Origin of the sequence: Achromobacter sp. ACM05, from assembly GCF_019218915.1 — a bacterium.
GTDB classification, from domain to species: Bacteria; Pseudomonadota; Gammaproteobacteria; order Burkholderiales; family Burkholderiaceae_B; genus Achromobacter; species Achromobacter animicus.
In genome coordinates this window covers 1,136,003-1,192,212 of record NZ_JAHUWQ010000002.1, presented here as the reverse complement: position 1 = coordinate 1,192,212, position 56,210 = coordinate 1,136,003, and the positions used below count along the sequence as shown (strand labels likewise).

Genomic DNA, 56,210 nt, shown 5'->3' with positions numbered 1-56,210 from the left:
GCAAGCCATTCCTGCTGGCCGGCAGCCTGGGCCTGCTGGTCACGGCGATCCCCTCGTTCTTTCTCATCGGCAGCGATAACACCGCGCTGATCTTTTTAGGACTGTTGCTGATCGCCGTGTTCCTGAACTGCCTGATCGGCATCATGGCGTCCACGCTGCCCGCGCTGTTTCCCACGCGCATCCGCTACAGCGCGCTGGCCAGTTCGTTTAACGTTGCCATCATCTTTGCCGGCCTGACCCCCACGGTTGCTGCATGGCTGGTGGAAGAGACCGAGAACCTGATGATGCCCGCGTACTACCTGATGGCGGCGTCGGTCATCGGGCTTATCACGTCGTTCTTCCTGCCCGAAACGGCCAACCGGCCGCTGCGCGGGGAAACGCCGACGGCGTCCAGCCGCAAGGAGGCCAAGGTGCTCCTGCAGCAGGCGTACGAACACATCGAGCAAAGCGTGCAGGACGTCGATGCCGAGATCGCGGCGCTCGAGGAAAAGCTCGACGCGCTGCGCGTGCGGCGCCAACGGTTGGCCGACAGGCATCCGGATATTGAATAGAGGAGCGGGACATGAGCGTGCCATTCAAGCAGGTGGATGTGTTCACCAACGAACCCTATCGCGGCAATCCCGTCGCCGTGGTGCTGCAAGGGCAGGGGCTGTCGGACGAGCAGATGCGGCGCATCGCCAACTGGACGAACCTGTCGGAGACCACCTTCGTGCTGCCGCCCACGCAGCCTGGCGCGGATTACCTGGTGCGCATCTTCACGCCCCAGGCCGAGCTGCCCTTTGCGGGGCATCCCACGCTGGGCACCGCCCATGCGCTGCTCGAGGCGGGCATCGTCGCGGCGCGTGACGGCCGGCTCGTGCAGGAATGTGCTGCCGGCCTGATCGAACTGTCGGTCACGGACGCGGCGGGTGGCAGCCCGCTTATCGCCTTCACGCTGCCGGAACCCAGCCTGGCCGAACTTGGGGCCGATCTCGTCGACGAAATGGAAGCCATCCTGGGCTCGGCGGTGCTGCACGATCCTGCGCCCAAGTTCGTCAACGTGGGCCCGGTATGGACGATTGCTCAACTGCCCAGCGCACAGGCGGTGCTGACGTTGGGACCGGACTTCGCACGCATGGCCGATTTCGACCGCCGCAACAATGCCGCGGGCATCGTCGTGTACGGCGCCTACGGCGAAGGCGCGGAAGCGGCCATCGAGGTCCGGGCCTTTGCGCCCAGCCTGGGCGCCAACGAAGACCCGGTCTGCGGCAGCGGCAACGGCTCGGTGGCGGCGTTCATCCGCGACGCCGGACAGGTGCCGCAGTTCGGCACGGAATACCTCAGCACGCAGGGCGCCGTGGTCGGTCGGTCGGGCAGGTTGCGCATCTCGTTCGATGCGGGCGGCGCCATTCGCGTGGGCGGGCAGTCCGTAACCTGCATCGACGGGCGCATCGCCGTTTGAGACGGGGTCCGCATGACCGCGATGCGTGCCCGGTTTTCGGCAGGCGCGGCCTGGACTATGCTTGAACGTCGCGCATTGCAGCAAGGTTGAAGCGCATCACTTTCCTGCCAAGGAGGAGCACGATGGCCAGCAAAAACACCGTTTGCCTGTGGTACGACGGCGACGCCCTGGAAGCGGCGACCTTTTATGCAAAGACGTTCCCCGACAGCAAGGTGGGCACGGTCCACCGCGCACCCGGCGACTATCCCTCCGGCCAACAGGGCGACATCCTGATGGTCGACTTCACCGTGATGGGGATCCCCTGCGTCGGCCTGAATGGCGGCGACGCCTTCCAGCACAACGAATCGTTTTCCTTTCAGGTCGCGACCGACGATCAGGCAGAAACCGACCGTCTGTGGGACGCCATCGTCTCGAACGGCGGCCAGGAGAGCGACTGCGGCTGGTGCAAGGATAAATGGGGACTGTCCTGGCAGATCACGCCACGGGCGCTGCTGGCGGCGGTCACGGACCTGGATCAAGCGGCGGCCAAGCGCGCGTTCGAGGCCATGATGACGATGAAGAAGATCGACATCGCGACGATTGAAGCGGCACGGCGGGGGTGATTTCGCGGCCGGCCAACGTAGGCTGAGGCCCCTGCAAGTTCCAACGGTTGGAAGTCAGCCGGTGTGGGGGCCAGATCAAGAAATGATCTGGCCAGGGGACAAATTTTTGGGGTCGGATTACACGCGCTCGGTCGCTGCCGAGCGTGATGCAAAAGCGCACCCGGAAAAGGTGAAATGACACGTTTTCACCGTAAAATCCCGCAGCCGCCGCGCGTTTTCGGCGAAATCTCCTGACTTTCGAGATGTACGTCGATCTTCTCACTCTGTACCTGCTGGCAGTTGGAACACTGCTTGTCAGCGCCGGCCTCATGTTCTGGGAACAGCGGGCCAACCCCACACGCAGCAAGGAATTACGCATCCTGGCTTCAGGCTTCGCCACGCTGGCGCTTGGCTGCGCAGCGGCGTTATATCGTCGCGACCTTCCCGGCGTCAGCGGTGCGGCGCTCAGCAACCTCGTTATCCTCGGCGGCTATCTGCTTGTGCTCAATGGCGTTGCCGCGCTGAGCGGACGGCGCTATGTGCGCACGTCGCTGTGCGTGCTGATCGGCATGGGGCTGACCTGGGTAATCGGGGGCGTGCGCTGGCTCGACGTGATGTGGACGTATGTAAGCTCGGTCCCGATTGCGCTCGTCAGCGGATTGACGGCCTGGGAGGTGTACCGCTGCCAGGCGCTCAAGCCGCGCCGGTCCCGGTACATTGTGATGGCCGTTGCGGGCGTGCATACGGCGCTTTACGCCGGCCGGGCGTTCATCCTGCCCTGGTTCGACTCGCAACCCGTCCTGGCGCTGGCCGGCAAACTCACCATCTACGAGGGCGTGCTGTATTCCGTGGTGCTGCCGATGACGCTGCTCAAGCTCATCCGCGACGAAACGCACCGCCAACTGCTGCTGGAGTCGCAGACCGACTACCTGACCCGGCTAGGCAACCGGCGCTGGTTCGTCGAGCAGGGAGCGCGCATGCTGAACGGCAAGGAAGGGCGCGGCGCGGTGTCGGTGCTGGCGTTCGACCTGGATCACTTCAAGTCCGTCAATGACCGCTATGGGCACGCGGCGGGCGACCAGGTGCTCAAGTCCTTTGCCGAAACCGCGCGGGAAGTGCTGGGGCACGACACCATTCTTGCGCGCATCGGCGGCGAGGAATTCGCCGCGCTGCTCTGGGGCGACGACGCAAAGGGCGCCCACACGCTGGGCAAGGCGATGGCCGAGCGCTTTGCCGTGACCGTCTCCAACCGGATCGACAACATCGGCATTGCTGCGACGGTCAGCATCGGGCTTGCGCGTTTCAACGGCGACGTGCCCACCATCATGGATGCGCTGGCCATCGCAGACCAGGCGCTTTACCGCGCCAAATCGCTGGGCGGCAACCGGCTGGAAGTGGCCGGGACCAGGGAGCAAGCCGCGGCCTGAACGGCCGCGTTGCTTCGGGACGGTGATGGTATCGGCTACTGCGCGACGTACTGCTTGCGCGTGGCGTCGTAGGCGTAGATGACGGCGTCGCCGGGGCCCAGCTTGCGGGTCTTGCCGGGACCCGAGATCGTGTTGCCCGAGAACTGCACCGTCACGCGCGGCAGGTCGGCGGTCGCGGTGGCGCTGAAGACCAGTTCACCTTCGCTGCGCGTACACGGCATGACGTCGCCGTCCGCACAGGCCGGCCCGTTGTCCTCGCCTGCGATCACGTTGCCCACGTAGGCCCACACATTGCCCGTTTCGTCCTGACGCTTTTCCGGGGGCGTGAAGACAAGCAGGGCGTAGCCGCTGATCGTGATGCCGTTCTCGAAGGTTTCGGTGGGCACCGCCAGCAATAGCTTGCCCGATGCTGTGCGGTACTCCAGCGGCTTGCGCTGGGTGTCGACTTCCGGCGGCCTTTCGTAGGCGCCGAATTCGCCAATGGTCGGCTCCATGCCGCGGAATTTCCAGGGACTTTCCGGGGATGCGGGGTCGCGGATGAAGGTGGCTTCGGCCAGATTCACGGTCGTCATCGGACCGACGTCGTCCTCGCCCGGCTTGCCGTAGCGCTCGGCGGTTTCCCAGATGAAGCCGGTGTAGTAAGGCGTGCCTTCCAGTTCGAACGCATGGCCGAACCAGTAGGTGGCGATGCTGCCGTTGGCGACGTCGGCGGAAGGGGCGCCCTTGCTGTCCACCTGATGGATGGCGTACAGGACCGCGGCGGCGTCGGGCGGCGCAATCGGCGCAGCGGCGTTGGCGGCGGGGGCGGGCGCGTTGGCTGCAGCCGTGGCGGGGACAGGGGTCGCAGCAGCCGTTGCTGCGGCAGCCGCAGGAACGGCTGTTGATGCTGCGGCCGGTGCCGCCGCCTTTTCCTGCGCGGCATTGCCCGGCGTGGGGCTCATCGCCGCAAACGCGGCCGTGATAGCCGCCACCAGCAGCGCGGCGGCCGCCGCGTTGCCCGTCCGCAAACCTTTTCCTTCTGACTTGCGCGTAGACGCCATGTCCTTCTTCTCTCTCTGTCGCGATGTGCAGCCATCGGCGGAAGCGGCCGGCGCGCGCCAGTGCCTGGGGCGCTTGCCTGCGCCGCAATGCGGGCTGCACGGGAATTTCGGGTGCCAGATCGCTGGCGGCCTCGACCATAGAAGGGGGACATAAAGGGTGTCAAGGCAAGTGTGCGCGGGGGCGGCGGCCGTGTAACGAAGCCATCGCCGGCCGATTCACGGCGGCGTTTACGGCGGGGCGCAAAAACACCCGTATTTGCCTGCCATCCACGCCGCAGGACTGGGCAAAACGGCGCTTAACGCCCTGTTACCTTGGCAATATTTCGGGGTTGCGACCGAGATGGAGTTGCGGCGGCCGGCGTAGTGCCGGCCAGGCGCTTGTGCGCCAATAGCGAAAAGGACGCGATCCGGGCTCCATCGGACCGCGTCCCTGCGCGCGCAAAGGGCAATGGCCTAGCCGCGCCCGTTTGCATGCGTGGCGAACATCACTCCGCCTCGATCTTCGCCTCCTTCACCACCTTGCCCCACTTGTCCAGGTCCGACTGGATCACCGCCGCGTATTCCTGCGGCGTGCCGCCCTGGACCTCGATGCCCGCGGCTTCCAGCTTGGCGCGCACGGCGGGTTGCTTGAGGACCGCGTTGATCTCGGTGTTGAGCTTGGCGATGATCTCCTTCGGCGTGCCCGCCGGCGCCAGGAAGCCGCCGTTGGTGTTGGCGTCGTAGCCCTTCAGGCCTTGCTCCTGTGCGGTCGGCACGTCGGGCAGCGCCTTGGTGCGATTGGCGGTCGACACGGCAACGGCGCGCACGTTGCCTGCCTTGACCTGTTCCTGCATCGCGCTCAGCGTATCGATGTACAACACCGTGCGGCCGGCCAGCAGGTCAGGGTGCGCGGCGGACGAACCCTTGTACGGGATCAACAGCATGGGCGCGCCGCTGACCATGCGGAACATCTCGGCGGCCATTTCCTGCGCGCTGCCGCGGCCCGACGTGGCGACTTTGGCGTCGTCAGGATGCGCCTTCATCCAGTCCACCAATTCCGGCAGCGTCTTGGGCGGGATCTTCGGATAGACCGAGAACACCAGCGGAATTTCATGCGTGTAGATGATGGGCTCGAAACTCTTCTGCGGGTCCCAGCCCAGGTTCTTGAACAGGTATTTGTTGATGTTGTGGCTGCCGCCCACGATGCCGATGGTGTAGCCGTCGGGCTTGGCGTTGGCGAGCAGTGCGGTGCCCAGGTTGTTGGAGGCGCCCGGCCGATTGTCGACGATGACGGGCTGGCCCAGCGATTGCGAAAGCTTTTCGCCGACGACGCGCGCAATCATGTCGATGCCGCCGCCCGGCGGGGCCGGCACGATGATGCTGATGGGGCGGGTGGGGTAGTTCTGCGCCGCGGCCAGGCCGGGCACGGCGGCAAGGACTGCCGAAAAGGCCAGGGTCTTGGCCAGCGTGTTGAAGGTCATGCTTGTCTCCTCGGGGTGGTCAACTTCAGTCAACTCTGTGGGGCGCCCCGGGTGTGCTGCACCCCGGGGCGCGGATAAGGCCTTAGCCGCGCCCCGCAAAGGGCATGGCGCTGGCCATGACGGTCATGGTCAGGACGTTGGCGTCCAGGGGCAGCGACGCCATGTGGCGCACCGCTTTCGCGACGTGGACGGCATCCATCATGGGCTCCGGTGCAACCGTGCCATTGGCCTGCAGCACGCCGCGTGTCATGCGTTCGGACAACTCCGTCATCGCGTTGCCGATGTCGATCTGTCCCGCCACGATGTTGTAGGCGCGGCCGTCCAGCGCCAGCGACTTGGTCAGGCCGGTGACCGCGTGCTTGCTGGCGGTGTAGGGCGCGGTAAAGGGGCGCGGCGTGTGCGCGGAGATGGAACCGTTATTGATGATGCGGCCGCCCTGCGGCGTCTGGCGGCGCATCAGCCCGAAGGCGGCGCGCGCGCACAGATAGACGCCCGTCACATTGGTGTTGATGGCGTTGAACCACTTTTCCAGCGGCAGTTCGTCCATCGGCACGGCGGGCGCGTTGACGCCCGCGTTGTTGAACAGCAGGTCCAGCCGGCCGAAGCGGCTTTCGATGGTGTTGAACAGCGCTTCGACGCTTTCCGGGCTGGTGACGTCGGTGGGCACGGCCAGCGCGGTCTGACCGCGCGCGGCAGCCTCGGCTTGCAGCGACTGCAAGGGATCGGCGCGGCGGCCGGCCAGCACGACGGTCCAGCCGTCGTTCAGCAAGGCGATGGCGGTGACGCGGCCGACGCCGCTGCCTGCGCCGGTGACCAGGGCAATTTTCTGGGTGGTGCTGTCGTTCAAGGGATGGCTCCTCGGGCGGATTGGATGGTTATTGATGTTGAAAGAACCGGCGCGGCGTCAGGCGGCGCGGGGCGCGGCAACGGTCATGGTCAGGTCTCCGATGCCGGCCACGCCCGCGCTGACGACATCGCCAGCGGCCAAGGGACCAACGCCGGCGGGCGTGCCGGTAAAGACGATATCGCCGGGCGCCAGGGTCACGGATCGCGACAGCATCGCCACCAGTTCGGGTACGGACCACAGCAGGCCGGATATGTCGGCCCGCTGGCGGTCTTCTCCGTTCACGGACAGCCACAACGCGCCTTCGCGGGGATGGACGCAGGCGTCAGCAGGCACGATGGCGGTGCACGGCGCGGAATGATCGAAGGCCTTGGCGGGCTCCCACGGACCGCCCGCGCGCTTGGCCTGCTGCTGCAGATCGCGTCGCGTCATGTCCAGCCCCGCGGCGTAACCCCAGATATGGCGGGCTTCGACGTCAGCTGCAGCGATGTCCTTGCCGCCGAGGCCAATCGCCACGACCAGCTCGATCTCATGGCAGTAGTCCGCCGTGTCCGCGGGATAGGGCAGCGCGCCGGTCGCCGGGAACACGGCGCTGGCGGGCTTCATGAACCACGCCGGCATCTCGGCCGGACGCGCTTCGTCGGGCAGCCAGCGATAGTTGCGGCCGATGCAGAACACGCGCGCGACGGGAAAACGGGCCGCGCTGCCGGCGATCGGCAACGTGGTTGGTGCAAGGGCGGGAAAGACGAGGTCGGTCATGGCAGTCGTCGAAGATGTGCCTTGCGGCTCAGGTCGTCAGGCTCAACGCCGGACGCTCGCCGGCCAGCGCCTGCGCGATGCTGTCCAGCACCATCTGGCCCATTGCCGCCCGCGTCTCCCACGTGGCGCTGGCGCGGTGCGCCTGCAGCGTGGTGCGATCCGACTGGCGCAGCGCCTGCGGCACGCGGGGCTCATCCACAAAGACGTCCAGTCCCGCGCCCGCGATGCGGCCGGCGACCAGCGCCTCGGTCAGATCGGCCTCATTGACCAGCCGGCCGCGCGCCACGTTGACCAGGAAGCCCTGCGGGCCCAGCGCGTCCAGTACGGCGGCATTGACGATGCCCTCGGCCTTGTCGGCGGCGGCGCAGAGCACCAGCGCGTCGGACGCCCGGGCCAGCGCGATCAGGTCCGGCACGAATTCATGCGGCACGTCGTCCATGGCGCGCAGGTCGGTGTAGCGGATCTGGCAGCCAAAGGCCGCCGCCCGGGTAGCGACGGCGCGGCCCACGCGGCCCATGCCCACGATGCCCACGCGCATGCCGCTGAAGCGGCGCGCCAGCGGAATGGCGCTGGGCGACGGAAACTGCTCCCACAGGCCTTCCCGCACAAAGCGGTCGCCCGCGCAGAGGTTGCGGCAGGCTGCGATCAGCAGGCCGATCGCCAGGTCGGCGACATCTTCGGTCAACGCGCCCAGCGTGGCGGTGACCGGCAGGCCGCGGCCGCGGCAGTACGCCAGGTCCACCGCGTCGGTGCCCACGCCATTGACCGCCACCACCTTCACGGCGGGCAGCTGTTCCAGCATCTCACGCGAGATGCCGGTGTGGCCGCCGGTGATGACGGCTTCGATGCGAGCGCCGTGCTCGCGCAGCCAGGCCGCCTGATCGGAGATCTCGAAGAACTTGTGCACCTGGTACAGCGAGGCAAGCTCGTCGTTGACCGCCGGGATCAGGATGGGATTGAGTTGCAGGACCTGAGGCTTCATGTCGGTTCGGCTCTGGTGGGGGGACCGGCTGCGGGTCCGCGTTGAACATGGATTCCATGGTATTTAATGATTGATTTGTAAGGCAATATTGATCTATAAAATCAACATATAAACTTTGCTACAGAAGATCATGGGTACCTGGATTTCAATGGCCGAAGCGTGCAGCCAGCTTGGCGTGCGGCCGCAGACCATCTACGCCTACGTCAGCCGCGGCAAGCTGGAGGTCATGCCCGACCCGGCCGACACGCGCCGCAGTCTTTACCGCGCCGAAGACGTCGCGGGGCTGGCCAAGCGCAAGCAGGCGGGTCGCAAGCACGAAACCCTGGCCACCAACACGCTGTTCGGCGCCGAGCCCAGCATCCCCACGGCTATCTCCACCTTTCATCGCCAACGCCTGTACTACCGCGGACAGGACGCGGTCACGCTGGCCGGTTCGGCCAGCCTGGAAGAGGCCGCGCAATTGCTGTGGAATTCGGACCAGCAGGCGGACTTCTCTTGCACCGCGCGCGTGGCATCGCCGGGCCGGGTCGCCGCGTTCACGTCATTGGCGGCGCTGGCCGCCACCGGGCACTCCACGCATGGCCGCATGACGCGCGTCCTCCACACCGAATGCCAGAGCCTGGTCGGCCAACTGGCCAACGCGTTTGGCGCGCAGCCCGGCAAGCGGCCGCTGCATCTGCGGTTTGCGCAAGCCTGGAAGCTGTCGCCGCAAGCCGCCGAGTTGCTGCGCACCGCCATGGTCCTGCTCGTCGACCACGAACTGACCAGTTCGGCATTTGCCGCGCGCATTGCGGCCTCGACCGGCGCGTCGCTGCCGGCGTGCCTGCTGTCGGGACTGACCACCTTGTCCGGGCCGTTGCACGGCGACGCCTCCGGCCGCGTCCGCGCGTTGTTCGACGACGTGGCGCGTCAGGGCGAAGATCAGGTCATCGCGCACTACCTGTCCACGGGCCTGCCGCTGGCGGGCTTCGGCCATCATCTGTATCCCGATGGCGATCCGCGCGCGGCGGCGCTGCTGGCGCAGTTTGAGCCGGCCGAGGTCATCACGCGATTCATCGACAAGGCGACGCAACTGACCGGCCTGCATCCCAACATCGACGTGGCGCTGGCCGCGCTGTCGGCGCACTGCAAGCTGCCGGACGATGCGGCCTTCGGACTGTTTGCCACGGCGCGCAGCATCGGCCTGCTGGCGCATTGCCTGGAGCAGCTCAGCGTCGCGCAAGTCATCCGGCCGCGCGGACGCTATGTGGGCGTCGTGCCGCAAGCGGCCTAGTCGGGCAATCTTCGGTATGCTGGCTGATCCGGACAGGAGATCAGCCATGACACGTACGCAGAAGCAGAGGATGCTCGCAGGAGAGCTCTACACGGCCGCCGACGACGAGATCCAGGCGGACCAGCTTGCCGCCAGCGCCTGGATGAAGCGGTACAACGCCTTGCTGGGCGAGCCGCCCGAACAATGGCACGCGCTCCTGCGCGAGCGCCTTGCCAGCGTGGGCGAGGGCGCACTGATCCGCCCGCCGTTTCATTGCGACTACGGCTACAACATCTCGCTGGGCGCGAACGTGTTCATGAATTTCAACTGCGTGATCCTCGACGTCGTGCAGGTCACGATCGGCGACGGCACGCAGATCGGCCCGGCCGTGCAGATCTACACGGCTGACCATCCGCACGATCCCGAGCAACGCCGCGCGATGCTGGAATTCGGGCGCCCCGTGCACATCGGCAAACAGGTGTGGATCGGCGGTGGCGCGATCATCCTGCCGGGGGTCACGGTGGGGGATGACGCCATCATCGGCGCGGGGAGCGTGGTGACGCGCGACGTGCCGGCAGGGGCGAAGGTGGTGGGGAATCCGGCGCGGGTAAGGGGATAGAAGGACGCCTTAGCGGTCGTCAGAGGTGGGCTTGCGCGGTCTGCGGGGAGGGTAGCCGGCGCCATCGGTGTGCTCCGTTGCGCCCCGTGTCTTGGCGGCCGCGGCAACCGGTGCAACTGTCAGCGGCGGCGCGCCCGTTACGGCTGGCAGCGCGGGCGCCAGCACGGCGGGAATCCCGGCGGCATTCCGATATGACTGGAGCAGCAGCAGCGCGTCGATCGAGCCCAGATCGTGCTCCGCGTCAGCGCGCGCTTCAAGGCGGGTCTGTTCATCTTTCACGGCTTGATTCGCCGCTGCCGTGCGCGCGTCCAGCCTTGCCAGCTGCGCATGAAACGCCTGGACGGCAAGCTTCAGGCAGTGCGCCGTGTAATCGTCGTGCAGCAGGTCCGCGGGCGGAGTCAGGTTGTGATCCGCGGGCACCCGGGGGCGCTGCGCGGCGCTGGTAGCCAGGGCCGGCGCACGTGCGGCGTAAATGCGCTGGAACGGCGTCGGCGGCGTGCGCGCGACGCGATCTGCGCGCAACTGAGCGGCCACGCGTTCAGTGCGGTACGCATCCCTGGCATCGTCGGTTCTGACCGCGCCGGGCGAGGCGATTGGGGAAGGGAGCATGGGCGTCTGGGTGGGCTGAGCGATGGACCAATCTACTAGTTGGTCGGTAGTGTGTCAAGGGTGGATCTGACCGGGGCGGACGGGAAATGCTGAACGGGTTGCGCAGCGCCTGCGGCCGCACGGCGACCGGACAGGCAGGCATTCGCGCAGTGTTAAAACCTTCGGGACGGGCGCCGCGCGCCAGCCACGTCAAAGGAGAAGACCATGCCCATGTTCATCACGATCGGTTATGGCGATCAGCAGGGCTATGACCGCACAGACAAAGCCATACGTGATTCTGCGCATGCGCACGATGCCGCGTTGCAGCACGCGGGCGTGCTGATGGGCGTCGCGGGAACACCGGTGCAGGTGCGGAATCCGGACGCGGCAGGTGTCGAAACGGTGCAGGGGCCGTACCTGAACGCGCCGCTGCCGCTCGCGGGCTTTGCCGTTATCGAAGCGATTGATTTGGCCGACGCGATCGAAAAGGTGTCCCGCACGCCGTGTGCCGTGGCGCACGGCGTCGTGGAAGTGTGGCCGCTGGAACAGCCGTAGCGCGCGCTATTGGTCGACCGACCGCATGTCGCAAGTCGTCTCGGACGACGCGCACGCGCCGCGAAACCAGGCGCGTCCGCGCGTGCGGTCCTTCTCGGCCAGCGGTTCAAATGTTGCGCTGTGGCGCATCTCGTAATCCAAAAGCAGCCATTCGCCGTCGCACGCGACGATGCCGCGCAAGGCGGCGCGCTCGGTCAACCAGTCGCTACCCAGGTCCAGCAACCGTTCGCTACCGGCGTCCGGGCGGGCATATCCCCGCGCGGACTGGATGCCGACTTGCGCATCCCCGGCGGCGATCCAGCCTTCACCCTGATAGACGGGCCGCGGCGGGCTGCGGTCGCTGCCGCTCATGGCGTCGCTGGCGTTCCTGATCTTCAGCCAGCCGTCACGCGCCTCCGTCACCTCGAAGGTCACGCTGTAGAGGTCGACTTCGGGATCCGGGCTGTCGCCGCGCGTGGTCGGCAGCGCGCCGAGCTGTTTGGCGCTGGCTGATGCCGACGCGCGCACGGGGATGGCGGGCTTGGCATTGGTCGTCCAGCCCGAAAAGCGGCAGGCCGTGGGGCCGGCGGGCGTCCAGGCAACTGTGTGAGACGCGGTTTGCGCCTGCAGACCAGGCGACAGGGCAAGCGCGGCAAACAGCAATGCAAGCGGTCGGAGCGTCATGGAGGATTCGTCAGCGGAGTGATTGAGGCCGGAAGATCGGCCGGCGAAAAGCCTAACATGACCGCCACCGGGGTCCCGATGCGCGCAGAGACACCGGGCAGCGCAAAGGCTGCCCGGCGGTCTTCCTGTGATGGTTTGCGGGCCGGCTACTGCGCGCCGGTGGCGCCCGACACATACTGCGCCAATGCCTGCACGTCCGCGTCACTTAACGCTTCGAATGCCGGCATGACGCCGATCCCGTTGCGCACGGCCTGCGTGACGCGATTGGCGTCGGGTTTCAGTTCGTCGAGGTTGGGCCCGATGGTCCCGGCCGCGCCGGCGTCGGCCAGCGTATGGCAGACGGCACAGGCGGGGGTTGTCGACTTCAGGAACAAGGCGCGGCCCGCCTCGGCATTGGGCGGTTCCGCCGCCCACGCCGTGGCGCCCGCAATCAACGACAGGCCCGCCGCGCAGAGGTTGCGCGTCCGCCGCCCGATCAGGCGGCGGGATGCGGGGTTCGGCTTGAAGAAACGGCTTTGCATCGATTCCGCCATCCTCAAGACACGTTGATGGCCAGACCGTGGTCGCGCCAACTGCTGTTGATGTAGCCCGGCGCGTTCTCGAACCGGTTCTCCACCTGCACGTTGCCCTGCGTGTCTTCGACGCGGCTGACCAGCATGTGCTGGCCCGCTGTCAGTTCCACCGGCAGCGCGAACTGACGCCATGCATATTTGCCAAGATCCGGTCCGATCAGTGCGGCCTGCTTCCAGGTCTTGCCGCCATCGATGGACACGTCCACGCGCTTGACCGCATGCATGCCCCCAAAGGCAACACCCCGCACCACCACGCGTCCGGCCTTCACGGCCTGACCATTTGCGCCCGGTGCGTTGATCCACGACTTGGGTTCCATCGCCCAGACCGAGGGTTGGTCGGGACTCGGCTTGGCGTCCATCGGCGTCAGGCGATAGCCGGTCTGCTGGATCTTTGCAGGGCTTTGTTCGGCGGTGAACGCCAGCCGCTTGATGTACTTGACGTTGTTCACGCCGGTATAGCCCGGCACGATCAGCCGCAACGGGCCGCCGTGGGCAAGTGACAGCGGCTCGCCGTTCATTTCCCAGGCCAGCATGGCGTCCTGCATGGCTTCGCGCGGCACCGAGCGTTCCACCAGCAGGGATTTCGGATCCAGGCCTTCCGGCAGCACTTCGCCGCCGGTGCCGGTCATGAAGGCGGGCGTGCCATCAAGGCCGCCCAGGTATTCCACGAGCGTGCGCACCGGCACGCCCGTCCACATCACGCAGCCTGCCGCACCCACTTCCCACGGCGTGCCGCTGGGCTTGTGGGGAAAGAAGCCGCGCCCGTTGCCCGAGCACTGCAGCACCGTCGCGATCGATTCCACGCCCAGCGTCTTCAGGTCGCCCACGGTCAGCGTGCGCGGCTGCTTGACGCCCTGGATCTCGACCTTCCAGCCGTCCCGATCGTCCAGGATGGCCGCGTCCGGCGGCGGCAGGTTGTTGCGGACGTAGAGCTGGCGCGACGGCGTGATGATGCCGTCGCCAAACGCGCTGCGGCGCGTTTCGATGGTGTTGGCGCTGTGCACGATGACGCTGTCGGCGTCTTTCCAGGCCGCGTAAGGCGGCAGGGGTTTGGCCGTGGATGCGGCGGCCGGTTTCGCTGCGGGCGCCGCGGCGGCGGGTTTGGCGGGCGCATCGCTGGCGCGCGCGATGCCGCTGGCGCCCAGACCGGCCGCGGCCAGGGCGCTGGCGCTGCCGGCCAACAGGCGGCGCCGTGCGGGGTTGCGTGGGGTTGTCTCCATGGCTTGCCTCTCTGGTTGCCGCGTCCCGCAGCGCGAGCGCGGTGTTGTGCTTATGGCGGCCCAGCGCTTGCGGCCTTCCGCATCATCGGCAATGCCCCTCTTTATGTCAACGGGTTCTAAAGAACTATAGGGTTACGGTCATTTCAGATATAAGACTTTTGGATATTGGTTAGGGCCGCAGAGAACGGAATCTGTCCTGGTGCAAACGAAGCCATTGTTCGGCAGTGCAAACGGCAATGCCGCGCTGGGCATTGAAGGTGTGTGCTTTGTCCCACGCCACGCCACGGCCCTGCGCGAACACCGCGCGATACTTGCGCATCGCGTCGTCAGGTTCGGCCGCCAGTGCGCGCAGCAGCGCCGGCACCGGCCATTCGCGCCGCGTGACCTTGCGCTCCAGCAGGCGGTCCAAGGTATCCGCGACCGCCCGGTACGTGACGGTGTCGCCCGCGACATGCACGACCTGGTTGGCGATGCGGGGCTGTGTGAACAGGATCTCGGCGGTCAGCGCGCCAATGTCTTCGGCCGTGGTCAGCGTGACCGCATTGTCCAGGCTGCCCAGCGCGTTCACCGTGTTGGCGGCCAGATCCACCACACCGAACGCGGGTTCGAACAGAAAGCTCGTGAACATGCCCGTCGAAACGATGATCCATTCAGTGTTGCGCTGGGCGCGCATCATGTCGCGCACATCAAGCTGCTCATCGAACAGGTCCTGCGGGCTGCCCCGGCCGATGACGTCGTAGTCCACGCCAAACTGCCACGGCACAAATCGCTTGACGCGCGCGTCCAGCGCAGCGCGGGCGATCTTGCGTTGAACGCCGGGTCCGCCGACAAAGCCCGTGCATGAGACGACCGTATCGTAGCGGCGGAAGGTGGCTGCGAGCGCCTCCGTGGATTGCTGGGCAAGATCGCCCTCGATGATGCCGACGCTCAGCCCACGCAACTCGGCAAGATCGCGCCGCTTGGCGGGATCATTGGAAGCGACGGTCGACGCGCGCAACAGGACCGACAACTGGCCTTTGACGACGCGCGGCGCCAGGTTGCGCAGCACGGCCATGCCGAGCTGGCCCGCGCCCAAAACGAGGATGGCGTTGTGTTGAATCATGGGATGCCTCAAGCAGAAAAGGTGGCTTGCAGTGTAGGAGCGGGCAGGGCATCCATTGTTCGCCGTGACGGAATTCACAACGCGCCGCAGCGCGCATTCGCGGCGGATATGCGTTGGTAATATCGGGACCTTCCCGCCGCATGCGGCGCACGTTCTATCGTCGGGATCGGCTCATGGACAAACTTCAAGCGATGGCGGCATTCATCAGGGTCGTCGAAACGCGCAGCTTCACCAAGGCCGCGCAATCGCTGGCGCTGCCTCGGTCGTCGGTCACGACGATGATCAAGAACCTGGAAGCCCACCTGGGCACGCCGCTCCTGCATCGCAGCACCCGAAGCCTGAGCCTGACCGATGCCGGTGCGCGCTATCTACAGGCGTGCCAGGCCATCCTGGCCAATATTGCCGACGCCGAGAATGACGTTACCGCCGCGATCCAGGCGCCCCGCGGCCGCGTGCGCGTCGACATGCCCGGCGTGGTTGGCCGCGCGATTGTGGTGCCGAGGCTGGTCGAGTTCGAGGCGCGTTATCCCGACGTCGAGGTCGTGCTGGGCCTGAGCGATCGCCCGGCCGACCTGATCTATGAAGGTATCGACTGCGCCATCCGTAGCGGCGAGCTTGCCGATTCCACGCTAGTGGCGCGCAGCCTTGGTCACCTGGTATGGGTGACCTGCGCGTCGCCCCAATACCTGGGCCGCTTCGGCGAACCGAAATCGGTGGAAGCGGTGCCCGCGCATCGGGTGGTCAACTATCTGTCCAACGCCACCGGCCGGCCGCTGGACTGGCGGTTCCGAGTCGACGGTGAAAACGTGTCGATGGCGTTGCCAAGCCGCTATTCGGTCAACGAGACCGAGGCATATCTGCACTGCGGCCTGGAGGGTCTGGGGCTGATTCAACTATCAGCGCTGGCGGCGTCTCCGTATCTGCGCAGCGGCCGCCTGCGCGAGGTCTTGGCCGATGCGCGCCGCGAGCCGGTGCAGCTTTCCATCGTCTATCCCCAGGCGCGTGCGACCGCGGCGGTGAAGGCGTTCGTGCAGTGGGTGCTGGAGATCAGCCGGCCCGTGTTGGCGGAGTGATGATCGTCACGGGGCGACACTGCTCGCCATCGCGTCCTGCCGGTATTCGTGCGGCGCGACGCCGCTCGCTTTCCTGAACGCCCGGGAAAAATTAGCCGGTGTGGAATAACCAGAGTCCATGGCGATCTGCGTGATGGACACAGTGCTTTCGCGTAGCATGTCTTGAGCACGACGCAGGCGCGCGGTATTGGAGAGCTGAAGGTCACCATGGTGAACGAGATTCTTTTTCCCGAGGGCGGGTGGAGCCTAAGTTCCAACGGCGAGAGGACGCTCGCCAAGATCGCGCCCACGCTTTCCAATCTGCAAGGCAAGCAGATCGTCGTCGAAGGGTTCACCGACAACGAGCCCATCGGGCCGGCATTGAAGCGGCAGTTTCCCTCTAATCTCGAGCTGTCATCGGCGCGGGCGGACAACGTGGCGCGCTATCTGATCGCCAAGGGCGTATCGCCAAATTCGGTGTCCGCGGAGGGGTTCGGCGAGGCGCGGCCGGTAGCCAGCAACTCGACGCCTGAGGGCAGGGCCAAGAACCGGCGAGTGGAGATCGTGATCACAGCCGCGGGTCGTCCTTAAACCGGCTCGTTTGCGGGCGGTGTCGAAGCGGCCAGGAGCGCTCCTCCTGGCCGCTTTGCTTGACACTCGCCGAGTCACGCGCCGCCGACGCCGCGCACCACCTTGCCCGTTCCGCCGCACGTCGCGCAGCGGATTTGCTCGATCCTGCCGCTGCCGTGACAAGCGGGGCAGGGCACCTGGCCCGTTCCAGGTGTACCAGGCGCGGCGTCGTCGCCGGGGTTGATGTCGCCCGGCATGGGGGCGGAAGGCTTTTCGTTCATTGCAATCTCCGGTAGGCCGGCAACTCGCAGCGTCGGCATGCCGGCCTATCCAGCACCTGGCGTTCCCGTGAGCGCAAAATGTTCGCCACTGCATTTCAGCGAGACTGACCGTCGATCGATCCATCCGCTGCAAAGTGTCGCGGTACCCATTCTGCGAACACGGCCCAGCGCTTTGGCGAATCTGGCGTCGTCGGTTTTGGCTCGTTCGAATTCGTGCCAGAACGCGAGAAAGGCTTCGCCCTGCGGCACGGCCCCATTCACAACTTTTCTCCAGGCAAGTTGCTGGCTTGCCGGACCCAGTCCGAAAACTGCGCTTCGTCGAATGCACCTTCGTGGATGTCCAGGTAGCGCACCTGCGGATACTTCGATTTTCCAGCGGGGATGGGCCGCAGCGCAGCCCCCTGAAAAAACGTCACCTTGATGTACTTCGTGAAGCAGTGCAGGCTCAGGAACCAGCCTTCGCCCGGGCGTCCGTAGAAAGGCGAATTCCATTTGACCGCCTTGGCGACGCCCGGGACAGCTTCTTCCACCAGGGCGTCGATGCGTTTGCCGATAGGCGATTTCCAGCCGGGCATCGCGGCGATGTAGGCCTGTACGGGTTCGTCGCCATCTCCCTTTGGGATCTGAGGGTTGCCGCCGGAGAGCAGGACGACTTGGCCGGGCGCCGCCTTCGTTGCGGGGTTGCGCGCTCTACCGGTCTTTCCAGCCGGCGCGGAATTTGCATTTTGCGTCATGGATGGTGCTCTCTGTGGCCCGGGAACGGGTCTTCCCGCCCCAGATAATCGTCCACCGCGCTGCCGACCGTCGGGTGAAAATGGTCGTCGCTGAACAGACGGGACAGCTCAAAGCGTTTGAGCTTGTCCCGCACGGGGTCCTTCATCTCCGCGAAGTGCAACGCGATGCCTTCGCGCGCCAGCGTTTCGCACAGCTCGCGCAGCATGTCCGCGGACGTGACGTCGACGCTCGTGACGGGTTCGGCAGCCACGACCACGCGCCGCACGGGCGAGGGCGATGCCTCCACGGCTTCCAGGAGGCGCTGCTGGAAGAGCTCGGCGTTGGCAAAGAACAGGGGCGCATCCCAACGGAACAGCACCAGTCCGTCGATCAGTGCGGCATTCGGGTAGCGCTTCAGGTCGTGATAGCCGCGAAGGTTCGGCACGCGGCCCAGCACCGCGAAGTGCGGGCGCCAGCCGTCCCACAGGAATTCAATGACGGCGATGACGACCGCAAGGCAGATGCCGGGTATTGCCCCAAAAACGGCGACCGCGGCAAAGCACAGCATCGACAGCCAGAACTCCCATTGCTGAATGCGGTAGATGCGCCGCAGGTCCTTGAACTCGAAAAGGCCGATGGCGGCGGCGATTACGACTGCGGCCAGCGCGCTGTTGGGCAGGTGGCGCAGCAGGTTTGGCGCGGCGATCAGCAGCGCGGCCACGGCCAGCGCGCCGACGACGCCGGTCAGTTGCGTGCGCGAGCCGGCTGCTTCGGCCACCGGCGTGCGCGACGCGCTGCTGCTGATCGGAAAGCCCTGGAAAAACCCCGCCGCGAGGTTCGCCACGCCCAGTCCCACCATTTCCTGGTTCGGATCCACCCGCGTGTGGGTGCGCGCGGCGTAGGTGCGTGACAGCACGCTGGTGTCGGCAAAGGCAATCAGCGCCACCGCGCAGCCGCCCAGCACGATCTTGACGAGATCGGCGTTGCTGAGCCACGGCCAGGCAAGGCTGGGCAGTCCCTGCGGAATCTCGCCAAGCACCTTGACGCCTTGCGCGTCCAGGCTGAAAAGCTTGACCGCCAGCGTGGCAAGGATCACCGCAATCAGAATGCCCGGCACGCGATCAAAGCGTTTGAGCAGCAGAATCACCGCCAGGCTTGCCGCGCCGACTGCGAAGCTTGGCCCATGGGTCTGCCCGTCGGCAACGGCCAGCGCCAGTTGCTGCATTTCCTGCAGAGGGCCGGCGTCGTCGATGGAGATGTCGAACAGCTTGGGCAACTGGCTGACCAGCACGGTCAGCGCGATGCCGTTCATGTATCCGTAGCGGATCGGTTTGGACAGAAGCTCGGTGATGAAGCCCAGCCGCATCAGGCCCAGCACAATGCAGAACAGCCCCGAGACGACGGCCATCATGCTGGCCGCCGCGATAGCTCGCATCGGGTCCCCGTTTGAGACGCTGAGCACCACCGCCAGGATGGGCGCGGCCAATGCGGAGTCGGGCCCCAGCACCAGGATGCGGCTTGGGCCGAACAGCGCGTACGCCAGCATGGGAATGATGGTGGCGTACAGACCGTACACACCCGGAACGCCAGAGGCTTCGGCATAGGCGATGCCGACTGGCACGAGCATGGTTGTCAGGACCAGACCGGCCGCGACGTCCTTGGGCAGCCAACCTGCCTGATAGGACTTGAGCATTGCCAGGCCGGGCAGCCAGCGCAACCAGTTCGGCGCGGGCTTGGCAGGGGAGCGGGGCGTCAAGGTGGACATGGAATCCCGGTGCAAACGCGTGCGCTACGGGTTAGGGAGTTCTGCGCGCATCATGGCGGAGAAGGGTTGCCGGTATCTTCCAACATCTGTCGCAGGCGAGCGCGGCGGCGCTCGAGGTCGGCGATCTGACGCTCCACGGATGCCAACCGCTGGCGCTGCACCTCGGACGTCTCCGGGCACGCCGCAGCGCCTTCGATCAGCCGCATGCAATCGGGAAATCCGCGGATCTCCGCCAACGTGAACCCGGAGGCGATCAGGCGCTGGATTTGCCGGACCTGAGTCACAGCGGCGGCGGGAAATGTGCGATACCCATTGTCCGCCCGTGCCGACGCAAGAAGACCGTGGTCGTCGTAGTGGCGCAGCGAACGCAGGCTTGCGCCGGTTTTGCGGGCGAGCTCGCCGATCGACATGGGTGTTTGAGGCGGGGGCGTTTTCATGCGGGAAAGCGTAGCAGATTGGTGCTTGACCTTGACATAGGTGTGAGGGTTGAAACTGGCGCTCCCTCCAATCTTCGGGATGCATCATCCATGCAACGCAGAACCTTTTTTCGCCATATGGCGGCAGCAGCCTTGTTCATGGCAGTCTCCGTGGCCGCCAACGCCCAATCCCGGCACTACACCGTCACGGCGCCTGATGGCGTGGCCCTCGCCGTCCAGGAGGCCGGCAATGCCGCGGGTCCGCCGGTCGTTTTCGTACACGGCTTGCTGGGTAGCCACCTGAACTGGGAGGCCCAGCTTGCCAGCCCGGCGCTGCAGCGGTATCGGCTGATAACTTACGACCTGCGGGGCCACGGTCTGTCGGGCAAACCCGTGGACGCGGCGGCATATACCGATGGCCGGCGCTGGGCGGACGATCTGGCGGCAGTGATCACGGCGACCGGCGCGCAGAATCCCGTCGTCGTCGGCTGGTCGCTGGGCGCCGCGGTGACGACCAACTACCTTGCCGCTTACGGTGACGCGCAGATTGCGGGCGCCGTCTATGTAGGGGGTGTGATCGAGCTGGATCCCAAGCAGATCGCACCGCATCCTGCCCTATACCGGGACATGGTGTCGCCGGATCTGAAGACGCGCCTGGACGCGGAGCGTGAGTTCATCGGCCTTTGCTTTGCGCAAGCGCCCGATGGCGTCACGTTCCAACGGCTCCTGGCCAATGCCGCCATGGCGTCCTTCGACATGCAGGCCGCCGTGCAATCGATGACGGTCGAGGCGGCGCGTGGCCTCCGCTCGGCGCGCAAGCCTTTGCTGCTGATCTACGGCGCGAAGGACGCCCTGGTACAGCCGGCGCCGTCAATCGACCGGGCGAGGGCGCTGAACCCGCACGTGCGCAGCAAGATCTATGCGGCCTCCGGGCACGCGCCGTTCATGGAGGAGGCGGACAGGTTCAACCGGGAGCTGGCTGCTTTTGTTGACAGCGTCGTGACACGCTGACGGGATGGATGAAGCGTGGGGGGGGGGCGCGGCAGCTCCTTTTGCCAAATGTTGCTTGTTGCGAAGCAGCATCGCCTGCTATCTTCGACCCCGAAATGCGTTTGCCCCGATTTGGACCGCTTCAATGCCCGCCTCCCAGCTTCTGATTCCCGAACCCACGCCCGCGCGGTCCACCGACACGCTGGGCTGCTCGGCCAGCAAGCTGGCTGTGAATCAGGAATTCCACGGAGGCGGACTGACGTTCTACCGCAAGCGCACCGAAACCGCGCAATTCGGCAGCGTCGAAACGCCCGCGTCGGATCGCGGGTTTCTGGTGGGCGTGGCGCTGCGGGGCGGCCACCGTCGCCGCATCCTGCAGGGCAATCACGCGTCGACCCATGATTTCGACGCGGGTTCAATCTACATCCGCGACTTCACCGACGATTACCGGGCCGACCTGCAAGGCGGGTTCGATTTCATGTTGGTCGAAATGCCCCGCGCGTTCATCGAACGCATCAACGACGAGAAGGGCGGCCCGCGTGTCAGCAGCCTGCTGCCGCGCAATGGGCAGCCCGATCCGGTGCTGGGCCATCTGTCGCAGGTGTTGGCGGGCGTGGTGGCGAATCCCGCGCAGACGAGTGGACTCTTCGTGGATCATTTGAGTCTGGCCCTGGGCACCCATCTGCTGTCGCAATACGGGGCCGGGGCGACGAGCGGCTGGGCGGACTCGGGCGGGGGCCGCGTGCTGTCCCGCAAGCTGGAGGCGCGCGCCAAGGACATGCTGCTGGCGTCCCTGCGCGAGGACGCGTCCGTGGCAGATATCGCCGAGGCCTGCAATCTGTCCCGCAGCTATTTCATCAAGGCGTTCCGCCAGACTGTTGGCACTACGCCGCATCGGTGGCTGCTGGAGCAGCGGGTGCAAAAGGCGCAGGAACTGCTGCGCGCACCGGGCCGGTCCATCACTGACATCGCGCTCTTGTGCGGCTTTGCCGACCAGGCGCATATGACGCGCGTGTTCACCAGTGTGGTGGGGGTGGCGCCGGGGGCGTGGCGCAGGGAACACGGAGCTTGAGATAGCGCTAAGCGGCCGGCAGCCCGGCTGGAACAGCTTCGTTGCCGAGGACGCGAGCGTCGCTCTTTCGTGCAAAGCAGGACGCAAGTGGGCAAGACGTGCCCGCGCCATGGCGTTACCGTGATGGAATGCCTTCCCTCTGTCCCCGATGTTCCGAAAGCGTTCCATGAGTGTTCTTGCCGATGGCCCCTCGCCGGCCAACCTGCCGCCCGATTTGGCCGCCTTGCATGCGCAGGCGTTTCCGATGCTGCCGCGCGCGCTGATCGAGCGCGCGGCCGCCTATGGCGAGGAGATGTCGGCCGAGCCGGGCCGCGTGCTGCTCAACAGCGGTGATCGCGAAGCCGCGTTCTACATCCTGCTCCAGGGCTATGCCGAAGTGCTGGAAGCCGACGCCGGCGGCGCCATGCGCAGTCTGCTTGTCCATCGTGACGGCGAATTCACGGGCAGCCTGGACCTCTTCACCGACCGGCCGAATGCGGTCACGGTGCGCGCCAACACCCCCAGCCGCCTGTTGCGGCTGAGCCGCGCAGCGCTTGAAACGATGATTCTGGCGGAGCGGCCGCTGGCAGAAATCATCCTGCGCGCGTTCATGCTGCGCCGCATCGGGTATCTGCGGCGCCGGCCGTATGGGGGCGCCATTCTGCGCTCAGTGGCGGGAAGCGCGCAGGAAGACCCCGTCATGGACCTGGCCGTCATCGGCGGCGGGCCGGCTGGATTGGCCGCCGCCGCCTATGCCGCCTCCGAGGGGCTGCAGACATTGCTGGTGGGCGGCTCGCTCTCCTGTGGCGACGCGTCCGGACTGGACGTGCTGAAGGGGTTCCCCGGCACGATCACCGGACTATGCGAGGGCCCGCTGCTGCGCCGCGCCCAGGACCAGAGCAAGCGCTTCGGCGCGCACGTGCTGCCGCTGCGCACGGTCTGCCGCTTCGACGGCGGCTGCTATCCCTATCGGGTGTGGCTGGACGACGGCCGGCTCGTCGAGGCGCGCAGCCTCATCGTTGCGACCGGCATGCAGGGCGATGCGGAAACGGTGACCGATCAGGCCAACACCGCCTGGCTGGACGGGTGGCTGGACACGGACGACCAGGGCTGCATCCATACGGGTCGTGCCGCCGCGGGGTCGATGCAGGCCAGGGATTATGAAAGCTCGCAGCCGGGTGTGTTTGCGGTGGGGGCAGCGCGTGCCGGGTCGGTGAAGCATGTGCTGGCGAGCATCGCCGAGGGCGCGGCTGCGGTGCGGGTGGTGCATCGGTTTTTGGATGCGTCGGCGCATTGAGGGCCGGGGCGGATGGGCAGAGGCGAGGACAAAGATGAGTCGACGACGAGATCTGCGATTCGCCTGAATGGGGGTGATCGGGCCAACTTTGGCTCGCCCGGGCCAAAGTTGGCCCGATTCTTTTTTGTTTGTTTTCAAACCGTTGAAGAATCTCGGGCCACAAATGGCCCGAACTTCCGTTGAAAAAAACACTTTCGCTGCTTTTGCGCCGTTGGGATTCCCATGTTTGGCGGTGAAGCACGCGTAAGCAGTTGATAAGAAAGAACAACGGAAAGACGCTTCCAACTTGGCACAGGGTTTGCATTGAGGCGATAGGTCATCACCGACTACCGCCGCACTGCGCCAAGCAAAGGAACTCATGAGCATCAGCACGATCTTGGGCCAGACGATCCGCCATGCTGTCCCTAACCCTACGGGCACATGCAAAGCCTGCGAACGTACCGGCCTGCCGATTCTTCCGCTGCGATCGGCCTATGCGCCCATGCCCACTGCCACATCCAAGCGGCCGCTTGCCGGCGGCGGCGATCTGGCTGCAGTACCGATGCGGTTCGATCAGCCGCGGACGCTGCGTGAAGGGTATCTCTATGTGCTGCTCGACAAGCGAGAGTGGCAGGCCTATCAGGTGACGCCCGAAGGGGCGCTGCGTCAGTTCAACCCATTTTCCATGCCGCGGGCAACGCCAGAGCCGCTGAGCGAAAGATGCATTCACCGGGACCACGATGTCCCCGCTTCGTTCATCAACATCGATACCGAACTGTTCACGACCGCGTGGATTGCATTCTCCAGCGATCCGTGGTCCGAAAACGTATTGAACCGATATCTTCAAAGTTTCACGGCCGAACAGTCGCCAGTGAGCGCCAGGTTTCATAGGCTGGACCTAAAGACTGCCCGCGAAGATCCCGCGAGCGTAGGCATCGCGATGACGGAGCAAAGGCTTCACGTCGATCAGCAGGTGCTGGAATACGCCACACCCACCATCGGCGATTTTGTCAGCGTGCACGGCTTTTGCTCGCGCAATCATCGCTTGAACGCGCTGCAGGGCTTCGTCCGAACTCAGACACAGCGCGAACAGTTGCCGAATGGCGTGTTGGCGCTGGTCCTGCCGGACCCAGTCGGGTTGGTCCAGGAAATCAATCATCAGCGCCTGGGTTGGCAAAGGGAGCGGCAGGCTTACGAGGCAGACCCGCTCAATAACTACAAATTTTTCACCTCCGAAAGCCTCAAACGCCTGCGTGAACTCTGCAAGGTGGCCGCGGGCGACGCCATCGCCGACAGCCCGAATGCCGCCTGGGAGATGATGCCTACCGAGTCCGGCGGCCCGCCGGTTTTCGGCGATCCCGCCCGCGAGCGAGCCGAACAGGTCGAGCACAAGGCTGAGAATCTGCTTGCGCGCCTTGACGAGCGATATGACGAAGCCGCGCGCGCCCGTTGGGAGCGGTCGTTCGAAGCGCACAAGGCGCGGTTGCAGACGCAAGTGGATAGGCTGGCCGCGCTCTACACAGACCAGATCCTCAACAACCCGATGTTCCGTGTGGCTGAGCGCCATGACTACGATGCGCAAAACGCGTACTCAGTATTGGGTTACATCCGCACCATGGAGCTGTGCCTGAGCGGCGGCATCACCGAAGCAACGCCTAAACCAGATTCCGAGGGCAACATTCAAGCCGTCAACGGGCCGTCGGCGCGGGCTTGGGAAGCGTGGATCAAGGATGGTCAGAGCATCGTCTTCAAAACCTTGCTCGCGCTCGACAAGAACCTTATGCAAAGCCTCGTTCCCACGTTCAGCAATCAGGGCGAACTGGATTGGAACGACTTCGGCAAGCTCTATGCCCCGATCACCAAGATCATTACCAGTAGCGACCTGGGCGACAAACTTATTTGGCCGAATGTCCAGGACGCAATCGCGAGTGTGCTGGCGGCTTACAACAGTGCGGTGAGCCGACTGGAACTGAAGGTTGATGCCGGCGTGCGCAACGTCGCCACGCGCGTGAACAGCGCATCGCTCCTGCTGTATTCGCGGACGTACATGACCCAGGTCGCCGTTCAGATGAAGCTGGGCGAGTTTTACACATTGATGTGCAAACAGATCGGGGAAGACCGCAACAGGCTTGCTGCTGCCATCGCGCAGGCGACCGGAAAGGCGCACAAGCAGGTGCGGTCGGTGCTGACTGCCGGTGTCCTCAGTCTTGCCTTAAGTGACCCCAAACTCGCGGAACAGATGGTTGAAGTGGTGCTCTGGGTCGAAGGCAACGCGAATGACCTGCGAAAGCGGTTCGGCGACGTCGTCAAGGATGCCACCCAGCAAACAGGGGAGGTTATCGGAGACGCCGCGCGCCGAGCCGGCGAAGGGTTAAGCGAACTCAAGGTGCTCGCCGGCACGCTGGAGCCGGAGGTGCGCAAGGCGTTAGCTGGTCTTCAGCTCAGCGCATTCCAGGCTGCCGAACTTGCGCGCTCCGGATTGAGGGGCGCGCGCAGTGCTGCGGCGATTGCCCGCGGAACGGTAGGAAATGCCGAACTGCTGGTCGCTGTGGGCGGTACGTACCTGTTATCCCAGGGGTTGCGTAAATCTGTTGAAGCCGTAGATGCAGCCTTTGGAGCCAAACACGAGGAAGCTGTGTTGGCGGTGTATTCGGCGTCGATAGGAGTGCTGGGAGGAAGCATTGAAGTGGTGGGACTGACGATGAAGGGCAGCGCTGAGCACGCGCGGAAGGCCCTCCGCGCCTCCGTGTCCGGAACTGGGGCTATCAGCCGAATCGCAGATGCAGGTAAGACTTTGGCACGGTTTGGGGGAGTGATGGCTGCAGTGTCTGGCTTTGTGGATGCACTCGCGTCGATTCGTGCAGCCAGACGCGTCGACGCCTCAGGACGGGGAAAACCGGAAGATGCGTATTTCACGGCCGCGGCCCTATTTACGCTTAGTGCCGCGTTTGCCGGATATGCCGCCTTTGTCGGCACTACGGCGATTATGAGCGCCTCGTTCATTGTTGGGCCAGTCGGTTGGGCCATTATTCTCGGCGTTGCCGCGTACCTCGCTCTAAAGCATGGTGAAGAGGCAGAGTCTTCTCCTTTGGAACGTTGGGCTTACTACAGCGACTTTGGGCTTGCAGGGACGCACAGGTTTCCCGACGCGAGTACTGCGGTTTCGGCATTAAATGCTGCGGCCTTGGGTGTGGAGGTGTACGTGAAATTGGGCTCAGATCTGGACTACCAAATAGTTCTTCCCCAATATGATTCAGCGCGCGCTGGCTATAACTGGCGCCTCTCTGTCAGACGATATTCCGGGGATGAGAATCTGGCGTCGGGTGGCCACCCGTCAAGCGCACCACTAGCGCTCGAGAGGTGCAACTCGGAAAAACGGTTGGACTACCTGCCCGAGACCGTTACACCAGTCATCGGGGAAAGAAAAATCACCGCAATAGATGGGGTGGAAACGCGCTTTCTTATTATTGAGGGGAATATAAAACTCAAAAGAAAGCATGATATCGACCAGGTGCGGCTCTCCTTTGAATATTTTCCAAATATTCACGATTCGGAAGTCGTGGCCAGTGTGGAAGTGGTGGAGGTCAAGTGAAGAAAGGCGCCAAACCACTACTCGATGATCCAACTGACGGCTGGAGGGCAGATCTGCCGTTGCCACAAGTTGCCCCCTCCGGGCCGTTATTTCCCATTGGGCGGCCTCCGAATTTCGCGAACGACAAATACTTGGAATTAAGCGCGACAAGGCGAGGGAATCGTACCGTCTTGCTCGTTTTCTCTCTCGTAGTGTTGGTTACGGCACTGCTGTCCTTGATCTATTTTTTTTTCGTCAGACTCATAGGCGCAGATGTTGGAGTCTTAGCCTTGCCAACTTTCATGACCGCTGTATCCATTGGCGCGGGAATCGGGGGAATAGGCATGTTAAGAGCGAGTATATGCCCGCCTAGAGACGAACCAATCCGCTTCAATCGCAAGCGCGGCAAAGTCTACCTGTATCGGTTTCACCGCGGCGGCCCGATAAGCCGCAGAGGTTGGGGCGTTTGCCCTATCGTCTTCAATTGGGAAGACCTTCGAGCAGAATCCTGGAGTCGTATGGCCCCGAGCCCCAGCGGTGTGCCGTTCTTCGCGTGGGGCGTTGACATCGCCGTAGTCGCGCCGGACACCAATCATGTCGTCGACCGTTTTCAACTGGCAGGCAGCAATGCCAATGGCGAACATATGTGGGCGATGGCGCGCGCTTTCATGAACCAGGGACCCGGGGCGCTGCCGAAGTATTCGAACCCACCGCGCGACTGGAACAATTACGTACCGGCGTTTGACCCGGGCCTGCGACTGGCGCCGAAAGTTCAGTGGCCCGCTGATTTGGATCTCGAGTCGCGCACCTGGCCGTGAGGCCGTTAGCGGTTCACCAACCGGCGGACGTCCCTGAAAGCGTGAGCGAGCAGGAGCGACGTTGTCCTATCCAAGTACCCGGGCCGATTCAGCTTTCGCCTCTGGCAACACCATGCATATCCCGAAGTCTGAGAAAGCCTCAGCCTAAAGCGCGTCGACCTCGGGTAAGCGCCTTTCCCTCATCCAAATGCCCTAAGACTCGCAAGGATTTTGTTGTCAGACCATAAAAGTTTTTCTCTTTGCGCAGGCGAGAGTTTGCGAACATGCGTCTAAAGCTTTCCAGCCATAGGAACGCATCGGGAGACAACCATGATCTGTACGCATGCCGCGCGCAAGCGCGTCAACATCGTCGCTGCAGCCTTCATCGCAGCTGCCGCATTCGCCGTCCCCAGCCTTGCCTCCGCGCAGGCCGCCGACAGCTATCCCAGCAAACCCATCCGCCTGATCATTCCTTACCCGCCGGGAGGCGCCACCGACGTCATCGGACGCATCGTGGGCCAGCGCCTGAGCGATGAGATCGGCGGCCAGGTTGTAATTGAGAACCGGGGCGGCGCTGGCGGAAACATCGGTGCTGCCGAGGTGGCCCGGGCTCAGCCCGACGGCTATACGCTCCTGATGGGCGCGCTGACCTCGCACTCGGTCATGGCGACCCTGGAGAAGGACACGATCCCATACGACCTGCGCAAGGACTTCGCGCCTGCCGGCGTGGTGGGCTTCGTGCCGCTGGTGGCCGTGGTCAATCCCAAGCTGCCGATCAAATCGCTGTCCGAACTGGTGACCTACGCCAAGGCGAATCCGGGAAAGCTCAACTTCGCCTCGTCGGGCGCCGGCGCGCCGCAGCGCATGGCGATGGAGCTGTTCAAGCAGATCGCGGGTGTCAACATCGTGCACGTGGCCTATCGCGGCAGCGGTCCGGCCATGACCGATCTGGTCGGGGGACAGGTCGAGACGATGACCGAGACGGTTCCCGCCGCAATCTCCTTCATCAAATCAGGCCAGTTGCGTCCGTTGGCCGTCCTTACGCCGCAGCGCGTTTCGATGCTGCCGGATATTCCCACTGCCGAGGAGCAAGGGTTCAGCGGCTTCAACGTCAGTTCGCTCTTTGGCGTGATGGCGCCGGCGGGCACGCCGGCTCCTATCGTGGCGAAGATCAACAAGGCGCTGACCACGGCGCTGGCCAAGGACGATGCCAAGGCCCAACTGCTGCAGCAAGGCGTTTACGCTGACGCGCTGGATGTGGAAGCGTCGAAGGCCCGGCTCAACGCCGAGATCGAGCAGTGGGCAAAGGTCATTCGCGAGGGGGGCATCACCGTCAACTGACGGGAAGCCCCGGCCGCGCAATGCATCCTCAGACGGCCCAGCAGGCGCAGCCCAGCGCGCCCCAGAAACCCTTCAGGTCGGAAACGGGCAGCTTGCTGGCCCAGGCCCCGGCGTGCTGGTGGCCGTGGACATTGCAGTCGTTGGCGCACGCGCAGGCAGCGGCCGCCTCGCGCAGGGAGGCCTGCAAAGGCTTGCCCTCGCTGTCGCCCCAGGCGCCGTAGCCGCCGAACAGGCGCGTGGGCGACCAGTCGGGCATGGCGGGCGGCGGGGCGGCCTCGTCGTGTTCGGAAAACTCGTCTGCGCCCCAGACCACCTTGCCGCCCACGACGGTCAGCAGGCTGCTCGTGTCGGCGATGTCGGATTCGGGGCACGAGAAGAAGTCACGATCAGGCACGATCAGATCGGCAAGCTGGCCGACGGCGATACGGCCCTTTTTGCCCTGTTCGTTCGAGAACCAGGTGACGTTCTCGGTCCACATGCGCAGGGCGGCGTCGCGGTCCAGGCAATTGCGCTGCGGGGTCAGCCGCAGGCCGCCCACCGTCTTGCCCGTGATGAGCCACGACAGCGACACCCACGGGTTGTATGAGGCGACGCGGGTGGCATCGGTGCCCGCCGACACGTTGACGCCTTTTTCAAGCATGCGCTTGACGGGCGGCGTGGCCTCGGCGGCACCGGCGCCGTAGCGCTCGACAAAGTATTCGCCCTGGTAGGCCATGCGATGCTGCACGGCCACACCGCCGCCGAGCGCGGCGATGCGGTCGATGGAGCGCTCGGAAATCGTCTCGGCGTGGTCGAAGAACCAGTTCAGCCCGGCCAGCGGAACGTCCTTGTTCACGCGTTCGAACACGTCGAGCGAGCGCGAGATGGTCTCGTCATAGGTGGCGTGCATGCGCCAGGGCCAGCGGTTCTGCGCCAGGATGCGCACGACTTCCTCGAGATCGCCTTCCATTTCGGGACCCATCTCGGGGCGCGGCTGGCGGAAATCTTCGAAGTCGGCCGCCGAAAACACCAGCATCTCGCCCGCGCCGTTGTGGCGGAAGTAATCGGTGCCTTGCTTGTACTGGGAGGTGGCCGTCCAGTTCAGGAAGTCTTCCTTTTCCTGCTTGGGCTTCTGGGTGAAAAGGTTGTAGGCCAGGCGGATCGTCAGTTGACCGGCGTCGGCCAGTTGCTGAATGACCTGATAGTCCTCGGGGTAGTTCTGGTTGCCACCGCCCGCATCGATGGCGCCCGTGACGCCCAGGCGGTTCAGGTCGCGCATGAAGTGGCGCGTGGAATTGACCTGGTATTCGAAGGGCAGCTTGGGCCCCTTGGCCAGCGTGGCGTACAGGATCGATGCGTTGGGCTTGGCAAGCAGCAGCCCGGTTGGGTTGCCGGCCGAATCCCGGACGATTTCGCCGCCGGGAGGCGCGGGCGTGTTCTTGTCGTAGCCGACCGCGCGCAGGGCGGCGGCGTTAAGCAGGGCGCGGTCGTACAGGTGCAGGATGAACACGGGTGTATCGGGCGCCACCGCGTTCAGTTCTTCGATGGTGGGCAGGCGTTTTTCCGCGAACTGATGTTCGGTGAAGCCGCCGACCACGCGCACCCATTGCGGAGCGGGCGTGATCGCGACCTGGCGGCGCAGCATGGCCATGGCGTCGGCCAGGCTGGTCACGCCGTCCCAGCGCAGTTCCATGTTGTAGTTCAGGCCGCCGCGGATGATGTGCAGGTGATTGTCGATCAGGCCGGGCAGCACGCCGCGTCCGTTCAGCGCGATGACGCGGGTGGCCGGGCCGGCCAGGGGCAGAATGTCGCTGGCGGCGCCCACACGCGTGAAACGGCCATCCTTGATGGCGACCGCGTCGGCGACGGGGTTGGCGGGGTCCAGGGTCGTGAAACGGCCCTGATGCAGGATGAGGTCGGGGGCGCCTTGGCGCGCGGGATCCAGGGTGTCAGCCATTGCGCTTGTCTCCACATGCATCGGCGGGTTGTTGGGCGGTGTCGGCGGACGCCTTGGGGCAGCTGGGCAATTCGCCGAACATATGCGGTTTTACCTGTTCATGGATGAAGGACGTGCGGGTGGGTTCGTCCGCCAGCAGGCGCTTGACCAGCGGGGGAATCTGTTCCCCAGCCAGGATGCCCAGCAGGCCAACCAGCGCGATCACCGGTGGCGCCGGCGATCGCACATTGAACAGGGCGTAGATGATACCGACCAACAGGCCGAGACCCAAGGAAACGAGGTAGACCTTCATTGGCGCGCTCCTATCAGCCTTCGTGGGCGTTGAACATGGACTTGGCGTAGATGATGCCCAGGCCATAGGCGCCGCCGAACTTCCGGGCAATGCCGGTCGTCATGTCGTAGGTGTCGATGCGGGCCCAGTCGCGCTGCAATTCCAGCAGGTACTGCAACGCGGTGACCGGCTGGCCGCCTGCCTGAACGATACGCTCAATGGCACGGTTATGGGCTTCGGCGGACACGTCGCCGCAGGCGTCGGTGATCACATAGACTTCAAAGCCCTGATCCAGCGCCGACAGGGCCGGGCCGACAATGCACACGCTGGTCCACAGCCCGGCCAGCACGATGCGCTTCTTGCCGATTTCATTGACCTGCTTGATGACGGCGGCGTCTTCCCAGGTGTTCATGGACGTGCGGTCCAGCAGCGGCCGGCCGGGGAACGGGGCGGTGACTTCCTCGAACATGGGGCCGGAGAAGCTTTTTTCGGCAACCGTCGTCAGGATCGTGGACACGCCGAACCCGGCGGCCGCATGGGCGACCAACGCGGCGTTGCTGCGCAGCGTGACGGCGTCGATGGAATGGGTGGCGAACGCCATCTGCGACTGGAAGTCGATCATGATCAGCGTGTGATCGTGCGGGGACAGCAGCTTGGCGCCGGGGGCGGGGGTCGCAATGACAGGCACGGGTGATTCCTTCGGTTGCCGGGGTGTGAGACCCCGGCAATGTGCCAGCCGCCCGGCGGGACGTATTGAACGATAGTCCGCCGGTTTGAAGATTGTGATCGCGGCGGGCGATCATTTCGGCAAAGACGGTCTGCATAGGCCGGGCGCATCGGCGAAACGCATTGCCGAAACGGTGTATCGCCACGGGCGCGTCGCTCGGTTACGCTGCTTCGGTCCCGGCGCGTCGCAACATTTCCTTTTCGGAGAATCCCATGGGCCTGGCTTTCCAGAACGACCTGCACGACGACTTCGGCATGCGGCCGGCCGCCTACCTACCCTATGGCGGTGCCGATCTGGGGGAAATGCTGGCGGTGGGCCGGGCGGTAGGCGACGGGGACGACACCGCATTCTTCGAGGCCTGGATGGCGGCGGGTGATCGGTTGACCGCCGAGGCGCAAGACGCCGAACGCCGCAACCTTGTCGCCAGCGCGCGTGAACTGCACCTGCGAGCCAGCGCCTTCTATTGCACGGCTTACCGGCCGCTATATGGCGCGCCGACGGATGCACGGTTGCTGGCGGCCTTTCGCAAGCAGATCGCGGCTTTCGACCGAGGCCTCGCGCTGTCTGCGCATCCCGTCATGCCCGCGGGCATCCCGCTGGACGGCGCGAATATGCCGGCATATCTGATTCCTGCCGTCGGCCATCACACTGACGTCAGGCCGCTCGTCATCTTCACCAACGGTTATGACGCCACGGTGACGGATATGTATTTTGCAAGCGCCGTGGCCGCGTCGCGCCGTGGTTATCACGCCCTGGTGTTTGACGGGCCAGGGCAGGGCGGCATGCTGTACGAACAGGGCGTGACAATGCGGCCCGATTGGGAGACGGTGGTGGGCGCCGTGGTGGACTACGCGATCACGATGCCTATCGTGGACCCCAAACGCATCGCACTCAGCGGCTGGAGCCTGGGCGGCCACCTGGCGCCACGCGCGGCGTCCGGCGAACCCCGGCTGGCGGCCTGCATTGCGGACCCGGGCCAACGTAGCCTCGCGGGCTCGTTCCGGCCGTTGGCCGTCAAGCTGGGCGCCAGCCCGGAAAGCGCGCACAACCTGGGTGAGGTGGACCAACCCGTGATGGACCGCCTCTGGCAGTTCGTCACGGCCAGCCCCGTGCTGACGTGGAAGGTGGTGCAGCGCGGCTTCTGGGTGCACGGCGTGGACAATCTGCGTGACTACCTGCGAGCAATCGAGCCGTTCACCCTGGAGGGCCGGGTCGATCAGATTACGTGCCCGACGCTCATGACGCTGGCCGAAAACGACCCGTTGGCGGCTGGCACGTTGCAGTTCTTCGACGAGTTGCGCTGCCCCAAAACGCTGCTGCGCTTCACCGAGCAAGAGGGCGCGGGGGATCACTGCGAATCCGCGAACCGCTCGCTGTTGAACCGCCGCGTGCTGGACTGGTTGGACGGCGTGCTGTAGGCGGACCGGGCCGCGCCCGCCGCGCTGCCTATAATTGCACCGATCCCCGCTTTTTAGACGGCAGTCCTGCCGTGCCTCATGTCGACCTTGCCTTTGCGCGTGCTGTCGGTGATTCCACCGATGACGCAGCTGAATACCCCGTATCCGTCCACCGCCTACCTGACCGGCTTTCTGCGTTCGCGCGAGGTCACCGCGTTTCAGGAGGATCTGGCGCTTGCCCTGGTGCTGCGCCTGTTGTCGGCCGACGGCCTGCGCGCCGTGGCGCAGCGTATCGACGCGCTGCCTCTTGAAAAACATACGCAACCGATCCAGGCCTTCGTCGCCATGCAGGCGCGCTATCTGGCGACCATTGGGCCGGTGATCGGCTTTCTGCAAGGCCGCGATCCCACGCTGGCGCACCGCATTGCCGGGCGCAACTATCTGCCGGAAGGCCCGCGCTTCAGCTCGCTGGACGTCTATCTGGACGAGGATGGCGGCGATCCGCTGGCGTGGGCGTTTGGCGCGCTGGGCCTGCAGGACCGGGCCAAGCATTTGGCCACGCTGTATCTGAACGACCTGGCCGATGTGCTGCGTGACGCCATCGACCCGCGCTTTGAATTCGTGCGCTATGCCGAATCGCTTGCGGGCAGCCAGCCGACGTTCGACCCGCTGGCAGAGGCGCTGGCTGCACCGATGAACCTGGTGGACGAGACGCTGCGCGAACTGACGGATGCGGCGCTGGCGCGTCACAAGCCGACGATGGTTCTGCTGTCGGTGCCGTTCCCGGGGGCGGTGTATGCAGCCTTTCGCATCGCGCAGGCCATCAAGGCGCAGGACCCCACCATCGTCACCGTGCTGGGTGGTGGCTTCGTCAACACCGAGCTGCGCGAACTGAAAGACCCGCGCGTGTTCGATTACTTCGACTTCGTCACGCTGGATGCCGGTGAGCGCCCCTTGCTGGCGCTGCTGGAGCACGTGCAGGGCAAGCGGTCGCGCCAGCGGCTGGTGCGCACGTTTGTGCGCGATGCGGACAGCGGCGCGGTGCGGTACGTCAACCTGGTTGAACCGGACGTCGCGTTCGCTGAGGTGGGCACGCCCACGTGGGACGGCCTGCCGCTGGATCGCTACCTGTCGCTGCTGGACATGCTGAACCCGATGAACCGCCTCTGGAGCGACGGCCGCTGGAACAAGCTGACCGTCGCCCACGGCTGTTACTGGAAGAAGTGCAGCTTCTGCGACGTGGGGCTGGACTATATCGGCCGTTACGAGGGCGCATCCGCATCCGTGCTGGCCGATCGCATTCAGACCATCGTGGCCGAGACCGGGCAGACCGGCTTTCATTTCGTGGACGAAGCGGCGCCGCCCAAGGCGTTGAAGGCGCTGGCGGCCGAGCTGATCGAGCGCAACGCCGGCATTTCGTGGTGGGGCAACATCCGCTTCGAAAAGACCTTCAGCCCGGAACTGTGCGAACTGCTGGCCGACAGCGGCTGCATTGCGGTGTCCGGTGGCCTGGAGGTTGCGTCGGACCGGCTCTTGAACCTGATGAAGAAGGGCGTGTCGATCGACCAGGTGGCGCGCGTGACGCGCGCGTTCAGCGATGCTGGCGTGCTGGTGCACGCCTATCTGATGTACGGCTTTCCGACGCAGACCGTGCAGGACACGGTGGACGCATTGGAGTACGTGCGGCAGCTATTTGAGAATGACTGCATCCAGAGCGGGTTCTTTCATCGCTTCGCCTGTACGGTGCATTCCCCGGTGGGCCTGAATCCGGACGAATACGGCATCACGCTCAAGCCCTTGCCCGACGTCACGTTCGCCAAGAACGACGTGGGCTTTCACGACCCCACGGGCGTGGACCACGACGCGCTGGGCAAGGGTTTGAAGAAGGCCATCTACAACTTCATGCACGGCATCGGCCTGGAAGAGGACGTGCGCAGCTGGTTCCCGTTCAAGGTGCCGCGCACGACGGTGGCGCGGCATCGGATTGCGCGCGCGCTGAGCCAGCGGGGGTAGTGGTCCAGGCCTGGCTTGCGTCGTTACAGCACGAAGCCGCCATCCGCAGTCAGGCTGGCGCCCGTGATGTAGCCGGCGTCGGCCCCCGCCAGAAATGCCGCAAGACCCGCGATTTCAGTCGATTTGCCCATGCGCCCCAGCGGAATGCGGGGAATGAGCTGCGCCGTCCATTCCGCCGTCAGGTCCGTCTGGATGGGACCCGGCTGGATGTTGTTGACCGTGATGCGGCGTGGTGCAAGGTCCAGCGCCGCGCCGCTGACCATCGCGGCGACGGCGGCCTTGGTCATGGCGTAGACGCTGCTGCCGGGCAAGCCGGTCCGGATGGCGGTGTTGCTGCCGATGGTGATGATCCGTCCGCCGTCGCGCATGTTGGCGGCCGACGCCTGGATGGCCAAAAACACGCCGCGCACGTTCACTGCCAGCATCTGGTCCAGCTCGTCGAGCGGGACTGCGCTGATCGGGTTGGCGCGGTAGATGCCGGCGTTGACGACAGCGACACTCAGCGGCCCGAACTGTTGCACGGCGGTGTCCACTGCGCATGCGATGGCTTGCGGGTCGGCGCTGTCGGCTTCAATGGCCAGCGCGAGACCACCGCTGGCCTCGATGGACGCGACGACCGCGTTGGCGCTGTCCGCGCGGCTGGCGTATGTTAGGGCCACCGCATAGCCGGCTTCCGCCAGCCTTGCGGCAATGGCGGCGCCGATGCCGCGGGAGCCGCCGAACACGAGCGCGGCGGGGGATTCAAGGGGTGGGATTTGTTCCATGATGTGCACCGTTTTCAGTAGGTGCTTGCATCATCCCGCTGAACCCGCGCCCGTGCATCACCGGATTCAAGTCGCAGTGTGTGCGGCAGGAATCACGGATACACGCCGGTACGAATCCCCGCTGTATGCGCGCATTTTGGCCCGCCGTCCTGGCGCAAAGGCTACCGGAATCTGCCGCTTGATGCCGCCCCTCAGGCCGTCGGCGGCGCGTCCGGCACGGTGTTCAGCAAGGGCTCGGCGGCCTCGGCGCCGTGTACCGCGTCGGTCAGATCCTCGGTCATTTCGTGGTCGAGCGCGCCCTGGATCAGGTCATCGGTCACGCGCAGCTCCACCCCCACCGGCGACATCTGCGCGGCGGCAGCAAAGGGCGCCACGGGGGCGGGCGCGGGACGCTCGTTGCGGCGCCAGACAAAGAACGTGACCAACCCCAGGTTCAACAGCGCAAAGCACCAGAACAGGCCCGCTTCGCCAAACTTCGCCATCACCGGCGAAATCGCCAGCGGACTGAGCGCCGATCCCAGCGAGTTGATCAGCAGCAGCCCCTGGATCATACGCACCAGCGCGTCGGCCGGCGCGCGGTCGGCCGCGTGGCTGACGGCGACCGGATAGATCGCAAAGACGCCGCCGCCCAGCAGGAACAGCAGCGGCATCAAGAAGGACGAGCCCGGCGGCAGCATCAGGATCAGCAGGCTGAGCACGGCGCAGAATACGGCCAGCGCGATCAGCACCACCTGCCGGTCTCGCAGATCCGACCAGCGTCCCACCGGATACTGCAGCACCATGGCGCCCAGAATCACCGCGCCCATCATCTTGCCGACCTCGGCAACGTCCAGGCCGATGCGCTGCAGATAGAGCGGCAGCAGTGTGTAGACCGCGGCAATGGCCACGCCCGATCCAAAGCAACCCATCACGCCGGTGGGCGTCATGCGCGCCAGATGCTGCGGCAACAGCGGCTCGACGCGTTCCACCAGCGGCGACACGCGCGGAATGATCACCATCGGCAGCACGGACAGTGACGCCAGCAGGCCGGCCACCATGAACGGCGCCATGTCGCCCAGCCGCGTGATCGCGCCCAGCTCCAGCTGGCCCAGCATGCCCGAGCCATACAGCGCGATCATGTACAGCGCCAGCAGACGGCCGCGCATCTTGGCATCGCCCGCCAGCAGCAGCCAGCTCTCGACCACCAGAAAGACGCCGACGCTTGCCCAGCCGTTGATCAGGCGCAGCATGAACCAAGCCTCGCGATTGAAGATCAGGCCCTGCAGCAGCACCGTCACGGCGATCAGGGACGCAAAGCTGCTGTAGGCGCGGATATGGCCGATGCGCAGGATCAGGCGGTCATTGAAGATCGCGCCCAGGGTCAGCCCGATGAAGTACGACGACGAAATGATGCCGACCACCGTGGCCGATTCGCCGGCGGCGTCCAACTGCAGGGTCGTGAGGGAAGAGATGAAAGCGTTGCCGATGCAGACAACGAACAAGCCAAGTAGGGGCCCGAGCACCAGGCCCAACAACTGCCGAGACATGAAATCCTCGATTTCCAGAACAGCAAAAGCATCCGGTGCGACCGGACAAACGATCAATGGGTTGGGGGAATGCGTCATGGTTCGCCTGGCTTGGGAGGGCAATGCCATGCGCTTGGGCGCGGGCCGGGTGCTCGGGGCACGCTCGGCGGGAATCCGGCGCGGATTGTAGCGCTGATTGGCGGGTGGTCCGGCGGGCCCCCTGGGCGCTTGCGGCTGGCTTGCCAGATCGGGCTGAACCGGTCAGCATCGCACCCCATGCGACCTTTGAACGAACTCATCAACGAAACCGAGCCGGCCTTGCCGCTCGTCCATGATTGGATTGCCGGTGCGGCTGTTCAGTGTGAAATCCTACCGCCTTCGCCACGCAACGACGATGTCCTGCTTGCGTTGCAAGTGACGACCCGGTCCCCGATGGGAGCCATCGCGCACGGCACGGGCGGCCTGCTGCTTGATGGCGGCTGGCTTCGCGTGCTGGGCAGCGGGCATCCGCGCCTACCGCGCGACCTGGCCGGCTGGAACGCGGGGCGGGCGGATGGCTTGCTGCTTGTCGCGGACGACGCAGCGGGCGGCTTCTTTGCGCTGAACGGCGGTGCGCTGGGCGATGATCCGGGCATGCTCTATTACCGCGCGCCCGACAACCTGCAATGGGAGGCGCTGGAGCTGGGCTACTCCGATTTCCTGCAAGCCATGCTGGCCGGACGAATCGAGGACTTCTATGCCGCGTTGCGCTGGCCCGAATGGCAAGCCGACGTGAAAGCATTGGGCCCGGATCAGTGCTTTTCGTTCTATCCGTTCCTGTGGACCCAGGAAGGCTCGCCGGCGGCCAGTTCGCGCAAGGCGGTCGATATCGCCGAACACTACGCCCTGACATTGGGCGTTGATGTCGGGCATTGACCCGGCCGTCTGACAGTCCGCCCGGCGCGCTGGCGCCCTACGTCAGCGCCATCCCGCCGTCCAGCCGCAGGTTGGCGCCCGTGACAAAGCTGCTCTCGTCACTGGCCAGATACAGCGCGGCGCGCGCCAGTTCGTCGGGGCGGCCCATCCGGCCCAGGGGAATGGCGGCGGCCATGGCGTCGTCCAGCCCCGCGCGCTGATCAGCGGGCAGTCCCAGCTTTTCCAGGATGGGCGTATCCACCGGGCCGGGGCTGATGACGTTGACGCGGATGCGCCGCGCCTTCAGTTCCAGCGCCCAACTGCGGGCCATGGCTTCGATGGCGGCCTTGCTTGCTGCATAGACGGCATGGCCTTCCAGCACCTTGGCGCTGGCAATCGAGCTGACCAGAATGATGGACGCGCCGTCGTTCAGTACGGGCAGGGCTTTGGTCACGCCAAAAAACACCCCGCGCGTGTTGGTCGCGAACTGACGGTCGTAGTGTTCGACGGACACCTGCGCCGACGGCTCCAGAATGGCGACGCCCGCGTTGGCCAGGTAGATGTCCAGGCCGCCGAAGCGTTGCCGGACGTCGGCGACCACGCGGTCGTGCGTGTCCAGGTCGGCCACGTCCCCCGTGATACCCAGCGCGTCATGGCCGATGGCGCGCACGGCTGCGTCCACCGCGTCCTGCCGGCGGCCCAGGATGACGACCTGTGCGCCGGCCTGGGCGATGGCGAGGGCGGAAGCGAGCCCGATGCCGCTATTGCCCCCGGTGATGAGGGCGACTTTTCCCTGTAGTGGGGTCATGGCTTTTCCAGAAAGATGAAGGAAAGGCCACTCTATCTATTCCAAAAAGCGTTAAATAGGGGATCTTTGTACAAGCACCTATTCCGCAAGGTCATCAATGGACATGCCGCCTGACGTTTCCGCGCTGGTTGCCTTTGCCACTGCCGTCGAGGCCGGCTCCTTCAGCAGCGCCGGCCGGATCCTGGGCACGTCGCCTTCTGCCGTGTCCAAGGCCATCGCGCGGCTGGAGCGGCGTTTCGGCATCCGGCTGTTCCAGCGGTCTACGCGAGTGCTGTCGCTCACACCCGAGGGGGCGGCCTACTACGAGCGCGTGTCGCCGCTGCTGCGAGCGCTGGATGATGCCAGCGAGGTCATGCAGCCGGCAGCGACCGCGCAAGGGCGCCTGCGGATCACGGCGCCCGGCGACCTGGGGCGCCTGCTGATGACGCCCATCGTCAACCGCTTCCTGCCCGCGCACCCGGACTTAAAGCTGGAAATGAGCCTTGCCGACCGCCATGTGGATCTGATCCGCGAAGGATTCGACCTTGCGATCCGCGCGGGCCGTGTCGCGGATTCGGAACTGAACGCGCGACAACTGGCGCAACTGCCACTGACGCTGGTGGCGTCGCCTGCGTATCTGAAGCGGTGTGGCACGCCGCGCAGCATCGGTGATCTGCCGCGCCACGCGCACGTGCGATATCTGCTGGCCGGAAGCCCTTTTCCCATCACGTTCGCATCGGGGGAGGTGGTCCGCCCGGAGGGCGTGTTCGACACCGACGACGGCACGGCGCTGCGCGCGGCCGCGTTGGGCGGCCTGGGCATTATCCAGATCCTGCGGCTGGCGGTCACCGACGACCTTGCGGCCGGGCGGCTGACCGAGGTGCTGCCCGAGGCGCAATTGCCCCGCGTGCCGGTGTCCGTGCTGCACGCTTTCGGCCGCCACGCGCCCATGCGGGCGCGGCTGTTCATCGAATTCATGGCGGATCAGCTGCAGTCGCTTGCGTAGCGTCATCCGAGCGAGCGCAGGACGTGTGGCGGAATTAAAACAGGTCCACATCGAATCGTTTGCGCGAGCGCAAATTCTTCGCGCATGCCAGGTTGACCACTGCCGTGTTAACGATATTTTTCGTAAGATAAGCGCCTATCATTCTCATTTGCATTGAACTTGAGGGCGTGGAAAGTGTCTGAGGAAAAATTGTTTTTGATGGATTCGCGAGTAGCGCGAATCGCCCCTAGCGTGGCGCTCACCCTGATGTTGCCGTTGCACGCGGCGTACGCGCAGGACGCGCAGCAGGCGACGACGTTGCAGCCTGTCACCGTGACGGCGGGCGCCTTGGGCGACGGGGACCTGCCGCCGGTCTATGCCGGGGGGCAGGTCGCAGAAGGCGCGCGGCTCGGCCTGATGGGAAACCAGTCCGTCATGGACACGCCGTTCAACGTCACCAGCTATACGTCCGAACTCATCAAGAACCAGCAGGCGCGCACGCTGGCCGACGTCATGGCGAACGATCCGTCCGTGCGCTTCACGACCTCCAGCGGCCACGCCTACGAAAACTTCCGCATCCGGGGCTTCGACGTCAACCAGAACGATGTGGCGATCAACGGCATGTACGGCTTGGCGCCCATGGGCCGCACGCCCGTGGAATTCGTCGAGCGGGTTGAAGTGCTGAAGGGGCCCAACGCGCTGTTCAGCGGCATGGCGCCCAGCGGCGCGGTGGGCGGAACGGTCAATCTGGTCACCAAGCGTGCGACCGACACGCCCACGGCCACGTTCGGCGTGGACTGGCTGTCCGATGGGCAACTGGGCACCACGATCGACGCCGGCCGGCGCTTTGGCGCCCGCAATGAATGGGGCGCGCGCGTCAACGGTTCGTTCAGCGACGGCGCCACCACGCTGGACGGCCAGTCCAGAAAGCGCGAATTCCTCTCGGCGGGCCTGGATTACCGGGGCAGCGCGCTGACGGCATCCATCGACGCCTACCACAGCCAGGAATCGTTCACGGGCGGCACGCCAGCGATGTTCTGGTTCGCGAGCCCGGTGGTGCCGGTGGCGCCCGATCCCCGCATCAACCAGTTCAGCACCGCGTACGGCAGCATCCAGAGCAACGCCGTCATGGGCCAGGCCGAGTACCGCTTCAACGAGCACGTGTCGGCGTTCGCGGGCGTGGGCCGGCGCGACAGCGACCAGTCCGGCCTCATCAACGGCACGCATGCCCGGCAGATCCAGCCCAACGGCGATTTCACCGGCCAGATCGTGGGCCAGCGCGCCTACACCGACGCCACCACCGCCGAGGGCGGCCTGCGCACGCGCTTCAAGACGGGCAGCGTCGGCCATGAACTCGTGCTGCAGGCGTCCTACCTGAAGCTCGAGGACGGATCGGCTACCGGTCCCGCTTCGGTATTCCGGTCCAATATCTACGACCCCATCACGCCGGTCATGCCGGCGCTGCCGGGCAGCCCGCCCAAGACCAGCGAGAACACGCTCACCAGCCTGGCGCTGGTCGACACCATGTCGTTCCTGGACGACAAGCTGCGCGTGACCGGCGGCGTGCGCAACCAGCGCGTGAAGACCAGCAACTTCGACAAGACCGGCAAGACCACGGCGCGCTACGACGAAGACGCCGTGACGCCAGCCGTGGCCGTCGTCGTCAAGCCGTGGGGGCCCGATCTGTCGTTCTACGCGAACTACGTGGAAGGCCTGAGCAAGGGCGACAGCGTCACTGACACCACCGCATCCAACTTTGGCGAAGTCTTTGCCCCCTACAAGACCAAGCAGAAGGAGCTGGGTGTGAAGTGGAACGCCGGCACCTTCACCAATACGCTGGCGCTCTTCGAGATCGAAAAGCCGATGCTCGTGACCGAAGGCTCCACCGCCCAGCCCACCTATGCGGACGGTGGCGAAAAGCGCGTGCGCGGCGTCGAGTGGAATACGTTTGGCGAGATCGCGCAGGGCGTGCGCGTGCTGGGTGGCGTCACGTACACGCAGGGCACGCAGGTCAAGACTTCATATGGCCGCTACAACGGCAATACTGCCGTCGGCGCGCCGCGCTGGCAGGTCAACACCGGGGTGGAGTGGGATACGCCGTGGGTGCCTGGCCTGACGCTGACCGGACGCGTCCAGGCGACGTCGCGCCAGTACGCGGATTCGGCCAACAACATCGAGATCCCCGGCTGGGGCCAGGTCGACCTGGGCGCGCGCTATGCGACGAAGGTCAATGGCCGCGACGTGGTGCTGCGCCTGAACGTCAACAACGTGTTCAACAAGTATTACTACGCGGGCATCTTCAGCGACACCACGCCCATTGCGACGTTGGGGCCCGCCCGCAGCGTCATGGCGTCCGCCGCCATCACCTTCTGACAGGCGGCCTGCATGGCGTCCGCCGCGCCCTCCGTTCCAGCGATCGGGGCGTGCGGCGGACCCAGACATCATTCACTCCGGGGTGACCATGCCAGTCCTCATCCTTGCCAGCCTGATTGCCGTGTGCATCGGCTGCTTCTGCATCTATCGCGCATCGCCCAACCAGCAATGGGCAAGCGCTCCGTGGCCCGCCGCGCCCGCCCGCACGGCGGGCATCGCGCTGCTGGCGTTGGGCGGCTGGGGATGCTTGTACGGATTCACCGTGGTCACCGCGGTGTTCGTATTCTGTACGGCGCTGATGCTGTTCTTCTGCCTGATTCCGCATCTGGGCGTATTGCGTCGGATGTACGGCAGAGCCATGCCCGGGGGAGTACGCGATGACGCCCGCTAAGCCAGCGCCCATCCGCCGTGACTGGGTCTCAAAGACCCTGGCCGGCACGTTGTTGGGATTCGCGATCGCCCTGGGCGCCAGCGTGCTGCTGGCCGCCTTGACGTCCACCGTACCGCTTGCGACGCGCTCGCAGCTTGCCATGTGGCTGGTGCCGCCCGTGTGGCTGGGCATCGCGTCCACCGTCTACTTCTTCGGCAGCGGTCTGCGCGCCTGGTGCTGGCTGGGCGGGATCTGCCTGGCGCTGTATGGCGGGCTGTACGCGGCCGGCGCGTTATAAGCAGGAGGATCGCCATCATGCGAGCCGACTACATCCGCATCTACAAATCCGTTCATACCTGGACGGGCATTCTGACCGGCATGGCGCTGTTCATTGCGTTCTACGCGGGCGCGCTGACCCTCTTCAAGGAACCTATCGCGCGCTGGGCGTCGCCGCGGCCGGACGTGGCGATGGCGCCGCTTGAAACCGCGCCCGACCTGATCGCCAAGACGCTGGCGGCGCGGCCCGACGTGGCCAAGGGCTTCACCATTCATCTGCAGCCCACCGAGAACGTGCCTGCGCGCATGGCATGGGAAGTGCGCGACCCGCAGGCCGACGACCATGACGAATCAACCGTGCGGCATTATGTCGCCCGCCTGGACGCGGCCGGGGCCGTGCAGATCGGCGAGGCCGAGCCCAGCAGGCTGGGCAATTTCATCGACGTGCTGCATCGCGTGGTCGGTTTGCCGGCGGACAGCGACCCCAACCGTTGGTTCATGGGCGTCGTCGCGTCGCTGTATGCGATTGCGCTGGTGTCCGGCGTCATCGTTCTGCTTCCTTCGCTGGTCAAGGATTTCTTCGCGCTGCGGGTGGGCAAGAACCGCAAACGCATGTGGCTGGACGCGCACAACGTGGTGGGCATCATCTCGCTGCCTTTCCATATCGTGATGGCGCTCAGCTCGGTCGTGTTCGCGTTTCACGATGGCATCTACGACATTCAGGACCGGCTGATGTACGGCGGCAAGCTGGAATCGGTGTTCCAGCGCGGTGGTGGCGCTACGCCCGACGCCGCGCCGCGCAATCCGTCCTCCATGCTGACGCCGCAAGAGTTGCTGCAGCATGCGGGCAGGCTGTCGCCATCGTTCGAGCCCATTGCGCTGCAGTACACGCAGGTGACCGCGCCACGCGCCATCGTCCGCATCTGGGGCAAGGACCCCGCCGCGGTGTCGCCCCGCGCCCGCGGCGGCTTCGTGGCGATGGACCCGTACAGCGGCAAAGTGCTCAACACCGACTACCTGCCGGGTCGCCAGGATGCGGCCAACCTGTGGGTCAGCAGCTTCTTTGCATTGCACATGGCGTCCTTCGGCGGCGCGGCGGTGCAGTGGTTGTATTTCCTGCTGGGGCTGGCGGGCGCGTGGCTGTTCTACAGCGGCAACCTGCTCTGGATCGAGTCGCGGCGCAAGCGCGCGGACCGGCGAACCGGCGCGGTGCCGGTGCAGCGGCTCGACACGCGGTTGATGGCGTCCACGACAGTGGGCGTGTGCCTGGGCAGCGTGTGCGGCATTTCGCTCATGATGCTCGCCGCCAAGGGTTTGCATGGGCATGTCGCCGACGTGGACATGTGGATCAAAGGGCTGTACTACGCGGCGTTCTTCGCGGCCATTGTCTGGTCGTTCGTGCGAGGCGGTGCAGCGGCGGCGGTGCATCTGCTATGGCTGGCGGCCGCGTTCACATTGGCAATTCCGTTGACCTCACTGTTGGGCGTGGTGGCGCCGTCAACCGGCTTGTGGGCGCACTCGTCGGCAGCAACGCTGGGCGTGGACGCGACCGCGCTGGCGATGGCGCTCGGGTTCACATGGATGGCGCGAGCCACGCAGCGACGGCTGGCGCACGGCGAAGCAGACAGCGCGTGGGCGCTCCGGCGCTCGCGCCCCGGGGCGGACACCACAGCTGAAACGCACGCTTGAGCGCCGGGCCGGCCGCGCGGCGCCTCATACAAGCAAAAAAACCGCGCGCTATTGCAGATTTTTGGTCTCTGTGCCCGGCGATCAAATCCTCGTCAGAACATGAATACCAGACAGATCTGATTCAGTCAGAGTATTTGTGCTCAATGTTTATTCGGAAGGGTTTTCTAGCATTGACCCCTAATGCAAACGTCCTGCGTCGAGCGCGACCAATTGAAATTGGCTGCGCCGCTCCCGGTCCACTCGCTGGGCGTGATGACGACGCGGATTTATCAGCCAATCCAAGCAGGGGGGAACATGCGTTGCGGGTGCGATTCTGTGGAAAGCGGCGTGCATGCGGTTTCAAAGGCAACCGGTCACGCAAAAATAAAGAAATCCATATTCGTTGATCGCGGGAACGCCGGTCCAGGTGCTTTCAGACACCGCCGTGCAACGTGTTTCATCGCGAGCGTGGCGTTGCTGGCGCCGGTTTCGGCGCTGGCGGACATTATCGGTGAAAGCGGTGTCGCCGGCTTGGGTGGCACATCCGGCATGCGCGGCGGCGATGGCGGCGCCGGGCACACCGCTGTCGTTATCACGGACACCACCCCGTTCGAGAACGCGGAACGTCTGATCGGCGGCGCGGGTGGCGGTGGTGGCGGTGGCGGCGGGGGCGGGGGCCAGGTAAGCGGCAGCGGCGGAGCCGGCGGCAATGGCGGCCAGGGCGGACACGGTGTCGAGCTGTCCGCGGACGGCGCGGTGTTGACCAACCGGGATCTGATGCAAGGGGGCGCCGGTGGTGGCGGCGGGGGCGGCGGCGGCAGCGCGTTCAACATGGGGTCGGCCGCCGGCGGGAGAGGCGGCGATGGCGTGGGCGGCGCGGGCGGCGGCGGCGGCGGTGGCGGCGATATTCCCTTGAATGGAGTGCCTATGCTGCCAGGCGACGGCGGCAACGGCGGTCAGCCAGGGCTGGATGGCACCGTGGGCTCCGCTTTTTTTGGCGCCGGCGGCGGCGGTGCGGGCGGCAGCCTCAATCCGTTTGGCTGCGAAAGCGCCAATGGCGCCGATAGTGGTTGCGGTGGAGCGGCCGGGGCCGGCGGCGGGTTGGCCTACGGCGCGGGTGGCGGGCAGCCTGGCGCCTCCAACAACCTGAATGGCACGAACGGCGCGAACATCGTTTCTTCCCGGACTGGCGCCGGAGGCGGGGGTGGCGGCGCGCCCGGTGGCCTGGGGGGCAGAGGCGGCGGCGCCGAAGGCGGGCCTACGGGGTCAAGCGCTGGCGGCACGTCGTTGGGCGGCTATGGCATACACGTCGTGGGCGCCAACACCGTGATCACGAACGCCGGCCGCATTGTCCCGGGCACGGGGTCGGAGCAATCGGTGGCGATCCTGTACGCCGATACGGCCCACAATTCAGTGCTGAGGTTGCAGGCCGGCAGCGATATCCAGGGCACCGTGGATGCCACCCGATCCACCAACAACACGCTGGTGCTTGACGGCGCGGCAGGCGTCGACCCGACGACCGGCGCTTCAATGGCTTTCGACGTTTCGAAGTTGGGCGCTGCTGGGGGCGTTGGCGCCAACAAGGACGTGTACCAGGGCTTCTCCGCTTTCGAGAAAGCCTCCGAAGGCGCCTGGCAATTGGTCCATGCGCCCACGCAGGCACGCACCGCGTGGCGCATCACGGGCGGCACATTGGCCATTACCAGCGGCGACAGTCTTGGCAGCACGCTCGATGCCGTGACGCTGGACGGCGGAACGCTGCAGCTCCAGGACAACGCGGCCCTCCACCATGATGTGGTCGTTGACAGCACGGGCGCGATCAGCGTCGACGACGGACAGCAGTCAGTGCTGCACGGCGTGCTGACCGGAGACGGCAGCGACTTTGCCAAGACGGGCGGGGGCACCCTGGCCATCGCAGCCGACGGCAACTTCCACGGCTTCACGCATATTGACGACGGTACGCTGCAACTCGGCGCGGGCGGCACAAGCGGCGCCATCGGCAGCGGCGCCTTCATCAACCACGGCACGCTGGCGTTCAACCGCGCGGATGACTTCGTGTTCGGCAATGCGATCGCCGGCACAGGGAACGTGGTGAAAGCGGGCCCGGGCCTGACGACGCTGACGGGGCCGCTGACTTACACCGGCTTGACACTGCTGAACCAGGGAGAACTGGCCATTGACGGTACGACGCTGGGCTCGATGTCAAGCGCGGCGGGCGTCATGGCAAAGCTCCCGCCGCAACACACGCTGACCTTGCGCAATGCAGAGTTGAACGGCTGGATGCATGTGCCGGACACATTGAACGTGGATGCCTCCAGCCGCTGGAACATGTTCACCGGGCCGGACAATCCCGCATACAACCCCGTATACGCGACCACCAGTCACGGGACCATAATTAGCTTCGCTGGCGAGATCAACCTTGCCGGCCGCATCAACTTCATGCCGCCCGGCACGGCCAATGGCCTATCCGGCGGCAGCGTGCTGGTCGCCGACAACCTGAACGGCCAGGACGGTATCGTCCAACTGCATGTGCAGTCGACGGAAACCGGATTCACCGATCTCATTCGGCTCAACGGCGGCGCCGTCGGAACGACACATCTGGTTCTGCAAATGGATGAATCCTCCGTTGGGGACGCGCTTACCGGCGACGGCGTGATGGTTGTCCAGGCAAATGGCCCGACCGACAACGCGTTCGTGCAACGGGAGGAAACGCCAGGGGCAAACCGCAGAGGGGCTTTTCTCTACCGGTTGCAACACGGATCAAATGTTGTCAATGGCGTACAGGTTGCTCCGCATAATTGGTATGTGCGCAGCGAAGCGCGGCCCGAGGTTTCCCTGTATTCCCAACTGGGCAATCAGGCCGCGCGCCACGGAGAACTGACCGTCGGCACGCTGAATGACCGGATGGGGGCCACGGAAAGCCTGGCCCGCAAGGTTTACCCCATCGTGTGGGCACGCAGCCTGGCGGACTTGGGGCGTAATCACGGCAGCAGCGCCGGACTGGCCGCGCAAGACGTCGCGACGCGCTCCAGGCTGGCGGGCGTCCAGCTTGGAACCGACGTCTATGTAAACTTTCAAGGCTTGTCGCGGCGCAGTGCGGGGGTCTTTGCGTCAGCCAGCACCATGAAGACCGACGTGGACCATTATCTGGAAGTCAGCAAAGAAACCGTCGACGCGGGGCGCAGCGAGCAGACGGCGTATACCCTGGGCGGCTACTACACGCTGTTGGATGGAAAGGGCAGCTATCTGGATCTGGTCACGCAGGTCAGCCGCTACGACGTCAGGGCCAATTCGGCTGCGGGCGCAGGTCAGTTGACGACCACGGGGTGGGGCGGCTTGATCTCCGCGGAGGCCGGAAAATCATTCGCCGTTGGCGACGACACCAGCAACCTCCGGCTTGAGCCCCAGGCGCAGGTGATCTATCAGCGGATCAAGTTCTCGGGCGGTCAGGACGACGCAAGCGCGGTGGAGTTTCCCGGCGTGAACAGCTTGACGGGCCGACTGGGCCTGCGCCTGTCCAGGACATGGGATGCCGATTCCGCCAGGGCCAGTACGGCTTGGGCGACGGTCAACCTTCTAACCACCGCAGGCCACTCGTCAAGCCGCTATGCGACGGCCACGCAGGGCGACATCACCTTCAAGAACAAACTTGCGGGTCCGCGAGCGGGTTTGACGCTGGGATACGACAGCCTGCTGGGCGGAAATACCTTCCTGAATGTTCAAGCCGGCACCGAACAAGGCATCGGTAGCCGCAAGTCCAGCAACTACAACCTCAATGCCGGGATCAAAATCATCTTCTAGCGATGGCGAAGCATTGCACGCGCTACTTACTTGACGACGTAATTCTTCGCCTCGGCCTCGCCCGCCCACTTGCGCAGCGCGCTGATGAACTCCGGGCACACATTGCCATCGACGCTGGTGTCGGTGATGACGCTGTCCTGCATGCGCATCAGCACCTTGCACTCATACACACGCGTGCGGTTGGCGTAGTGGCCGGTGCTGCTGTTCTGGAACACCGGCGTGGCCGCCGTGGTGTTGGTGGCGGGGATCATGCCCACGACCTGCTGGCTGGTGCTGTCCACCACCCACTCGGTGTAGGGGGCGGACTGGTAGTCCGACCATTCCAGCTCCATCGTGTTGCCCACCGCCCGGATTTTGGAGGGCTCGCCCAGCGCCGCAATGGCGTCGTCGATGGAGCGGCCTTCCATGTTCTTGGCGACGTTCACGCTGGGCGAAAACGACAGACCCGACTTGAAGACCTGGCTCAGCGACGGCATCGTGGAGCTGCCGCCGGTGGGCATCGGCGCGCAGCCGGCCAGACCCAGCGTGAGGAGCAGGCCGGTCAACAGAAGGAAGGAACTGCGGTGTCGGTTGGAATGCGGTGTCGGCTTCATGGTGTGTGGTCCAGGCTTGCGGGGTGGCAGGTCCCTCGGTAGGCGAGGACACGGCGCCGATTGTGTCTGTTCGTGACGGGGCCATTGTTCGCTGGCGCCCGCGACGGCAATTCGCGCGGCCGAGACAAGGATGGCCCGCGCTGGAAAGTGCGACATTTTTACCGAAAAAGGGGGCCGGAGTTCGCAATCCGAAGTGTGAAATTTGTTACCTAATATGCCGGTTGAGCAACGCCATAGAGGGACGGACCCCGGGGACGCTGCGCTAAGATCGTCCCCGCCCAATCCACTGGATTTCACGACGATCATGCCCGCTCGCTTTCAATTCCTGATCCGCGCCGCGTTTGCGGCCCTGGCCCTGGTGGCGGGGCTGGCATCGCCCACGGCGCACGCCGCCGAAAAGCTCTACGGCGGCATCGCCACGGACGGCAAGCATTCCCGGATTTTCTGGGTGCTGCCCGAAACCGATGGCAAGGCGGCCGAAGCCGCCGCGCTGGCCGAGTGCCGCAAGGCCGGCGGCAAGGAATGCAAGGTCTTGAGCTGGTTCTCCGACAGCTGCATGGTGTACGCGCGCAACTCCGTTCAGGATCTGTTCCCGGGCAACAGCGTGTCGCCCGAGATGGCCGCCAAGAAGGCGATCCGGCGCTGCACCGCCGGCAGTCCCGACGGCAAATGCCGCCTGACCACCATGCCGCTGTGCGTGGGCCCGGGTTACAGCGCCGCCGACATGCAGGCGCCCGTGAAGGCCACGCCCGCCGATCTGGAGCGGCTGTCGGCCAAGCTGAACCAGCGCGAATACTGGGGCGCCATCGCCGAAAACGAAGAAGGCGGCCTTCTCTATGCCGACGGCTATCCCAACGAAAACGATGCGCTGTCCAAGCTGCTGGATTGGGAAGACTGCAAGGGCTGCCGGAAGGTGCTGACGTACACCGACAGCTGCGTCGGTCTCGCGTGGCCCAAGGGAGCCAAGGGGCGCGGCACCAACTTCACCGTCCTCAACCCGGACCCGAAGACGGCCCGCGATGAGTCGCGTGCCGCTTGCAGCGCCAAGACCGGCAGCCCCGCTTGCGTGGCGATGGTGCGTTGTTCCGGCCGTTCGTATATCGACGGCTATGCGGGCGAGGACCAAAAACCGAACTGACGGCGGCGCACGATGCCGCTTGCAACAAGACGGGCCTGCGGGCCCGTTTTTGTTGTTAAAGCCGCCGCGTGGCGCATTACGCCAACGCGCAAACGATCGTCGAACATATGCAAATAAGCCCGCGTCTTTAAGGCTTCTGGCAATGTCCAAGCAATTACAACCTCTTTGTCTGGTTGTACTTGCGCGGCCTAGAATCAGCCTTGTTCCATAGCAGGCGGCAGGGCATGTCATCGCGACTTTCGATCGAATCGGTACAGCTTCCATTCCTGTCGCAACGGCATCAGGCCGTCCGCGATTTCTACCATCGGATCATCGGTTTGGAAGAGATGCCGGGCGACGGCGACCGCCTGCGATTCGCCTTGGGCGACGCCACGTTGTCGCTGTCGCCGGTGGACGAAGTGAGCCGCGCGGTCAAACCCGACTACCTGGGCATCAAGGCCAGCGCCTACGACGACATCCTGTCGCGCCTGCGCCAGGCGGGTCATCATCCCGTGTGCTCGCTGCCGGATGCGCTGCCGCGTGTCATGTACGTGAAGGATCCTTCCGGCAATCAGTTGGCTATCCTGGACTGAGGCGCGCACGATGAACTTCCAGCAATTGCGATCCGTGCGCGAAGCCGTGCGCCGCGACTTCAACCTGACCGACGTTTCAGAAAGCCTGCACACCTCCCAGCCTGGCGTCAGCCGGCAGATCCGCGAACTGGAAGAAGAGGTGGGCGTCGACATCTTCGTGCGTTCGGGCAAACGTTTGATCGGTCTTACGCCGCCCGGCGAATTGATCTTGCCGCTGGTGGAGCAGATCCTGCAGGCGGCCGACAACATCCGCCATGCGGGCGCGGAGTATGCGGACAGCCGGACAGGCGTGCTCTCGATCGCGGCCACGCACTCGCAGGCGCGCTATGCCTTGCCGCCGGTCATCAAGGAATTTCGCCAGCGCTACCCCGAGGTCGTGCTGCATCTGCACCAGGGCTCGCCCAGGCAGGTCTCGGAGATGCTGCTCGAAGGCGAGGCCGACATCGGCGTGGCGACCGAAGCCGTGGCGGACTACCCAGGCCTGGTGAACCTGCCGTGCTACCGGTGGAGTCACAGCGTCATCGTGCCGCGAGGCCATCCGCTGGCGCGCCAGCACGACGGCGTCACGCTGTCGCAGCTATCGCGCTATCCCATCATCACGTATGGACGCGGCTACACGGGCCGCGCGCATATCGACGAAGCCTTTGCACGCGCCGGCATCACGCCCGACATCGTCATGACCGCGATGGATGCGGATGTGATCAAGACGTACGTGGAACTCGAATTGGGCGTCGGCATCGTGGCCGCGGTGGCCTGGGACGCCGAGCGCGACAGCCGGCTGTGCGCCATCGATGCGCGGCATCTTTTCGAGATCAACCTGACGCGGCTGGCGATCCGGCGCGGCGCATGGCTGCGCGGCTACGCCTTCCATTTTGTGGAGATGTTCGTGCCCACGCTGACACGGGAAGTGGTGGAGCGAGAGCTGAAGGGCGACGGCTGACACCGCCGTCATCGGGGCGAAAAAAAAGGAAGGCGCGGTGCCTTCCTTTTTCATTTCGCAACTACCGGATCAGCTCTTGATGAATGCCAGCAGGTCGGCGTTGATCACGTCCGCGTGGGTCGTCAGCATGCCGTGCGGGAAGCCCGGATACACCTTCAGCGTGCCGTTCTTGAGCAGCTTGACCGACAGGCGCGAGGCGTCGTCGATCGGCACGATCTGGTCGTCGTCGCCATGCATCACCAGCGTCGGCACGCTGATGGCCTTCAGGTCTTCGGTCTGGTCGGTCTCGGAGAAGGCCTTGATGCCTTCGTAGTGCGCCTTGGCGCCGCCGATCATGCCCTGGCGCCACCAGTTGTTGATCACGCCCTGCGAGACCTTGGCGCCGTCGCGGTTGAAGCCGTAGAACGGGCCCGCGGCCACGTCCAGGAAGAACTGCGCGCGGTTGTCGGCCAGCGCCTTGCGGAAGCCGTCAAAGACTTCGATGGGCGTGCCGCCCGGGTTCGATTCAGTCTTGACCATCAGCGGCGGGACGGCGCTGACCAGCACGGCCTTGGCGACGCGGCCCTGCGGCTCGCCGTGGCGGGCGACGTAGCGGGCGACTTCGCCGCCGCCCGTCGAGTGGCCGATGTGCACGGCGTTGCGCAGGTCCAGATGTTGAACCACGGCGGCGGCATCCGCGGCGTAGTGGTCCATGTCGTGGCCGTCGCTGACCTGGGTCGAGCGTCCGTGGCCACGGCGGTCGTGCGCAATGACGCGATAGCCCTGGGCGAGGAAGAACAGCATCTGGGCGTCCCAGTCATCGCTGGACAGCGGCCAGCCGTGGTGGAACATGATGGGCTGGGCCGTCTTGGGGCCCCAGTCCTTGTAGAAGATTTCAACGCCGTCGGGGGTAGTGATCGTGCTCATGTCTGGTTCTCCGGGGGGGTAGTTGGACCGCAGGGATAGACTAGGGCCTTATGCGTCACCGGGAAATCCTACGCTGGGCTTGGCGCGTCATACAAAGGTATAGGCGGGGTTTGGCGGCGGATGTGTCCAATCTGCCACCACCCGTCTTTACGCGGTCTGCGCGCCTTGCAGCGCGTCGGCCACGCATCGCGCCATGGCTTCACCGTCCACCGGCTTGTCCAGGTACGCACAGGCGCCCAGCGCCAGCAGCCGCTGCCGCGCCGCCTCGGTGGGGAAGGCCGTCATGAAGATCAGGGGAAAGCGGCGCCCCGACGCGATGAGCTCGGCCTGCAGCTGATCGCCCGTCATGGGCGACATCTGGACATCGGTGATCATGCAGTCCGGATCGCTGCCTCGCGGGTCGTTCAGGAACTCGGGGCCCGAGCCATAGGCGCGCACCTCGTAACCAAGCGAGCGAAGCAGGCTGCACAGCGCGATCCTGACCCCATCGTCGTCGTCGACAACCGCGATAGTGGGAGTGTGGTTCATGTAAGAAAATCCTTCGGGCCGGTCGGATCACGATGCGCATCCGATGCCCGGCATGTTCCGTTATGAACCTTTGCGCCTGCCGCGAAAATCATACAGAGGTTTGTCCCATCCCCGGGTCAGGACGCGGAAACGCCCAGCGCCTCGGCATGGCGGACCAGATCGGCGAGCGATCGGACCCCCATCTTGCGCATGACGTGGCCGCGGTGGATCTTGACGGTGATCTCGCTCAGGCCGATCAGGCCCGCCACCTGCTTGTTCATCAAGCCTGACACCACGTGCGCCATGACCTCCCGCTCGCGCGGGGTCAGGGTCTCGTAGCGGGCGCGCAGGCCGTCCATGGCTGCATCGCGGGAGCGGCGCTGGGTGTCACGCTCGATGGCGGCCGAAACCGCATCCAGCATGTCCTGTTCGCGGAATGGCTTGGACAGGAAGTCGACCGCGCCGGCCTTCATGGCGCGCACGGTCATGGGAATGTCGCCGTGACCGGTGATGAACACGATCGGCAGGTCGATGCCTTGGCGGATGAGCTGGTCCTGGAAGTCCAGGCCGCTGATGCCCGGCAGCCGCACGTCCAGCACGATGCAGCCGGGCGCGTCGGGAATCTGGGTCTGCAGCAGTTCGGCGGGCGACGCGCACAGGGTGGTGCGCAGGCCGATCGAGCGGAACAGGCTGTCCAGCGAGGCGCGCACGCTGGCCTCGTCGTCGACGACGATCACCTGGGATTGCGGAGCGGCGGGCGCGGCCCCGGTGGCGGTAAGGTGGTTCATGTGGAAGGGTTCCCCTGCGTGGTGGCGAGCGTCAGCGTGAAGGCCGCACCCGCGCCAGGCTTGTTGTCGACGGTAAGGCTGCCGCCATGGGCCTGCGCCGTGGTGCGGCAGATCGGCAGGCCCATGCCCATGCCTTGCGGTTTGGTGGTGAAGAAGGGATCGAAAAGGCGTTCCAGGTCGTCCGGCGCGATGCCCGGACCGGTATCGCCCACGGAAACGGCGACCAGACCGTCGTCGTGGCGCCGGGCGCTGACGGACAACTGGCGAGCCTGCATCTGGCCTGACATGGCCTGGCTGGCGTTGACCATCAGGTTGACCATCACCTGCTGAAGCTGGATCCGGTCGCCCATGATGAGCGGCAGGCCCGGCTCGATGTCCACCTGCAGCGCCACGCGCTCGCGCGTGAGTTCGTGCGCGACCAGGCGGGTGGCTTCGTCGATGACGGCGCCGATATCCAGCGGGGCCTGTTGCACCGGCGCCTTGCTGAGGAACGCGCGAATGCGTTTGACTATCTCGCTGGCGCGCCGGCCTTCGGAAATGATGCGTTCCATGGCCAGCTCGACCTCATGCAGATCGGGCTGGGGACGGCGCAGCCAGCGCATGCCCGCGTCGCCGCTGGTGACGACCGCCATCAAGGGCTGGTTGACTTCGTGCGCGATCGACGCCGTCAGTTCGCCCAGCGTGGCGACACGCGCCGCGTGCGCGAGTTCGGTCTGCGCCAGCAGCAGCGCGTCCTGCGCCTGCCTGCGCTCGGTGATGTCCACGACAAAGACCAGCACGGAACCGTCCACGTCGTCGGCCGGCGGGAAGGTGATGGTGAACAGCACCGGCACACGCGAGCCGTCCGCGTGCACGACCTCGGTCTCGCCTTCGTGGAAGGCGTCGCCCTGGGCAAACGCCGTCAGGGACCGCGCAAACATGCGGTCGTCTTCGCACAGGATGTCGTCGACGGAGTAGGGCGCGCTAGGGGCGACCGGCCGGCCCACCATGGCCAGGAACGCGGGATTCATGTCATCCACGTCGGTCAGCTTGCGCATCTGGCCGATGAATTCTGGATGCTGGGCGAGGTGGGCGGTGAGGGCGGGGCCATCCATCAGACCCAGGGCGGTCAGCTCGGTGCGCACGGCGCGCCAGTCTTCCTGGATGACACCGATGCGGCTGGCGTCGAACATGCGGCGGTAGCGTCTTTCGCTGCTGACCAGCGCGGTGTAGGCGGCCTTGCGGTCGGTGACGTCGCGATGCGTTTCCATGACGCCGGTGACCCGGCCCTGATGATCCCGTTGAAGCACCCAGCGGCTTTCCAGCACCAGCGTGGCGCCGGCCTGGGTCTTCTGTTCCAACGTACCGTCCCAGCTGCCGGTAGACAGAAGTTCGGCCTCGATGGCCTCGCGGCGGTCGGGGTAGCGGGTATGCAGCAGGTCATCGGCAACGCGGCCCAGCGCCATGCTGGCGGGCCAGCCATAGGCGTCTTCGGCGGTGCGGTTCCAGAAGTTGATCACGCCTTGGTGGTCGCGCACGAAGATCATGTCGTGCGACAGATTGAGCAGGCGCGCCTGCGCGGCGAGCCTGCGGGTAGCGCTCTGGTTTTGAAGCGCCAGCAGCGCCGCAATGCCGATGGCGGCCAGGCTGACCAGCGCGCGGGCCGTGGGCGAACCTACATGGTTCAGACCGTGGGAATTCAGATAGGCCGCGATGGTGAGCACGATGCCGCCGGTGCCCGCCACGATGATGTCCAGGCGCCGGAATGTGCGCGCCGCCAGCAGCACGACCACGACATAGAGCACGGCCACGGCGCCGTCGAAGTCGGTGAATGTGTCCACCACGGCAATGACCAGCGCCAGCAGCAGGGCGGCCGCGCGAAACAGAAATTGCATGCGATGCGGGCCCGCGGTCTCCGGGGCGCCGGGACGCGACTGCTGCGGCGGCTGGCCAGGTGCGCGGCCGAGTGTCGACGTGAGCAAGATCCACCTCTGGGTAAGGGCGCGCGCGTCGGGCAGGAAACCGGGGGCACGCAATGAGACCCGCACATTATCAGCCATCTTTGGAAGAAGACACGCGTATTTCCTGGGT

General features: G+C 65.3%; 53 protein-coding genes (1 of these 53 cut by a window edge). 27 read left to right on the top strand and 26 right to left on the bottom strand.

Annotation, left to right across the window (positions count from 1 at the left end):
* The 4 genes from proP to KW836_RS16350 form a co-directional block, all read left to right on the top strand.
* Positions 1-551: the end of a glycine betaine/L-proline transporter ProP gene (gene proP / locus KW836_RS16365; protein WP_175136364.1), read on the top strand. The gene continues 982 nt to the left of window position 1, outside the view; 551 of the gene's 1,533 nt are visible here — the last part of the coding sequence; its start codon lies beyond the left edge, outside the window; the stop codon is at positions 549-551.
* Positions 552-562: 11 nt separating this feature from the next.
* Complete coding sequence (locus KW836_RS16360; protein WP_175136365.1) at positions 563-1,441, top strand: PhzF family phenazine biosynthesis protein; 879 nt, start codon at positions 563-565, stop codon at positions 1,439-1,441.
* A 122-nt stretch (positions 1,442-1,563) separates the two neighbouring features.
* Complete coding sequence (locus KW836_RS16355; protein WP_056561644.1) at positions 1,564-2,043, top strand: VOC family protein; 480 nt, start codon at positions 1,564-1,566, stop codon at positions 2,041-2,043.
* Positions 2,044-2,285: 242 nt separating this feature from the next.
* Positions 2,286-3,449 (top strand): diguanylate cyclase, encoded by a 1,164-nt coding sequence (locus KW836_RS16350; RefSeq protein WP_218344050.1) that lies wholly within the window; start codon positions 2,286-2,288, stop codon positions 3,447-3,449.
* Between the two features lie 35 nt (positions 3,450-3,484).
* Here KW836_RS16350 and KW836_RS16345 read toward each other — a convergent pair whose 3' ends face one another.
* From KW836_RS16345 to KW836_RS16325, 5 genes are all read right to left on the bottom strand, one after another.
* Complete coding sequence (locus tag KW836_RS16345; protein WP_370633043.1) at positions 3,485-4,390, bottom strand: hypothetical protein; 906 nt, start codon at positions 4,388-4,390, stop codon at positions 3,485-3,487.
* Between the two features lie 584 nt (positions 4,391-4,974).
* The gene (locus KW836_RS16340) at positions 4,975-5,949 is read right to left on the bottom strand and encodes a tripartite tricarboxylate transporter substrate binding protein (protein ID WP_175121359.1); all 975 of its coding nucleotides are present in this window, start codon (positions 5,947-5,949) and stop codon (positions 4,975-4,977) included.
* Between the two features lie 82 nt (positions 5,950-6,031).
* Positions 6,032-6,796 carry an SDR family oxidoreductase gene (locus KW836_RS16335; protein WP_175121360.1) on the bottom strand — a complete coding sequence of 255 codons (765 nt, stop codon included), beginning with the start codon at positions 6,794-6,796 and terminating at the stop codon, positions 6,032-6,034.
* 57 nt (positions 6,797-6,853) lie between these two features.
* On the bottom strand, positions 6,854-7,552 hold the full coding sequence (locus KW836_RS16330; RefSeq protein WP_218344048.1) for a fumarylacetoacetate hydrolase family protein: 699 nt from the start codon (positions 7,550-7,552) through the stop codon (positions 6,854-6,856).
* A 28-nt stretch (positions 7,553-7,580) separates the two neighbouring features.
* Entirely contained in the window at positions 7,581-8,534 is a 954-nt protein-coding gene (locus KW836_RS16325; protein WP_218344047.1) for a 2-hydroxyacid dehydrogenase, read from the bottom strand.
* Positions 8,535-8,664: 130 nt separating this feature from the next.
* Here KW836_RS16325 and KW836_RS16320 point away from each other — a divergent pair, with 130 nt between their 5' ends.
* Together KW836_RS16320 and KW836_RS16315 are read left to right on the top strand one after the other, a co-directional pair.
* Positions 8,665-9,807 (top strand): citrate/2-methylcitrate synthase, encoded by a 1,143-nt coding sequence (locus KW836_RS16320; protein ID WP_175121363.1) that lies wholly within the window; start codon positions 8,665-8,667, stop codon positions 9,805-9,807.
* A 46-nt stretch (positions 9,808-9,853) separates the two neighbouring features.
* The gene (locus tag KW836_RS16315; protein ID WP_175121364.1) at positions 9,854-10,405 is read left to right on the top strand and encodes a sugar O-acetyltransferase; all 552 of its coding nucleotides are present in this window, start codon (positions 9,854-9,856) and stop codon (positions 10,403-10,405) included.
* Between the two features lie 9 nt (positions 10,406-10,414).
* Here the strand turns inward: KW836_RS16315 and KW836_RS16310 are convergent, their stop codons facing one another.
* Positions 10,415-11,014, bottom strand: coding sequence for a hypothetical protein (locus tag KW836_RS16310; protein ID WP_218344046.1), 600 nt, complete (start codon positions 11,012-11,014; stop codon positions 10,415-10,417).
* A gap of 210 nt (positions 11,015-11,224) precedes the next feature.
* Between KW836_RS16310 and KW836_RS16305 the strand changes: the two genes are divergently transcribed.
* Positions 11,225-11,548 carry a YciI family protein gene (locus tag KW836_RS16305; RefSeq protein ID WP_255595807.1) on the top strand — a complete coding sequence of 108 codons (324 nt, stop codon included), beginning with the start codon at positions 11,225-11,227 and terminating at the stop codon, positions 11,546-11,548.
* Positions 11,549-11,554: 6 nt separating this feature from the next.
* On the opposite strand, the gene KW836_RS16300 is transcribed toward KW836_RS16305, so the two are convergent.
* The 4 genes from KW836_RS16300 to KW836_RS16285 form a co-directional block, all read right to left on the bottom strand.
* Positions 11,555-12,211, bottom strand: coding sequence for a hypothetical protein (locus KW836_RS16300; protein ID WP_218344044.1), 657 nt, complete (start codon positions 12,209-12,211; stop codon positions 11,555-11,557).
* Between the two features lie 146 nt (positions 12,212-12,357).
* Positions 12,358-12,732, bottom strand: a complete 375-nt coding sequence (locus KW836_RS16295) for a cytochrome c (protein ID WP_255595805.1) — start codon at positions 12,730-12,732, stop codon at positions 12,358-12,360.
* 14 nt (positions 12,733-12,746) lie between these two features.
* The gene (locus KW836_RS16290; RefSeq protein WP_175183578.1) at positions 12,747-14,003 is read right to left on the bottom strand and encodes a sulfite oxidase; all 1,257 of its coding nucleotides are present in this window, start codon (positions 14,001-14,003) and stop codon (positions 12,747-12,749) included.
* A 169-nt stretch (positions 14,004-14,172) separates the two neighbouring features.
* Positions 14,173-15,105, bottom strand: coding sequence for an aromatic alcohol reductase (locus KW836_RS16285; RefSeq protein WP_218344042.1), 933 nt, complete (start codon positions 15,103-15,105; stop codon positions 14,173-14,175).
* A 173-nt stretch (positions 15,106-15,278) separates the two neighbouring features.
* Between KW836_RS16285 and KW836_RS16280 the strand changes: the two genes are divergently transcribed.
* Positions 15,279-16,178, top strand: coding sequence for a LysR family transcriptional regulator (locus KW836_RS16280; protein ID WP_218344041.1), 900 nt, complete (start codon positions 15,279-15,281; stop codon positions 16,176-16,178).
* Positions 16,179-16,184: 6 nt separating this feature from the next.
* Here KW836_RS16280 and KW836_RS28150 read toward each other — a convergent pair whose 3' ends face one another.
* The gene (locus KW836_RS28150; RefSeq protein WP_218344040.1) at positions 16,185-16,337 is read right to left on the bottom strand and encodes a helix-turn-helix domain-containing protein; all 153 of its coding nucleotides are present in this window, start codon (positions 16,335-16,337) and stop codon (positions 16,185-16,187) included.
* A 3-nt stretch (positions 16,338-16,340) separates the two neighbouring features.
* On the opposite strand from KW836_RS28150, the gene KW836_RS16270 reads away from it, so the two are divergent.
* A complete protein-coding gene (locus tag KW836_RS16270) occupies positions 16,341-16,748 on the top strand; it encodes an OmpA family protein (RefSeq protein WP_218344039.1) in 408 nt (135 codons plus the stop codon).
* Between the two features lie 74 nt (positions 16,749-16,822).
* Here the strand turns inward: KW836_RS16270 and KW836_RS16265 are convergent, their stop codons facing one another.
* The 4 genes from KW836_RS16265 to KW836_RS16250 form a co-directional block, all read right to left on the bottom strand.
* On the bottom strand, positions 16,823-17,008 hold the full coding sequence (locus tag KW836_RS16265) for a hypothetical protein (RefSeq protein ID WP_218344322.1): 186 nt from the start codon (positions 17,006-17,008) through the stop codon (positions 16,823-16,825).
* A gap of 257 nt (positions 17,009-17,265) precedes the next feature.
* Positions 17,266-17,742 carry a DUF1801 domain-containing protein gene (locus KW836_RS16260; RefSeq protein ID WP_218344038.1) on the bottom strand — a complete coding sequence of 159 codons (477 nt, stop codon included), beginning with the start codon at positions 17,740-17,742 and terminating at the stop codon, positions 17,266-17,268.
* Positions 17,739-19,487: a SulP family inorganic anion transporter gene (locus KW836_RS16255; RefSeq protein ID WP_218344037.1), complete on the bottom strand. Its 1,749-nt coding sequence runs from the start codon at positions 19,485-19,487 to the stop codon at positions 17,739-17,741. Before KW836_RS16255 ends, KW836_RS16260 begins: the two co-directional genes overlap by 4 nt.
* Before the next feature lie 50 nt (positions 19,488-19,537).
* Complete coding sequence (locus KW836_RS16250; RefSeq protein ID WP_175121381.1) at positions 19,538-19,924, bottom strand: MerR family transcriptional regulator; 387 nt, start codon at positions 19,922-19,924, stop codon at positions 19,538-19,540.
* 138 nt (positions 19,925-20,062) lie between these two features.
* Between KW836_RS16250 and KW836_RS16245 the strand changes: the two genes are divergently transcribed.
* From KW836_RS16245 to KW836_RS16220, 6 genes are all read left to right on the top strand, one after another.
* The gene (locus KW836_RS16245; protein WP_255595803.1) at positions 20,063-20,914 is read left to right on the top strand and encodes an alpha/beta fold hydrolase; all 852 of its coding nucleotides are present in this window, start codon (positions 20,063-20,065) and stop codon (positions 20,912-20,914) included.
* A gap of 124 nt (positions 20,915-21,038) precedes the next feature.
* Positions 21,039-21,965, top strand: a complete 927-nt coding sequence (locus tag KW836_RS16240) for an AraC family transcriptional regulator (RefSeq protein WP_218344035.1) — start codon at positions 21,039-21,041, stop codon at positions 21,963-21,965.
* A 166-nt stretch (positions 21,966-22,131) separates the two neighbouring features.
* Positions 22,132-23,241: a cyclic nucleotide-binding domain-containing protein gene (locus KW836_RS16235; RefSeq protein WP_218344034.1), complete on the top strand. Its 1,110-nt coding sequence runs from the start codon at positions 22,132-22,134 to the stop codon at positions 23,239-23,241.
* 358 nt (positions 23,242-23,599) lie between these two features.
* The gene (locus KW836_RS16230) at positions 23,600-26,812 is read left to right on the top strand and encodes a T6SS effector BTH_I2691 family protein (protein ID WP_218344033.1); all 3,213 of its coding nucleotides are present in this window, start codon (positions 23,600-23,602) and stop codon (positions 26,810-26,812) included.
* Between the two features lie 281 nt (positions 26,813-27,093).
* Positions 27,094-27,609: a DUF6708 domain-containing protein gene (locus tag KW836_RS28145; protein WP_370633042.1), complete on the top strand. Its 516-nt coding sequence runs from the start codon at positions 27,094-27,096 to the stop codon at positions 27,607-27,609.
* Positions 27,610-27,918: 309 nt separating this feature from the next.
* On the top strand, positions 27,919-28,929 hold the full coding sequence (locus KW836_RS16220; RefSeq protein ID WP_218344032.1) for a tripartite tricarboxylate transporter substrate binding protein: 1,011 nt from the start codon (positions 27,919-27,921) through the stop codon (positions 28,927-28,929).
* A 28-nt stretch (positions 28,930-28,957) separates the two neighbouring features.
* Here the strand turns inward: KW836_RS16220 and KW836_RS16215 are convergent, their stop codons facing one another.
* From KW836_RS16215 to KW836_RS16205, 3 genes are read right to left on the bottom strand one after another with little or no spacing between them, the layout of a single operon-like run.
* Positions 28,958-30,865: an amidohydrolase gene (locus KW836_RS16215; RefSeq protein ID WP_218344031.1), complete on the bottom strand. Its 1,908-nt coding sequence runs from the start codon at positions 30,863-30,865 to the stop codon at positions 28,958-28,960.
* A complete protein-coding gene (locus KW836_RS16210; RefSeq protein ID WP_056561574.1) occupies positions 30,858-31,157 on the bottom strand; it encodes a XapX domain-containing protein in 300 nt (99 codons plus the stop codon). The genes KW836_RS16215 and KW836_RS16210 overlap by 8 nt, the downstream gene beginning before the upstream one ends.
* A 13-nt stretch (positions 31,158-31,170) precedes the next feature.
* Positions 31,171-31,824: a hydrolase gene (locus KW836_RS16205; RefSeq protein WP_175136389.1), complete on the bottom strand. Its 654-nt coding sequence runs from the start codon at positions 31,822-31,824 to the stop codon at positions 31,171-31,173.
* A gap of 251 nt (positions 31,825-32,075) precedes the next feature.
* On the opposite strand from KW836_RS16205, the gene KW836_RS16200 reads away from it, so the two are divergent.
* Both KW836_RS16200 and KW836_RS16195 read left to right on the top strand, forming a co-directional pair.
* Positions 32,076-33,281, top strand: coding sequence for a S9 family peptidase (locus tag KW836_RS16200; RefSeq protein ID WP_218344030.1), 1,206 nt, complete (start codon positions 32,076-32,078; stop codon positions 33,279-33,281).
* Between the two features lie 78 nt (positions 33,282-33,359).
* Entirely contained in the window at positions 33,360-35,273 is a 1,914-nt protein-coding gene (locus tag KW836_RS16195) for a radical SAM protein (RefSeq protein WP_218344029.1), read from the top strand.
* 23 nt (positions 35,274-35,296) lie between these two features.
* On the opposite strand, the gene KW836_RS16190 is transcribed toward KW836_RS16195, so the two are convergent.
* Together KW836_RS16190 and KW836_RS16185 are read right to left on the bottom strand one after the other, a co-directional pair.
* On the bottom strand, positions 35,297-36,037 hold the full coding sequence (locus KW836_RS16190) for an SDR family oxidoreductase (protein WP_218344028.1): 741 nt from the start codon (positions 36,035-36,037) through the stop codon (positions 35,297-35,299).
* Positions 36,038-36,228: 191 nt separating this feature from the next.
* On the bottom strand, positions 36,229-37,563 hold the full coding sequence (locus KW836_RS16185; RefSeq protein ID WP_218344027.1) for an MFS transporter: 1,335 nt from the start codon (positions 37,561-37,563) through the stop codon (positions 36,229-36,231).
* A gap of 69 nt (positions 37,564-37,632) precedes the next feature.
* Between KW836_RS16185 and KW836_RS16180 the strand changes: the two genes are divergently transcribed.
* The gene (locus tag KW836_RS16180; protein ID WP_370633034.1) at positions 37,633-38,457 is read left to right on the top strand and encodes a DUF2625 family protein; all 825 of its coding nucleotides are present in this window, start codon (positions 37,633-37,635) and stop codon (positions 38,455-38,457) included.
* 37 nt (positions 38,458-38,494) lie between these two features.
* Here KW836_RS16180 and KW836_RS16175 read toward each other — a convergent pair whose 3' ends face one another.
* Positions 38,495-39,244: an SDR family NAD(P)-dependent oxidoreductase gene (locus tag KW836_RS16175; RefSeq protein WP_218344025.1), complete on the bottom strand. Its 750-nt coding sequence runs from the start codon at positions 39,242-39,244 to the stop codon at positions 38,495-38,497.
* Between the two features lie 103 nt (positions 39,245-39,347).
* Between KW836_RS16175 and KW836_RS16170 the strand changes: the two genes are divergently transcribed.
* The 6 genes from KW836_RS16170 to KW836_RS16145 all read left to right on the top strand — a co-directional run bounded on the left by KW836_RS16170 (position 39,348) and on the right by KW836_RS16145 (position 48,696).
* Entirely contained in the window at positions 39,348-40,229 is an 882-nt protein-coding gene (locus tag KW836_RS16170; protein WP_255595800.1) for a LysR family transcriptional regulator, read from the top strand.
* Between the two features lie 198 nt (positions 40,230-40,427).
* Positions 40,428-42,581 (top strand): TonB-dependent siderophore receptor, encoded by a 2,154-nt coding sequence (locus KW836_RS16165; protein WP_218344023.1) that lies wholly within the window; start codon positions 40,428-40,430, stop codon positions 42,579-42,581.
* Positions 42,582-42,669: 88 nt separating this feature from the next.
* Positions 42,670-42,972, top strand: a complete 303-nt coding sequence (locus KW836_RS16160; RefSeq protein ID WP_218344022.1) for a hypothetical protein — start codon at positions 42,670-42,672, stop codon at positions 42,970-42,972.
* On the top strand, positions 42,959-43,249 hold the full coding sequence (locus KW836_RS16155; protein ID WP_218344021.1) for a hypothetical protein: 291 nt from the start codon (positions 42,959-42,961) through the stop codon (positions 43,247-43,249). Before KW836_RS16160 ends, KW836_RS16155 begins: the two co-directional genes overlap by 14 nt.
* Before the next feature lie 17 nt (positions 43,250-43,266).
* Positions 43,267-44,916: a PepSY domain-containing protein gene (locus KW836_RS16150; protein ID WP_218344020.1), complete on the top strand. Its 1,650-nt coding sequence runs from the start codon at positions 43,267-43,269 to the stop codon at positions 44,914-44,916.
* Between the two features lie 180 nt (positions 44,917-45,096).
* Positions 45,097-48,696, top strand: coding sequence for an autotransporter outer membrane beta-barrel domain-containing protein (locus tag KW836_RS16145; RefSeq protein WP_218344019.1), 3,600 nt, complete (start codon positions 45,097-45,099; stop codon positions 48,694-48,696).
* 26 nt (positions 48,697-48,722) lie between these two features.
* On the opposite strand, the gene KW836_RS16140 is transcribed toward KW836_RS16145, so the two are convergent.
* A complete protein-coding gene (locus KW836_RS16140) occupies positions 48,723-49,289 on the bottom strand; it encodes a hypothetical protein (protein WP_255595798.1) in 567 nt (188 codons plus the stop codon).
* A gap of 304 nt (positions 49,290-49,593) precedes the next feature.
* On the opposite strand from KW836_RS16140, the gene KW836_RS16135 reads away from it, so the two are divergent.
* The 3 genes from KW836_RS16135 (at position 49,594) to KW836_RS16125 (ending at position 51,939) form a co-directional block, all read left to right on the top strand.
* Positions 49,594-50,427: a DUF4189 domain-containing protein gene (locus KW836_RS16135; RefSeq protein ID WP_239213770.1), complete on the top strand. Its 834-nt coding sequence runs from the start codon at positions 49,594-49,596 to the stop codon at positions 50,425-50,427.
* A 224-nt stretch (positions 50,428-50,651) separates the two neighbouring features.
* Entirely contained in the window at positions 50,652-50,999 is a 348-nt protein-coding gene (locus KW836_RS16130) for a VOC family protein (protein ID WP_175136402.1), read from the top strand.
* A 10-nt stretch (positions 51,000-51,009) separates the two neighbouring features.
* Positions 51,010-51,939, top strand: a complete 930-nt coding sequence (locus tag KW836_RS16125; RefSeq protein WP_175136403.1) for a CysB family HTH-type transcriptional regulator — start codon at positions 51,010-51,012, stop codon at positions 51,937-51,939.
* 69 nt (positions 51,940-52,008) lie between these two features.
* On the opposite strand, the gene KW836_RS16120 is transcribed toward KW836_RS16125, so the two are convergent.
* The 4 genes from KW836_RS16120 to KW836_RS16105 all read right to left on the bottom strand — a co-directional run bounded on the left by KW836_RS16120 (position 52,009) and on the right by KW836_RS16105 (position 56,014).
* The gene (locus KW836_RS16120) at positions 52,009-52,845 is read right to left on the bottom strand and encodes an alpha/beta fold hydrolase (protein WP_175121403.1); all 837 of its coding nucleotides are present in this window, start codon (positions 52,843-52,845) and stop codon (positions 52,009-52,011) included.
* A gap of 147 nt (positions 52,846-52,992) precedes the next feature.
* Positions 52,993-53,373, bottom strand: coding sequence for a response regulator transcription factor (locus tag KW836_RS16115; protein WP_218344018.1), 381 nt, complete (start codon positions 53,371-53,373; stop codon positions 52,993-52,995).
* A gap of 116 nt (positions 53,374-53,489) precedes the next feature.
* Complete coding sequence (locus KW836_RS16110; protein ID WP_175136406.1) at positions 53,490-54,140, bottom strand: response regulator transcription factor; 651 nt, start codon at positions 54,138-54,140, stop codon at positions 53,490-53,492.
* On the bottom strand, positions 54,137-56,014 hold the full coding sequence (locus KW836_RS16105) for an ATP-binding protein (RefSeq protein WP_218344017.1): 1,878 nt from the start codon (positions 56,012-56,014) through the stop codon (positions 54,137-54,139). The genes KW836_RS16110 and KW836_RS16105 overlap by 4 nt, the downstream gene beginning before the upstream one ends.
* Positions 56,015-56,210: the final 196 nt, after the last annotated feature.

Excerpts from the sequence above, each read along its gene's own strand:
- KW836_RS16360 (WP_175136365.1), top strand. The coding sequence starts at position 563 with ATGAGCGTGCCATTCAAGCAGGTGGATGTGTTCACCAACGAACCCTAT.
- KW836_RS16355 (WP_056561644.1), top strand. The coding sequence starts at position 1,564 with ATGGCCAGCAAAAACACCGTTTGCCTGTGGTACGACGGCGACGCCCTG.
- KW836_RS16350 (WP_218344050.1), top strand. The coding sequence starts at position 2,286 with ATGTACGTCGATCTTCTCACTCTGTACCTGCTGGCAGTTGGAACACTG.
- KW836_RS16345 (WP_370633043.1), bottom strand. The coding sequence starts at position 4,390 with ATGAGCCCCACGCCGGGCAATGCCGCGCAGGAAAAGGCGGCGGCACCG.
- KW836_RS16340 (WP_175121359.1), bottom strand. The coding sequence starts at position 5,949 with ATGACCTTCAACACGCTGGCCAAGACCCTGGCCTTTTCGGCAGTCCTT.
- KW836_RS16330 (WP_218344048.1), bottom strand. The coding sequence starts at position 7,552 with ATGACCGACCTCGTCTTTCCCGCCCTTGCACCAACCACGTTGCCGATC.
- KW836_RS16325 (WP_218344047.1), bottom strand. The coding sequence starts at position 8,534 with ATGAAGCCTCAGGTCCTGCAACTCAATCCCATCCTGATCCCGGCGGTC.
- KW836_RS16320 (WP_175121363.1), top strand. The coding sequence starts at position 8,665 with ATGGGTACCTGGATTTCAATGGCCGAAGCGTGCAGCCAGCTTGGCGTG.
- KW836_RS16315 (WP_175121364.1), top strand. The coding sequence starts at position 9,854 with ATGACACGTACGCAGAAGCAGAGGATGCTCGCAGGAGAGCTCTACACG.
- KW836_RS16310 (WP_218344046.1), bottom strand. The coding sequence starts at position 11,014 with ATGCTCCCTTCCCCAATCGCCTCGCCCGGCGCGGTCAGAACCGACGAT.
- KW836_RS16305 (WP_255595807.1), top strand. The coding sequence starts at position 11,225 with ATGTTCATCACGATCGGTTATGGCGATCAGCAGGGCTATGACCGCACA.
- KW836_RS16300 (WP_218344044.1), bottom strand. The coding sequence starts at position 12,211 with ATGACGCTCCGACCGCTTGCATTGCTGTTTGCCGCGCTTGCCCTGTCG.
- KW836_RS16295 (WP_255595805.1), bottom strand. The coding sequence starts at position 12,732 with ATGCAAAGCCGTTTCTTCAAGCCGAACCCCGCATCCCGCCGCCTGATC.
- KW836_RS16290 (WP_175183578.1), bottom strand. The coding sequence starts at position 14,003 with ATGGAGACAACCCCACGCAACCCCGCACGGCGCCGCCTGTTGGCCGGC.
- KW836_RS16285 (WP_218344042.1), bottom strand. The coding sequence starts at position 15,105 with ATGATTCAACACAACGCCATCCTCGTTTTGGGCGCGGGCCAGCTCGGC.
- KW836_RS16280 (WP_218344041.1), top strand. The coding sequence starts at position 15,279 with ATGGACAAACTTCAAGCGATGGCGGCATTCATCAGGGTCGTCGAAACG.
- KW836_RS28150 (WP_218344040.1), bottom strand. The coding sequence starts at position 16,337 with ATGCTACGCGAAAGCACTGTGTCCATCACGCAGATCGCCATGGACTCT.
- KW836_RS16265 (WP_218344322.1), bottom strand. The coding sequence starts at position 17,008 with ATGAACGAAAAGCCTTCCGCCCCCATGCCGGGCGACATCAACCCCGGC.
- KW836_RS16260 (WP_218344038.1), bottom strand. The coding sequence starts at position 17,742 with ATGACGCAAAATGCAAATTCCGCGCCGGCTGGAAAGACCGGTAGAGCG.
- KW836_RS16255 (WP_218344037.1), bottom strand. The coding sequence starts at position 19,487 with ATGTCCACCTTGACGCCCCGCTCCCCTGCCAAGCCCGCGCCGAACTGG.
- KW836_RS16250 (WP_175121381.1), bottom strand. The coding sequence starts at position 19,924 with ATGAAAACGCCCCCGCCTCAAACACCCATGTCGATCGGCGAGCTCGCC.
- KW836_RS16245 (WP_255595803.1), top strand. The coding sequence starts at position 20,063 with ATGGCAGTCTCCGTGGCCGCCAACGCCCAATCCCGGCACTACACCGTC.
- KW836_RS16240 (WP_218344035.1), top strand. The coding sequence starts at position 21,039 with ATGCCCGCCTCCCAGCTTCTGATTCCCGAACCCACGCCCGCGCGGTCC.
- KW836_RS16235 (WP_218344034.1), top strand. The coding sequence starts at position 22,132 with ATGAGTGTTCTTGCCGATGGCCCCTCGCCGGCCAACCTGCCGCCCGAT.
- KW836_RS16230 (WP_218344033.1), top strand. The coding sequence starts at position 23,600 with ATGAGCATCAGCACGATCTTGGGCCAGACGATCCGCCATGCTGTCCCT.
- KW836_RS28145 (WP_370633042.1), top strand. The coding sequence starts at position 27,094 with ATGACCGCTGTATCCATTGGCGCGGGAATCGGGGGAATAGGCATGTTA.
- KW836_RS16220 (WP_218344032.1), top strand. The coding sequence starts at position 27,919 with ATGATCTGTACGCATGCCGCGCGCAAGCGCGTCAACATCGTCGCTGCA.
- KW836_RS16215 (WP_218344031.1), bottom strand. The coding sequence starts at position 30,865 with ATGGCTGACACCCTGGATCCCGCGCGCCAAGGCGCCCCCGACCTCATC.
- KW836_RS16210 (WP_056561574.1), bottom strand. The coding sequence starts at position 31,157 with ATGAAGGTCTACCTCGTTTCCTTGGGTCTCGGCCTGTTGGTCGGTATC.
- KW836_RS16200 (WP_218344030.1), top strand. The coding sequence starts at position 32,076 with ATGGGCCTGGCTTTCCAGAACGACCTGCACGACGACTTCGGCATGCGG.
- KW836_RS16195 (WP_218344029.1), top strand. The coding sequence starts at position 33,360 with ATGTCGACCTTGCCTTTGCGCGTGCTGTCGGTGATTCCACCGATGACG.
- KW836_RS16190 (WP_218344028.1), bottom strand. The coding sequence starts at position 36,037 with ATGGAACAAATCCCACCCCTTGAATCCCCCGCCGCGCTCGTGTTCGGC.
- KW836_RS16185 (WP_218344027.1), bottom strand. The coding sequence starts at position 37,563 with ATGTCTCGGCAGTTGTTGGGCCTGGTGCTCGGGCCCCTACTTGGCTTG.
- KW836_RS16180 (WP_370633034.1), top strand. The coding sequence starts at position 37,633 with ATGCGTCATGGTTCGCCTGGCTTGGGAGGGCAATGCCATGCGCTTGGG.
- KW836_RS16175 (WP_218344025.1), bottom strand. The coding sequence starts at position 39,244 with ATGACCCCACTACAGGGAAAAGTCGCCCTCATCACCGGGGGCAATAGC.
- KW836_RS16170 (WP_255595800.1), top strand. The coding sequence starts at position 39,348 with ATGCCGCCTGACGTTTCCGCGCTGGTTGCCTTTGCCACTGCCGTCGAG.
- KW836_RS16165 (WP_218344023.1), top strand. The coding sequence starts at position 40,428 with ATGGATTCGCGAGTAGCGCGAATCGCCCCTAGCGTGGCGCTCACCCTG.
- KW836_RS16160 (WP_218344022.1), top strand. The coding sequence starts at position 42,670 with ATGCCAGTCCTCATCCTTGCCAGCCTGATTGCCGTGTGCATCGGCTGC.
- KW836_RS16155 (WP_218344021.1), top strand. The coding sequence starts at position 42,959 with ATGACGCCCGCTAAGCCAGCGCCCATCCGCCGTGACTGGGTCTCAAAG.
- KW836_RS16150 (WP_218344020.1), top strand. The coding sequence starts at position 43,267 with ATGCGAGCCGACTACATCCGCATCTACAAATCCGTTCATACCTGGACG.
- KW836_RS16145 (WP_218344019.1), top strand. The coding sequence starts at position 45,097 with ATGCAAACGTCCTGCGTCGAGCGCGACCAATTGAAATTGGCTGCGCCG.
- KW836_RS16140 (WP_255595798.1), bottom strand. The coding sequence starts at position 49,289 with ATGAAGCCGACACCGCATTCCAACCGACACCGCAGTTCCTTCCTTCTG.
- KW836_RS16135 (WP_239213770.1), top strand. The coding sequence starts at position 49,594 with ATGCCCGCTCGCTTTCAATTCCTGATCCGCGCCGCGTTTGCGGCCCTG.
- KW836_RS16130 (WP_175136402.1), top strand. The coding sequence starts at position 50,652 with ATGTCATCGCGACTTTCGATCGAATCGGTACAGCTTCCATTCCTGTCG.
- KW836_RS16125 (WP_175136403.1), top strand. The coding sequence starts at position 51,010 with ATGAACTTCCAGCAATTGCGATCCGTGCGCGAAGCCGTGCGCCGCGAC.
- KW836_RS16120 (WP_175121403.1), bottom strand. The coding sequence starts at position 52,845 with ATGAGCACGATCACTACCCCCGACGGCGTTGAAATCTTCTACAAGGAC.
- KW836_RS16115 (WP_218344018.1), bottom strand. The coding sequence starts at position 53,373 with ATGAACCACACTCCCACTATCGCGGTTGTCGACGACGACGATGGGGTC.
- KW836_RS16110 (WP_175136406.1), bottom strand. The coding sequence starts at position 54,140 with ATGAACCACCTTACCGCCACCGGGGCCGCGCCCGCCGCTCCGCAATCC.
- KW836_RS16105 (WP_218344017.1), bottom strand. The coding sequence starts at position 56,014 with ATGCAATTTCTGTTTCGCGCGGCCGCCCTGCTGCTGGCGCTGGTCATT.